The sequence below is a fragment of the Pseudomonas sp. B8(2017) genome (assembly GCF_002113575.1).
Lineage (GTDB): Bacteria > Pseudomonadota > Gammaproteobacteria > Pseudomonadales > Pseudomonadaceae > Aquipseudomonas > Aquipseudomonas putida_Z.
Map to the genome: position 1 here is coordinate 56954 of NZ_NEIO01000021.1, position 48137 is coordinate 105090.

Genomic DNA, 48137 nt, shown 5'->3' on the forward strand with positions numbered 1-48137 from the left:
CCCGCTTTACGGGCTCGACCGGATGCCCGATTTCCTGCTGCTGCGCGTTGGCCAGCTGTGGCGTGAGGAACTGGCAGCCTTGTTGCAACGCCCGGCCCATGAGCGCCCCCCACTTTTGGTGTGTGGCCTGCTGGACGATCGGGAAGGCATGCGCCTGGCGATGCAGGCCGGTGCGCGCGATTTTCTGCCGGAGCCTATCGTTGCCACGGAGCTTATCGCTGCCTTGAACCGTATGGTCATGGAAACCCAGACCAACAGCACGGCAACAGGCAAACTGGTCGCGGTGATGAATGCCAAGGGTGGCTCCGGCGGCACGGTGCTGGCCTGCAACCTGGCGCATCAGCTCAGCCTCAAGGGCAACACCCTGTTGCTTGACCTGGACCTGCAGTTTGGCAGCGTGTCGCATCATCTGGATGTGGCGCAGTCGCACAGCCAACTGGACGTGTTGCAGCAGATAAAAGAAATGGATGGTGTTGCACTGCGCGGCTTCTGCAGCCATTTCAGCCCGTCCTTGCATGTGCTTGGCAGCCGCGCCAATGAGCTGTGCCTGCCGCAGGATGTGCAGGCCGAACAGCTCGATGCGCTGCTGCAGCTGGCGCGGGCCAACTATGACTGGGTGGTGACGGACTTGCCGCGGCAGATCGATCACATCACCGCTTCGGTGCTGGAGCAGGCCGACCGGGTGTACGTCGTGGTGCAGCAGAGCGTCAACCACCTGCGCGATGCCAGTTCCCTGGCGCGCATTCTGCGCGATGACCTGGGCGTACGCGGCAATCAGCTGGAGGTGGTGGTCAACCGTTACGACAAGGCGGCACCGGTCAGCCTCAAGGATATCGGCGAGGCGCTGCGTTGCACCAATATCGTGAAACTGCCGAATGACTTCAGCGTCATCAATCAGAGCCAGAACACGGGTGTGCCATTAGGCCTGCAAGCACCTCGCTCCGCGATCACCCAGGCGCTGCGTGGGCTGGCCGAGGAGTTGGTTGGCAAGCAGGTGGACACTGACACGGGACTGTTCAAACGCGCCTTCAAGCGTGTTTTTCGGGGGTGAACCATGCTTAGCGATTTCCGTAACCGTTTGCGCAAACAGGCAGCCACCCCCGAGGCGTTGACGCCGTCGAAGCAGGGTGGAGGCGCGAAGGACCCGGCAGAGGCGCTGATGGCGTGGGAACATTCGGCACCGGATGTTCTGTTTGAAACGAAAAGCCAGGTCACATCGGTGGAAGCCGAGTGGCGGGAGAAGACCTATCAGCAACTGCTCAAGGTCATGGACCTGTCCTTGCTCGACTCGCTCGAGCAGGCCGAGGCCGTGCGGCAGATCCGCGATATCTGCCAGCGTCTGCTCGATGAGCATTCGGCGCCGGTAAGCTCTGCCAGCCGCCAGTTGATCATCAAGCAGATCACCGACGAAGTGCTTGGCCTTGGCCCGCTGGAGCCACTGCTGGCCGACCATACGGTGTCCGACATTCTGGTCAACGGGCATGACTCGGTGTACGTCGAACGGTTCGGCAAGTTGCAGCGCACCGATGTGCGATTTCGCGACGATCAGCACCTGCTGAACATCATTGACCGCATCGTCTCCAGCCTCGGCCGGCGTATCGACGAGTCTTCGCCGTTGGTCGATGCACGCCTCAAGGACGGTTCGCGGGTCAATGCGATCATCCCGCCGCTGGCCATCGACGGGCCAAGTATCTCGATACGCCGCTTTGCGGTGGACCTGCTCAATACCGACAGCCTGATCCAGGCGGGCGCGCTGACGCCGGCCATCGCCTTGCTGCTCAAGGCGATCGTGCGGGGGCGGCTGAACGTGCTGATCTCCGGCGGCACCGGCTGCGGCAAGACCACCATGCTCAATGTGCTGTCCAGTTTCATTCCCCATAACGAGCGCATCGTCACCATCGAGGACTCGGCCGAGCTGCAACTGCAGCAGCCGCATGTGGTGCGCCTGGAAACACGGCCGGCGAACATCGAGGGGCGCGGCGAGGTGGGCCAGCGTGAGTTGGTGCGCAACAGCCTGCGGATGCGCCCCGACCGCATCGTGATCGGTGAGGTGCGCGGCGCCGAGGCGCTGGACATGCTGACGGCGATGAACACTGGTCACGATGGTTCCCTGACTACCATCCACGCCAACACCGCGCGCGATGCGCTGGGCCGGGTCGAGAACATGGTCTTGATGTCTGGCGCTACTTTCCCGATCAAGGCCATGCGCCAGCAGATCGCATCGGCCATCGATGTGGTGATCCAGCTGGAGCGACAGGAAGACGGCAAGCGGCGGTTGGTCAGTGTGCAGGAGATCAACGGCATGGAGGGCGAAATCATCACCATGACCGAGATATTCTCATTCGTTCGCAATGGCCTGGGCGAGCAGGGCCAGGTGCTTGGTGATTTCCGGCCAAGTGGCATGGTCCCAGCGTTTCGCGATTCTTTGGCCAAGCGCGGGATCGAGTTGCCGCTGACGATGTTCAGGCCTGAATGGATGGAGGTTGGTCAGCCATGAGCCAGATACCCGTTGAATACATCCTGATATTTCTAGGCATGGTGTTTGTTGCCGTGTTTCTCCTCAGCCAAGGATTGGTCGTGCCAGTGTTCGGCGAAGCGGGCAAGGTACGCAAACGTATTCGCGGCCGACTGGTGCTCCTGGAGCGGGCAAGCCATCTGCCGAACATGCAGACTGTGCTGCGGCAGAAGTACCTGACCCGCTTGTCGCCGCTGGAGGCGCGGCTCGAGCAGTTACCCTTCATGGCGTCGCTGACGCAAATGATCGAGCAAGCCGGGCATGAGTACCGGGCCTATCGGGTATTTCTGATGGGGCTCGTTCTGGCAGCGGCTGCCGGGATGCTGGCCTGGATGTTCTTTCCTTACTGGTGGTTGGCGCTGGCGGTAGCGTTCGTGGCGTTCTGGTTGCCGCTGCTGAAAATCACCCATGACCGTGGCATGCGTTTCGCCAGATTCGAGGAGGGTTTGCCGGATGCGCTGGAAGCCATGTGCCGGGCATTGCGCGCTGGGCATCCCTTCAATGAAACCCTGCGCCTGGTGGCAGAGGAGCACAAGGGACCGGTGGCGCATGAATTCGGCCTGACCTTCGCCGATATCAACTACGGTAACGATGTGCGCCGGGCCATGCTTGGCCTGCTGGAACGGGTGCCGAGTATGACGGTGATGATGATGGTGACTTCGATCCTCATTCATCGCGAGACTGGCGGCAACCTTACCGAAGTTCTGGAGCGTCTGAGTAGCCTGATCCGGGGGCGTTTTCGCTTTCAACGCAAGGTCAAGACGATGTCGGCCGAAGGGCGAATGTCGGCTTGGGTCCTGGTGGCCGTACCCTTTGTGCTGGCGGCGGGGATCATGCTCACTAGCCCCACGTATTTGCCAACGCTGGTCAACGATCCTTTCGGCCAAAAGCTCATCATGGCGGCTTTTGGCTCCATGCTGGTCGGGATCTTCTGGATTCGCAAGATCATCCGAATCCAGGTTTAAGCAGTTCTCGCAACGGGGGCGTCGGTCATGGATTATTTGCTCGGTTTATTAAGTCGGGTGACGGACAATGAGGCACTGACACGCCTGCTGATCGTCGGTGCGATCGGGGTGAGTACGGTCATTGCGGTGATCACCGTGACGTTACTGGTGCTGGGGTTGCAGAGCCCTCTGCAACGTCGTCTTGCATTAATCAAGCGTGATCACTCCAGCGCTGCGGCCGGGCGGGAGGCGCCAGGCAATCTGCAACTCCTGCTGGAGCGGGTCGGTCGGCGCCTTGGCCCGTCTGAGCAAGGGCAGGCGTCAGCCACCCGAACCCTTTTGACCCACGCGGGTTACGGCTCGGCGTCAGCGGTACAGGTGTACTGGGCGGTTCGTTTGCTGTTGCCGCTGATTCTGGTTGGTATATCGCTGTTGACACTGCCACTGGTACCCAACCTTTCCTCAACCGTGATTATCGCTGTGGTGCTCACAGGGGCTGCAGTCGGATGGTTGCTGCCGGCACTGTATATCGACAAGCGCAAGACGGCTCGGCAGGGTCGGTTGCGTGCGGCCTTTCCAGATGCCCTGGACTTGATGGTGGTGTGCGTAGAATCGGGTCTGGCGTTACCCCATGCAATCGAGCGGGTGGCCGAAGAAATGTCGGTCAGCCAGGCCGAGCTGGCCGAGGAACTGGCGTTGGTCAATGCGCAAATCCGCGCCGGTATTTCCAGTACCGAAGCGCTCAGGCAACTGGCGGACCGGACCGGGCTGGAAGACATCCAAGGCTTGGTCAGCCTGTTGGCCCAAAGCATCCGCTTCGGCACCAGCGTAGCGGCCACCTTGCGAATCTACGCCGAGGAGTTTCGTGACCGGCGCATGCAGGCCGCCGAGGAAATGGGCGCGAAGATCGGAACAAAGCTGGTTTTTCCGCTAATTTTCTGTCTGTGGCCAAGCTTCTTTCTGGTAGCCATCGGCCCGGTGATCATCGGGATACTTAAAACGTTCGGGAATCCATGACATGAACAGGATCAGCTTGCTGTTGACCATGATCGCCGTGCTCTCGGGTTGCCAGAGCACTGGGCCAGACTTGAATGGGGTGCGTTCTGTCTACTCCGCTGGCAATTCGGTGCTCTACCAAGTGCAGTCGCAAAGCAACTCGCCCGACCAGGCGATGCAGATGGCTGCTATGGCTTACCAGGCCGGTGACCTGGACCAGGCGCTGTACCAGTACCTGCGCGTCCTCGAGCTGGCGCCCGAACGTTATGAGGCCCTGGTCTGGGTTGGCCGTATCCACCGCGAACGGGGCAATAACCAGCTTGCCGAGATGGCCTTCACCGAGGTACTGAGCAAGGCACCTGAAAACCCCGATGCCTTGACGGAAATGGGCCTGCTGAACCTGTCCATGCGTAAACATGAGCAGGCCAAGGTGATGCTGTTGAAGGCAGTTGCCGTGGATCAGAAACGCTTCGCCAAGGACCCGGCCAACACCCAGACAGGGGCGGCTGCGCTCAGGGTCGACAGCAAGTCGCCGCTCAAGGCCTACAACGGGCTGGGGGTGCTCGCGGATCTGGCCGACAACTTCGCCGAGGCGCAGACCTACTACCGCCTGGCCGAGCTCATCGATCCGCGTTCGGCGTTGGTGCAGAACAGCCTGGGGTATTCCTACTACATGGCCGGGCAATGGGCCGATGCCGAGCTCCGGTACAAACGTGGTGTGAGCTACGACGGCACCTACAAACCGCTTTGGCGCAACTATGGGTTGCTGCTGGCTCGCATGGGGCGCTATGAGGAGGCGGTGTCTGCCTTCGAACAGGTCGAAAAGCGTGCCGAGGCCAGCAATGATGTCGGCTATGTCTGCCTGGTGGAAGGCAAGCTGGATGTGGCTGAGCAGTTCTTCCGCAGCGCGATCGAGTTGTCGCCGGGGCACTATCCCGTCGCCTGGGAAAACCTGAACAGGGTCCAGCAGATTCGGCAGATCCGCCAGCTGGGCGGCGATGTCGCGATGCCCGAGCCGGTTGCAGTTGGCCCGGCCGTGCAGGTGACAACCGCGTCGGCGCCTTGATGGGGCGAGTGGTTAAGCGGGCAAGCCCTGATGCCTGACAGATAGCGTAAACGGGGCTGCTACGCAGCCCATCGCCGGCAAGCCGGCTCCCACAGGTACCGCGCAGAATTCAGGAGTTGCGCGAACCCTGTGGGAGCGGGCAAGCCCTGATGCCTGTCAGATAGCGTAAACGGGGCTGCTACGCAGCCCATCGCCGGCAAGCCAGCTCCCACAGGTACCGCGCAGAATTCAGGAGCTGCGCGATCCCTGTGGGAGCGGGCAAGCCCTGATGCCTGTCAGATAGCGTAAACGGGGCTGCTACGCAGCCCATCGCCGGCAAGCTGAACTGGCCTAATGATCCCGGACACCTCTTAAGGGCGATATGATTCGCCCAATCAGGAGGTTCCATGCAAGAACGAAAGACCTACACCCGCGAGTTCAAGCAACGTGCTGCCAGCATGGTCCTTGATGACCACTGCTCGATTCCCGACGTCTGCGCTTCAATGGACGTCGGCCCTACAGCCCTGCGCCGCTGGGTTGATCAGGTACGTAAAGAGCGACAGAAGGGCCAGCCAGTAGCCGGTACCAAAGCGATCAGCGACGAACAACGAGAGCTCCAGCAGCTGCGAGCCAAGATCAAGCGCCTGGAGACCGAGGCTGAAATCTTAAAAAAGGCTACGGCTCTCTTGATGTCGGATCCCGATCGTTTTTCCTGATTGAGGAACTGAGAGAGTCAGGCTCGTATCCGACCAGCCTTCTTTGCAGTGCGCTGAGCGTATCCCGTAGCGCGTTTTATGACTGGCTTCGCCGTCGTTCAACACCGAATACCGAGCGTGACGAACTCAGAGAGAAAGTAGTTCAGCTGCACGTCGAAAGCAGGGGGAGCGCGGGCGCGAGAATGATCTCTGAGTACCTGAAGGCCCAGCAGTTCAAGGTGGGACGGTATCTGGCCGGAAAACTCATGGAGGAGGCAAATCTGGAAAGCAAGCAGCGTCGTCCGCATCGGAATCGCTCCAAAGGCGTTGAAGCGTTTGTGGCCAAGAACCTGCTCGAACGTAACTTTGAGCCAACAGCAATTAACCAGGTCTGGTGCGGTGATGTGACCAGTTTGATGGTCGGGAAGCGCTGGTATCACCTGGCAGTAGTGATTGACTTGTTTGCGCGTCGGATCGTTGGCTGGGCGTTTTCCCTGATCAACGACGCCAACTTGGTTAGCAAGGCGCTGAGGATGGCAGTAGGGGTTAGGGGCAAGCATGCAGGCTTGATGTTTCACTCGGATCAAGGCTGCCAGTACACCAGCCAGCGCTTCCAGTCCGAGCTGCTTGAGCATGGTATAACGCAGAGCATGAGTCGCAGGGGACAATGCTGGGACAACGCACCAACAGAGCGTTTCTTTGGGACGCTCAAGTCAGAATGGGTGCCGCCCAAGGGCTACAAGGAAATTGAAGAAGCCAAGCAGGATATGACCAGCTTCTTCATGCGATACAACCGAATCAGGCTCCACAGCCACAACGACTACCTGTCACCAATAGCTATGGAGCAGCAGGCGGCTCGATCACCGTAACCGGTGTCCGGAAAAACTTGACCAGAACAAGCCGGCTCCCACAGGTACCGCGCAGAATTCAGGAGTTGCGCGAACCCTGTGGGAGCTGGCAAGCCCTGATGCCTGACAGATAGCGTAAACGGGGCTGCCTTGCAGCCCATCGCCGGCAAGCCAGCTCCCACAGGCACCGCGCAGAATCAGGAGTTGCGCGATCCCTGTGGGAGCTGGCTTGCCGGCGATGGGCCGCAAAGCGGCCCCCAATTGGTCCACTTCACCTGTGGGTGAGCGGTGCTTCAATAGCCAACGCTGCTTGCCCCAACGGATGCGTACTGGCATCGAAGAAATGCAGCACGGTCCCGGGCATATCCCCGAACCTGTCGACAAAATGCTGCTTCTGGTTGATCACCGATGCCTCGCTCAACGGCCTTATGGCAATCGACAGATGCATCGGTCGGGCCTGTCGGATGGCTTCGAGCAGATGCTGGTCACTGCTGTCCAGGTGCAGCCCGAACAGGCATAGCCCCTGGCTTTCCCGCGCCAGTTGCCCCAGGCACCAGCCCAGGTAGTCAGAGTTGCGGATGGCGCGCAGTTTCTCGTCGCTGCGGTCTTCGTTGATGAACAGCGGCACTTCGCCCGGGATGTTCACGGCAAAACCATCGAGCAGTTCGGCGCTGTCGGCGCTGCGTTGGCAGGTGGTGCCGTCGGGCAGCTTGAGCAGGTGCAGGCCGCCATGCAGATGCAGCACCCGCGTGCCTTCGCCGTTGGTGCGGCGCACGTCGAAGAAGCCTTGCTCGTCGAACAGTTCGGCGAAGCCGTGCGGGGCGTGTTGCACGGCCCACGGTAGCAGCAGGTCGTAGTTGCTGGTGTAGACGCTGCGGTAGCCGCGCAGGGCCTGGTTGAGGGTTGCCAGGGTCGTGGCCGGCATGAGTGGCCACGGCAGGTGCACCGTGCGTACGGCGTGTATCAGCGCTTCCTTGATCGAGTAGTAGCGGTTCAGCGGCGCGGTGGAGTTGATGGCCAGCGCGGCGTTGGTTCGCACGGTGGTGTTGAGGGCGCTGAGCACCGGCTCGAACAGTTCCGTACCCAGCGACTTGAAGAGTGCCTGGTCGCTCACGGCCAGGCCTTTCTTGCGGCCGGCACGTTGCGCTTCCTCGAACAGCGAGAAGTAGCCGAACGGCTTCCACAGCACGCGGCTGGCGCCGTTGCCCAGCAGCAGGGCGTCGCAAGGGTGGTGGGTGGCGAGTTCCGGCCAGGGGGTGAGGGTGGCGTCTAGTGCGGGCATGCTGGGGTCCGTTGGGTGGAGCGGGAACGGGGGCGACTTTAGCATGTCATGCAAGGTGTGCGAGGGTTGTATCCAGGCAAGGGCCTTGTGTCGGCAATGCCGGCCCCTTCGCGGGCACGCCCGCTCCCACAGGAATTACACTGCCCATGAATTCAATGCAGTACCTGTGGGAGCGGGCGTGCCCGCGAAGGGGCCAGAACAGGCAGCGCAAGGTTCACAGGACGATAAAGGACTTATCCATGCGCAATCCCATGTTCAGTTTCTTGGCTCTGACCGCTTTGTTCACTGTATCGGCCGCTTCCGCCAGCAATGGCAAGGCCCTGGCCACCGCCCACGGCATTGCGCACCCGGCGGTGATCGCCCACCGCGGCGCCTCGTACGATGCCCCGGAATCCACCACCCCTGCATACCTGCTGGCCCGCGACCAGGGCGCCGACTACCTGGAACTCGACCTGCAACGCAGCAGTGACGGCGTGCTGGTGGTGGTCCATGACGATGTGCTGTCGCGTACCAGCGATGTCGCCGAGCGCTTCCCAGAGCGAAAGGACAGCCCGGTCAGCGCCTTCACGCTCGCCGAGCTGAAGTCGCTGGATGCTGGCAGCTGGTTCAACCAGGCCTACCCGGCGCGCGCCCGGGCCTCTTTCCGCAAACTGCCGATCCTCACCCTGGACGAGGTCATCGACATCGCCGAAGGCAACCCCGAGCGGCACCCCGGGTTGTACATCGAGACCAAGGTCCCCAAGCAGTTCCCGGGTATCGAGCAGGACCTGAAGGCGCGCCTCGCAGCCCGCGGCTGGCTCGACCGGCCAGGCCGTGTGGTGTTGCAGACCTTCGACCGCAACAGCCTGGCGTTGCTGCACGAGGCCATGCCGCAGGTGCCGAAGGTACTCCTGCTGTGGGTGGGGACAAAAACCATCGAGCCCGCTTCCGGGCAGGATTTCGCTGACTCGGGTGAAACCGACAAGGCCGTGTTCTATGCCCGTCAGCAGCCGAAGGACCAGGCAGAATTCCTGCGCTGGCTCGATCAGGCCAGGCAGGGCGGTGCGGTCGGTACGGGGCCTTCTGCCATGCGCACTCATCTGGGCGAACAGAGCTATGCCGACCTGATCCAGCCCTGGATGAACCAGGCCAGCCAGGCGCGGGATTTGCTGGTGCATGCGTACACCCTCGACGAACCGGTGGACTTCGACAAGGCGATGAAGGCGGGTGTCGACGGGATCTTTACCAACCGCACGGGGGCGTTGCTACGGTTCTATCAGCGTCCGGCGGAGCCAGAGGTTGTGATGCTGGAGAGGTTGGGATACTGAATGGTTGCAGGCGGACGGTTTGTAGCGGCCAAAGCGCTGAACAGTCGGTCACAGGTGATCATGCTGGTCAGGCGGGCCTATGTCAGTGAGCAAGGGCCTTCAGTACATGATCTGGATCGTTGCGTATCGCACGTAACAATGCCTTGGCTGGCCCGGTCGGTTCTCGTCGGCCTTGTTCCCAATTTCTCAGCGTGGCGACCTGAACATCGATCATCTCGGCAAAGCGTACTTGTGAAAGCCCTGTTGCCCTGCGGATGCTTCGTACCTGAAGAGCATCGATTGCGAATTCGCGAGACGGCGCGCACTTGCCCTGGACGATGTCTTCCATCTGTTGAACGCTCTCCATCAGTTCGTCAAAAAAGCGGTTCATGCATGCCTCCAGTGTTCAATGATGGACTTCAATGCCTTGCGCTGCTCGCTGGACAGATCGGGCTGCTCATTTTTGCCGTAGATGTAGAGCATGGCTATCTGTGATCTGGATATGAAGTGGTAGTAGATAACCCTGGCACCACCGCGTTTTCCATGCCCGTTAGCGGGCACTCGTATTTTGCGTAGGCCACCGGTTCCCTCAATCAGGTCTCCTGCCTCAGGTGAAGCCATGAGCCTGACTTGCAGCAAGCGATAGGTGTCATCATCAAGGAGTTCTCTGACTCGTTTGGTGAACAAGGTTGTTTCAGTGAAAAGCATAGCAGAGTGTACGCCATTGGCGTAGCTGCCGGTTATCCAGCGCTACAGATAAGGGAGTGCCCGGCCGTGTTTTCAGAGCGGGAAAACGAGGCTAGCGAACAAGGTTGTCGCTAGCCCATCATCCCTTTCCGAATGCCGAGTAGTCCTTTCCTCTGTAGGAGGCAAATTTGTGGCATCAACTCGCCATCAGCCTTGTTCGGTCACCTTCACAATACGACTCCTGTTGCGCCAAACCCGATAGGCGCGAATGCCCGCCCGCACCGAGCCGAACAGCAGTTTGTCTTCCATCTCGCGGGCCATCCCCGAGCGCACCAGCATGCGCAGGAAGGTGCCGCGGGCGCGGGCGATGGCGAAGAAGATGCCCTGGGCGGCCAGGGTGTCGCGCACTTCGCGCAGGGCGGCGATACCGCTGACGTCGATGCTGGTTACCGCTTCGGCATCGAACAGCACGGCCTTGGGCTGGTCCTGGCTCTGCACCGCCTCGAGCAGGCGCATCTTGAAGTAGTCGGCGTTGAAGAACAGGATCGCGTCGTCGAAGCGGTACACCACCAGGCCTGGCACGGTGCGGGCATCCTTGTGTTTGCGGATGTCCACCTGGCCTTCGGTGCCCGGCAGCCAGCCCAGCACCGCGTCGGTGGGCTGATAGATGCTGTACAGCAGGCGCAGGATTGCCAGGGTCACGGCAAACACGATACCGGGCAGCACACCCAGGCTCAGAACGCCGACCGTGGTCAGCAGGCACAGCCAGAACTCGAAGCGGCTCAGGCGGCGAATGTGCCCCAGCGACTTGATGTCTATAAGCCCCCAGCCGGCCATCAGCAGCACGGCGCCCAGCGCGGCCTGCGGGATCCACGCCATCGGCGCGGTGAAGAACAGCAGGATCAGGGCGATGACCAGCGCGGCGATGATGCCCACCAGCTGGCTCTTGCCACCGACCATGTCGTTGACCGCCGTGCGCGAGTCTGCGCCGCTGATGGCAAAGCCCTGGGAAACACCGGCAGCCAGGTTGCTTACGCCCAGGGCGACGAATTCGTGGTTGGCGTTGATCGCGTAGCCGTGCCGGGCGGCAAAGCTGCGTGCGGTGAGCATGGCGCTGCAGAAGCTGACGGTGGCGATACCCAGGGCGTCGCGCAGCAGGCTTTTCATTTCTGCCAGGTTACTGTGTGGCCAGGCCAGCTGCGGGATGCCGGCAGGCACCGGGCCGAGAATGGCAACGCCGAAGCGGTCGAGGCCGAACAGGCCGACCAGCAGCATGAACAGCGCCACTACCGTCAGCGCCGCGGGCAGGCGGGGGTAGCGCCGTGGCAGCCAGATCAGCAGGCCCAGTGCGGCGAGGCCGATCAGCAGCGTCACCCAGTGGATTTCGCCCAGGCGCTGGAAGAAGTTGATCAGGCTGAGGATGAAGCCGTCACCCTCGATCTTGAACCCCACCACCTTGGACAACTGCCCGGCGATCAGGCTCAGGCCGATACCGTTGAGATAGCCGATCAGGATCGGCCGCGAGAAGAAGCTGGCGATGAACCCGGCCCGGGCCACCCCGGCCGCGATCAGCATTACCCCGACCAGCAAGGTGACGATCACCGACAGTTCGGCAATCCGGTGCGGCTCGCCCATGGCCAACGGCGCCACGGCGCCGGCGATCATTGCGCAGGTGGCGGCGTCCGGGCCGACCATCAGCTGGCGCGAGCTGCCGATCAGGGCGTAGACCATCATCGGCAGCACACAGGCGTACAGGCCGTACTGCGGCGGCAGGCCGACGATCTGCGCGTAGGCGATGGCTATGGGAATCTGGATCGCTGCCACCGAGAGGCCGGCCTGCAGGTCGGCGTGGAACCACTCGCGGCGGTAGTGCAGCAGGTTGGCAAGGCCCGGTAGCCAGCGGGAGAGAAACATGCGTCGTCCTTTCGAAATGCTTCACGAATCCATCCACGCATTGAAGCGGATCGGCAGGCAAATGGCCATGGGGCAGGTCAAAGGGAGGCGGAGAAACGAAAAAAGGAGCCTGGGCTCCTTTTGACAGCGGTGACGTTGCGGGAACGCCATGCGGGAATGCGATGTGGAGCGGGTAGAGGGAATCGAACCCTCAACTAAAGCTTGGGAAGCTTTCGTTTTGCCACTAAACTATACCCGCGTTTGCGCAGCACTTTTTACCAGAACCCTCAACGAATTAGAAGCCCAAGTTATAAAAAAGCTTGTCGGCGCCCCCTGGCTTGCGGGTCTCATCCACAGGACGCCGAGCTGCTCAGATGGCCAATGCATGCTGCCCCTGTTTTACAGGCTGGTAACGGTGACGAGGTTCACGCATGGTTGGCTTCAGGAACCCCAGCATGACGCTGCGGGTGTCCTCGCAAGCGGTCTTGTTTTCCATGTCCAGGAAGTGGCCTGCGTCGCGGATCACGCTGAAGTGGCTGCGGCCCACGTGCTTGCTGAACTGCCGCGCATCTTCGACCGTGGTGTACTCGTCGCGGTCGCCGTTGATGAACAGCACCGGGATGTCGATATTGCGTGCACCATCCAGCGCCCGCTCCAGGTCATGTTGCAGCACCTCGTTGATGTGGAAGTGCATCTGCGCGTACTCGTGGCTGTCCAGGCTGCTGACGTGGCGGTAGTTGAAGCGCTTGAACAGTGACGGCAGGTGCTTGCCGATGGTGTCGTTGACCAGGTTGCCGACCTGATAGCGGTCGCAGGCGGCCAGGTACTGGCAACCACGGTCCAGGTAGTCGCGCATCGGTTCGTTGATCACCGGCGAGAAAGAACTCACTACAGCCTTCTTCACACCCCGCGGCTGGTGCGCCAGCGCCAGCAGCGTACTTGCGCCACCCCACGAGAACGACATCACGTGGTCTGCCTGGAAGTGCTCGATCAGCTCGAGGAGGATATGCGCTTCGGTCTCCTTGCTGATAAGGCGTTCCTGGCGATTGTGCGGCTTGGATTTGCCCGCGTATGGCTGGTCGAACAGTACTACGTTGAACTGCGGGTGCAGGTTACGTACCGTCTGGGCGAACGAGGCCGTGGTGGCCAGCGAGCCATTGATCAAAATGATCGTATTCTCGGCCGCATCCGCGCGATAGAACTCCGTGTAAACCCGATACTGACCTTGGATATCAAGTACAGCGATTTCTGGCCTCATGTCATCGACTCCTGGCGCAAAAAGGGTATTCGCGTCACCTAGGGTGCACGTTCTTTATGACAGGTAGGCATTTGCCTGAAGAGAAACCGGGGGGCCCTGTGTCGATCCTTGGCACGTGCGTCGACGGTATTGTTTTTGGTGGGCAATTTGCCGTGCCCCAAGGCATCGAGGCCCTGGGTGGCCGGCAAAAGGTGTCTTCGACTGCGGGCGTGACTTGGTAGTCACATGCAGACTGACGATTTGGATTCAAGCAGTGGGTCGGGGATCCCGCAAGTGCCGTTCGGGGGAAAATGTGACTTTTGTCGCTGAGCGGTCGTATGACGACCCTGATCTGTCTGTTCCGGCCTCTTCGCGGGCTCGCCCGCTCCCACAGGTACACCACAGGTCTCCGGGCTGGTGTGATCCCTGTGGGAGCGGGCGAGCCCGCGAAGAGGCCGGAACAGCCAACCTAGACCGTCGCTATTTCATCCGCCGTCAGCTCACGAAACGCCCCTGGCGCCAACCCCGGGTCCAGCCGGATCGCCCCCATGCTCTCCCGATGCAACCCCACCACCTTGTTGTCGAAATGGCCGAACATGCGCTTCACCTGGTGATAGCGTCCTTCGACGATCGACAGCCGTGCCTGGCGCGGCCCAAGGATGTCCAGCTGGGCGGGCAAGGTGGTGAGGTCTTCGAAGGCGAAGTAGAAGCCCTCGAGGAACTTGGCCACATAGTGCTCGCCAATCTCGTCCTCGGTTTGCACCAGGTAGTGCTTGGGCAGCTTGGTCGCGGGCTGGGTAAGCCGGCGTGACCATTGGCCATCGTTGGTCAGGATCATCAAGCCCGTGGTGTTGAAGTCCAGCCGCCCGGCAATGTGCAGGTCCTCACGCAAACCGGCTGGCAGCAGGTCGAGCACAGTGCGGTGTTGCGGGTCCTGGGTGGCGCTGACGCAGCCAGCGGGCTTGTGCAGCATCAGGTAGCGCGCCGGGCGGCCAGCCTGCAGCAGCTGGTCGTCCAGCTCCACGCGGCTGAACTCGCGCACCTCGGCCAGCGGGTCGCTGACCACCTGGCCATCCACCCGCACACGGCGTTGCGCGAGCATCAGGCGGACTTGCTGGCGGTTGTGGCTGGGCAGGTTGGCGAGGAAACGGTCGAGGCGCATGGCAAACGGTCAGTCGGAAGCGGGGGAGCGAAGTTGTTCTTCGACGGCGGCGCAGCGCGGGCACAGGCAGGCTTTGTCGCGCAGCTCGGGGGGCAGGGCCTCGAGCACGGCAGGGTCGATGGTCACGCTGTAACACCAGCAGGCCTGGGTGGCCCGGCGCGGGTCGGCCAGGCTGCACTGGTTGAGGGCGCCACAAGCGGGGCAGTGCTGGTTGTCGGGCATGGCTGCCGCTCACCTGTATCAAATTGTTGCAGAAATGGCACTGCACCTTGGCGGCACTGTCTTATTCAATGTCGATGATCGCATTTCGCATCGATGCTCGCCAGCGCCGCTGTTCGGGCACTCCAGCGGTCCAGGAGGCCGCCATGTCCTATCGAATCCTGTTGATCGCCCTGCTGGGGCTGATGACTTCCGCCTGCGTTCCGTACTACGAGAGCGGGGGCTATTACCGGTCGGACCACTACTACTCCGACCGTTATGTATCACCGGATTATTACCGCTATGACCGCTATTACGTAACGCCGCAACAGCGCTATTACTACCAGCCGGCGCCGCGTTACTACTACCGCTCGGCGCCTGCGCCTCACTACCGGTCTCACCCACAGCCGGGGATGAAGCAGTGGTATGGCAACCCTCGCAATGACTATGGCAACCGCCAGCGGTATGACTATGGGCGCGACCGGGACCGTCATGATTATCGCGGTGGCAGCCAGCGCTACCAGCAGCATGACCGTTGGCACTCCAACGGGCGGGGGGATGGTGACCGGCGCGGGGACGGGCGGCGTGGGCACGGGCAAGGGGGGAACTGGCAGCGGTAGATGAATTGAAAATCGGGGGCGCGGTGCGCCCCTTTCGCGACGCAAGGCCGCTCCCACAGGGGACCGCGATCCGTTTGTAGGAGCGGCCTTGTGTCGCGATGGGCTGCAAGGCAGCCCCAACTTCTCGAAGCTACCCGAGATCCGCCAGCGGATGCCGCCCCTCCCACACCTTGGCAAAATGCGCCTCCACCACCGCCGCCGGCACTTGCGCCACATCGGGCCAGTGCCAGTGCGGCTGGTTGTCCTTGTCCAGCAAGCGCGCACGCACGCCTTCGCTGAATTCCGGGTGGCGGCAGCAGTTCAGGCTCATGCTGTACTCCATCTGAAACACCTGCGCCAACGACAGGTGCCGTGCCCGGCGGATCTGTTCCCACACCAGGTGTGCGGTCAGCGGGCAACCTTCATGCAACCGTTGGCCGGCATCTGCCAGCAGCGGGTCGTCGTGGTGCTTGAGCCCCTCCAGCGCACGCCAGGCGGCGGCTGCGTCGGCCACATCGAGCAACTGATCGATCACCTGTCGTCGCGGCAGCCACTGGGCCTCGGGCAACTCGGCGCAGGCGCGGTGCTGTTCGGCCTTGAGAAGGCTGTTCAGTTGCAGGGCAGTTTGTTCCTGCCAGTTCAGTTGCAGCAGTTCTTCGATCAGCGCCTCTTGCTGGTACTCACCCAGAAAGCGGTCGGCCAGGCCCAGGTCCAAGGCGTCATGAGCATTGATCGGCGCGCCTGTCAGGCCGAGGAACAACCCCAGCTTGCCCGGCAGGCGGGCAAGGAACCAGCTGGCGCCCACGTCCGGGTACAGGCCGATGCTGATTTCCGGCATGGCCAGCCGACTGCTGGGGGTGACGATACGTACATTGGCGCCCTGCAGCAGGCCCATGCCGCCGCCCAGCACATGCCCGTGCCCCCAGCACAGCAGCGGCTTGGGATAGGTGTGCAGGGCAAAGTCCAGGCGATATTCGGCGGCGAAGAAGGTGGCGGCCAGCGGGGGTACGCTGCCGGGGTGGTCGCGGCAGGCTTGCACCAGCGCACGCACATCACCGCCGGCACAGAAAGCCTTGGCACCGTTGCCGCGCAGCAGCACGCAAACGATCCCTGGGTCGCGAGCCCAGGCGTGCAACTGTTCACCCAATACCTCGATCATCGGCAGGTTCAGGGCATTGAGCGCCTTGGGCGCATCCAGGGTGGCGATGCCGATGCGGGCGCCATCGGCGCCGGTGAGTACCTCGCAATGAATGGTCATGGACTACCTCGCGCAAGTCATCGGACAAGTATGGCTTGCCTGGCCGAACATGCCGGTCGTCGGTCGGATCGTTTGACAAGCGGGAAGGGCTTACCTAGTGTCGCGCCATTGTTTATGGAAGGCCCCATGACTGACGACGATCGCATCAAACTCGAACCCAGCTGGAAGGCTGCCTTGCGCGCCGAATTCGACCAGCCCTACATGCATCAGCTGCGCGAGTTCCTGCGCGGCGAGTACGCCGCCGGCAAAGAGATCTACCCGCCAGGGCCGTTGATCTTCAATGCGCTCAACTCGACGCCGCTGGACCAGGTGAAGGTAGTCATCCTCGGCCAGGACCCGTACCACGGGCCGGGCCAGGCGCATGGCCTGTGCTTCTCGGTGCAGCCGGGCGTGGCCACGCCACCGTCGCTGGTCAACATCTACAAGGAGCTGCAGCGCGACCTGAACATCCCGATTGCCAACCATGGCTACCTGCAGAGCTGGGCCGAGCAGGGCGTGCTGTTGCTCAACACGACCATGACCGTGGAGCGCGCCAATGCCGCGTCGCATGCCAAGAAGGGCTGGGAGTTCTTTACCGACCGGGTCATCCAGGTGGTCAGCGAGCAGTGCCCGAACGTGGTGTTCCTGCTGTGGGGCTCGCATGCGCAAAGCAAGCAGAAGCTGATCGACGGGACCAAGCACCTGGTGCTGAAATCGGTGCATCCATCGCCGTTGTCGGCTTACCGTGGGTTCCTGGGGTGCGGGCATTTCAGCCGGGCCAACAGTTTCCTCGAGCAGCGCGGGCTGGCGCCGATCAACTGGGCATTGCCACCGCTCTGATCACCTGAAAGAACGCGTCGCCTGCTTCGCGGGCTTGCCCGCTCCCACAGGGATAGCACCTGCCTTGAGGGCGGTGCAGTACCTGTGGGAGCGGGCAAGCCCGCGAAGCAGGCGACGCGATTATTCCGAGTTGGTGTTCCACACCCGGAACAACGGCTCTGCCAGAAACAGCACGAACAACAAGCGCATCACCTGCAGCGCCGTCACCAGCGGCACCGACAGTTGCAGGGTCTCTGCCGTCAGGCTCATCTCGGCAATTCCGCCCGGCATCATCCCCAATGTCAGCGAACGCAGGTCCAGCGCGGTCATCACGCTCAATACCCAAGCGGCGCTGCCGGCAATCGCCATGCACAACGCCGTGGCCACCAGGGTACGCCCCAGGAACGACGGTGCGCGGCGGAAGAACGCGCGGTTGAAGTGGCAGGCCAGGCCACTGCCGATCAACCACTGGCCGATCTGGCTGGCGCCATTGGGCAGGGTTATCTGCAGGTTGCCCGCCAGGCTCACGGTGGCTGCCACCAGCAATGGCCCGAACAGCCACGGGTTGGGCTGGCGCAAGCGCTGCCAGAGCAGGGCGACGGCAACGCCCAGCGGCGCAATCAGCGCCAGCCAGCCCCAGCTCACACTTCCGGTGTGATTCAGCGGTACTCCGTCACCCAGCAGGAACTTGAACAGCGCCGGCACGCACAGTACCACCGCCAGCACGCGCAGGCTCTGCGCCGCCGCTACCTGGCTGAGCACCGCGCCGTTGCGCGCGCCAAGGTTGACCATCTCCCCCGAACCGCCCGGCATGCTGGCGAAGAACGCCGTGGCACGGTCTTCACCGGTGCGCCGCAACAGCCATACGCTGATCACGCTGGACAGGGTGGTGAACAGCGCGCCGAAAAAGATCAGCGCGAAATGGCTGGCCACCTGCTCGATCACCGCCGGGGTGAAGTGCAGGCCGATACCGATGCCGATGATCCACTGCCCGCATTTGCGACCATTGGGGATTTCCGGCAGCTGCCAGGGTGTCAGGCAGCGCACCAGGATGATCGCCAGCAACGAGCCGACCATCCACGGCAAAGGCCAGCCGACCTTGCTGGCGGCAAAACCGCCAGCGAGGCCGACCAGCCCGGTCGCGACAAACAACGGCAACGAGCGATCAGGCATCGGCCATCGCCCGGCGCTGCTGGCTGCGTTTGCGCCAGATGCGCAGCAGCGGCAGGGTCAGCATGCAAATGGTCAGTACCCATACCGACATGCTGATCGGGCTCGACCAGAGGATGCCCAGTTCGCCGTTGGAGATCGACAGCGCCCGACGCAGGTTCTGTTCCATCAGCCCGCCGAGGATGAAGCCGAGCAGGATCGGCGAAAGCGGGAAGTCCAGCTTGCGCAGGATATAGCCCATGATGCCGATGCCGACCATCAGGAACAGGTCGAAGGTGGTGGCATGCACGGCGTACACCCCGATCCCCGTGATGATGGCGATCACCGGCACCAGCGCCCAGTTCGGCACGGCGAGGATGCGGGTGAAGATGCGGATCATCGGGATGTTGAGGATCACCAGCATGATGTTGGCGATGAACAGCGAGGCGATCAGGCCCCAGACGATGTCTGGCTGCTGTTCGAACAGCAGTGGGCCCGGGGTGATGTTGTACAAGGTCAGCGCACCGATCATCACCGCGGTGGTGCCCGAGCCGGGTACGCCCAGGGTCAGCATCGGTACCAGTGCGCCACAGCAGGAGGCGCCGATGGCGGTTTCCGGGGCGGCCAGGCCGCGGGCGTCGCCCTTGCCGAACTTGCCCTTGTCACCTGCCAGGCGTTTTTCGGTCATGTAGGCCACGGCGCTGGCCAGTGTCGCACCGGCGCCAGGCAGCACACCCATGATGAAACCCAGCAGGCCGCAGCGGATGTTGACCACGAACACCGAGGCCGCTTCCTTGAAGTTGAACAGCATGCGCCCGGTGGCCTTGACTGCCTGGTGGCCATGGTGGGTCTTTTCCAGCAGCAGGAGGATTTCGCTGATGGAGAACAGGCCCAGCACTAGCACCACGAACTGGATGCCGTCGGCCAGATGCACGCTGTCGCCGGTGAAGCGGTACACGCCACTGTTGGCGTCGATGCCGACTGCCGACAGGAACAGGCCGATCAGTGCGGCAATGAAGGTTTTCAGCGGCTTGTCGCCGGCCATGCCACCGAGGGCGACGATGGCGAACACCATCAGCACGAAGTACTCCGCCGGGCCGAAGGCGATTGCCCATTTCGCCAGCAGCGGGGCGAACAGCACCATGCCGCAGGTGGCGATCAGCGCACCGATGAACGAACTCCAGGCCGACAGCGACAGCGCTACGCCAGCCAGGCCATTGCGGGCCATCGGGTAGCCATCGAGGGTGGTCATCACGGTCGAGGCTTCGCCGGGGATGTTCAGCAGGATCGAACTTATGCGCCCCCCGTACTCGCAGCCCAGGTACACCGCCGCCAGCAGGATCAGCGCCGACTCCGGCGGCAGGCCGAGGGCGAAGGCGATGGGGATCAGCAAGGCCACGCCGTTGATCGGGCCCAGGCCCGGCAGCAGGCCGACCACGGTGCCGATCAGCGTGCCGGAGAGGGCGGTGACCAGGTTGTAGGGGGACAGGGCGACGCCGAAGCCCTGGCCCAGGTAGCTCAAGGTATCCATGTGTCAGTTCTCCAGTACGCTCAGCAGGCCAAGGGGCAGGGGCACGTCCATCACGCGGTCGAACAGCCAGTAGAGGAACAGGCTCATGCCCACCACCACGATGGCGCTGTGCAGCCAGCGGCCGCCGTACAGGCGGGCCATGGGCACGCCAACCAGGATGGCGCTTAGGATGAAGCCCAAGGCTTCGAAGGTGCTGGCGAAAACGATCAGCAGGCCGACGCAGGCGGTGATCTTGATCAGGGTTTCGCGGTCCAGCTCTGGTTCGTCGTCCTTGCGCACGATGGGCGTGGGGCGGAACACCAGGTACAGCAGGCCCAGGCAAAGCAGGCCGAGCATCAACAGCGGGTAGGCGCGCGGGCCCACCGGTTCATAGGAAAACGCCGCCTGGTAAGGCCAGGCCATCACGGCCAGGGCGGCGCACACCGCCAGCAGGGCCAGGGCGAAGATGCGTTGCAGGATCATCAGAGAGTCCTCATTGAGCACGGACTCTGTGGGAGCGGGCGTGCCCGCGAACACCGGCAACGCCGGTGCCAGGCACCGCGGTGTCTTCTTCGCGGGCACGCCCGCTCCCACAGGGATCAGTGAAAGATCGTGGGTGGCTTACTGGATCAGGCCAAACTCCCTGGCCAGTGCCTTGTAGTCAGCCACTTGCTTCTTCACATAGCCGTCCAGCTCTGCACCGGTCATGGCGAAGGGGAACAGTTCGCGCTGGTCACGCAGCTTGGCGAAGTCTTCCGAGGCCAGCATCTTGTCGAATGACTGTTTCCACCAGGCGTAGTCCTCGTCGCTCACCTTTGGCCCCAGGTAGAAACCGCGTACCACCGGCCAGACGATGTCGTAGCCCTGCTCCTTGGCGGTGGGGATGTCTTTCATCTCGGGCTCGTCCAGGCGGTTTTCCGAGAACACCGCGAGGATGCGCATGTTGCCGCTCTGAATGTGCGGCATGGAGTCGGAGATGTCGGTCGAGCCTACCTGGATATGCCCGCCCAGCAACGCCGTGGCGATTTCGCCGCCGCCTTCCAGGGCCACGTAGCGCAGGTCACGCGGGTTGATGCCGGCGGCCTTGGCGATTAGGGCGGTCTGCATCCAGTCCTGGCTGCCGACCGTACCGCCGGAGCCGATCACCACCTTGCTCGGGTCTTTCTTCAGCGCCGCGACCAGGTCGTCGAGGGTCTTGTAGGGCGAGTCGCTTTTCACTGCGATGGCGCCGTAGCTGGTGCCGACGGCGGCCAGCCATTTCACCGCGTTTTCGTCAAAGCGGCCGAACTTGCCCTGGGCCAGGTTCAGCAGCGAGCCGCTGGACCAGGCCACCAGGGTGCCGGCATCGGCCGGGCGCTGGGCGACCACGGCGTTGTAGGCCACCGCGCCGACACCGCCGGGCATGTAGGTGACGCGCATCGGCTTGGTGAGGATCTTTTCCTGCACCAGGGCGCTCTGCACCAGTTTGCAGGTCAGGTCGAAGCCGCCGCCGGGCGAGGCGGGGGCAATGCATTCGGGGCGTTTCGGTTCGGCAGCAAGGGCGTTGCCGGCCAGCAGCAGGCAGCCGGTAGCAAGGACGAGGCGGCGCAGTGAAAAGGTCATCGTCTATCTCCGTGAGCGTTGTTGTTATCAAGTTATCGCTATGGGGTTACCACAGCGCCACGCTGTAGCTCACCAGCAGCCGCACCTCGTCCGCGTCGCGGGCGAAGTTGGAGCGGAAGGTGGCGTTGCGCAGGCGCACGGCGACGTTCTTCAACGGGCCGCTTTGTACCACGTACTTCAGTTCGGTGTTGCGCTCCCACTCCTTGCCCTCGCCACCGGCCGCGCGGCTGACGTTGTCGCCGCTGATATAGCGGGTCATGAAGGTCAGGCCGGGCACGCCGAGTGCGGCGAAGTTGTAGTCGTAGCGCGCCTGCCAGGAGCGCTCGTCGGCGCCGGCGAAGTCGTTGATCTGGACGAAGTTGACCAGGTACGGGTCGGCACCATCGACGTACGGGAAGGCGCTGTCGCCGGACAGCTGCTGCCAGGCGGCGCTGACCTTGTGCCCGCCCAGGGCGTAGCTGAGCATGCCGTTGACGGTGGTGTTGTCGATGTTGCCGGCCTTGGCGGCGCCGGCGTCGTCACTCACCGCCAGGCGCAGGTCGGCGCCGAAGGTGCCCGGGCCCCATGGCTGGGTGGCGACCATGCCGATGAAGTGCTGGCGGTAGATATCGTCGAGCTGGGCAAAGTGGTAGCTGCCGGTGATGCGATCGGTGAACTGGTAGTCGAGGCCGGCCAGGTCTAGGTTGTCGGCGCTGAACGAGCCACCGAAGCGGCCGTTCTTGTTGTTCAGGGCCAGGTCTTCCCAGTTGGTGTCGTTGCGGTCCTTGGCCTTGTCCAGTCGGCCGCCGGTGAAGGTCAGGCCCTTGACCTCCTTCGAGGTGAGCAGGCCGCCTTCGAAGGTTTGCGGCAGGATGCGCCCATCGTTGGGCTGCAGGGTCGGCAGTTCGGGGATCAGCGTGCCGATCTTCAGTTCGGTCTGCGACACCTTCACCTTGCCGGTCAGGCCGAGCTTGGAGTACTCGTCGGCGGCCTTGCCGTCATCGTGGGTCGGCAGCAGGCCGGTGTCGGTGCGGTCGGGGCTGGAGTCGAGCTTGATGCCGAGCATGCCCAGCGCATCCAGGCCGAAGCCCACGGTGCCATCGGTGTAGCCAGACTCGAAGTTGAGCATGAAGCCCTGGGCCCACTCGTCGCGCTTGGATTGCTGCGCACTGGTGCCGTCGCGGAAGTCGCGGTTGAAGTACATGTTGCGGGTTTCGAAGGTGGCCGTGCTGTCTTCGAAGAAGGCGGCCTGGCTCATCGGGGCGACACCGGCAAGCGCAAGGGCGCTGGCGATGGCGGAGGGGCGTGCGGCAAAGGAACGGGTAGGCGCGAACGCCTGCGGCTGCGATGACAGCATCACTGATGGCTCCGTTTATTGTTCTTATTCGTTGCACCTTGCTGGTGCTTTTTTCGGCGCGAAGGGCGACCGTGGTGCGATGCTAGGTAACCAACCTTTCGCTAACCTTTCAGCGTGAAAGGTTTGTCGACAGGGCTTCACAGGCCTGCCGACAGCGGTACACTCCGCGCCACCGTCCCACCCGAGCAGGGAGAATCCGATGCGTGTGCTGCTGGTCGAAGACCACCTGCAACTGGCCGAAAGCGTGGCCCAGGCCTTGAAAAGCCATGGCCTGACCGTGGATGTGCTGCATGACGGCGTGGCCGCCGACCTGGCCCTGGCCAGCGAGGAATACGCCGTGGCCGTGCTGGATGTCGGCTTGCCGCGCATGGACGGCTTCGAGGTGCTGGCGCGCCTGCGCGGCCGTGGCAAGACCCTGCCGGTGCTGATGCTGACCGCGCGCAGCGACGTCAAGGACCGGGTCCACGGCCTGAACCTGGGCGCCGACGACTACCTGGCCAAGCCGTTCGAGCTGACCGAACTGGAAGCACGGGTCAAGGCCCTGCTGCGGCGCAGCGTGCTCGGTGGCGAGCGCCAGCAACGCTGCGGGCCGCTGGTGTACGACCTGGACACCCGGCGCTTTGCCCTGGGTGGGGAAAACCTGACCCTGACCTCGCGCGAACAGAGCGTACTGGAAGCGCTGATCGCCCGACCGGGCCGGGTGATGAGCAAGGAGCAACTGGCCGCCCAGGTGTTCGGCCTGGACGAAGAGGCCAGCCCCGACGCCATCGAAATCTACATCCACCGCCTGCGCAAGAAGCTCGACGGCCACCCGGTGGCCATCGTCACCTTCCGTGGCCTGGGCTACCTGCTCGAGCACCGCGATGCGTGACAACGGTAGCCTGCGCGGGCGCTTGCTCGGCAACCTGGCCTTGCTGCTGGTGGTGCTGATGCTGGCGAGTGGCCTGAGCGCTTATTGGAATGGCCGCGAGGCCGCCGACACCGCCTACGACCGGACCCTGCTGGCCTCGGCGCGGACCATTGCCGCAGGCCTGTCCCAGCGTGACGGCTCGCTGAGCGCAGATGTGCCCTACGTGGCCCTGGACACCTTCGCCTACGACAGTGCCGGGCGCATCTACTACCAGGTGCTGGACATCCAGCAGCGGCTGATTTCCGGTTACGAGAACCTGCCAGCGCCGCCGCCGGGCACGCCGCGTACCGACGATTACCCGGCGCTGGCGCGGTTCTACAACGCCACCTACCTGGGCCAGGACGTGCGGGTGGTCAGCCTGCTGAAGCCGGTGAGCGAGCCGAATATGAACGGCATGGCGGAAATCCGTGTGGCCGAGACCGAGGAAGCGCGGGTGCGCATGGCCCGTGGCCTGATGGCCGATACCCTGCTGCGCCTGGGGATGCTGGCGCTGGGCGCGCTGGTGATGGTGTGGTTTGCCGTGAGTGCCGCGTTGCGGCCGCTGGAGCGCCTGCGCACGGCGGTGGAAGAGCGCCAGCCGGACGACCTGCGGGCCTTGCCGGTGGTGCAGGTGCAGCGTGAGCTGGGCCCACTGGTGCGGGCTTTGAACCATTTCACCGAGCGTTTGCGTGGCCAGTTCGAGCGCCAGGCGCAGTTCATCGCCGACGCCGCCCACGAGTTGCGCACGCCACTGGCCGCGCTGAAGGCACGTGTCGAGCTGGGCCTGCGTTCGGCCGAGCCGCAGGAGTGGCGGCAGACACTGGAATCCGCGGCCCAGGGCACTGACCGCCTGACCCACCTGGCCAACCAGCTGCTGTCGCTGGCGCGGGTCGAGAACGGTGCGCGGGCGATTGCCGAAGGCGGGGCGCAGCGCCTGGACCTGAGCCAGTTGGCTCGTGAGCTGGGCATGGCCATGGCACCGCTGGCGCACAAGCGCGGGGTGGCGCTGGCCCTGGAGGCCGAGGCGCCGGTGTGGCTGAAGGGGGAGCCGACGCTGCTCAACGAGCTGTTGAGCAACCTGGTGGACAATGCCTTGGCGCATACGCCGGCTGGCGGCAACGTGATCTTGCGGGTGCTGGCGCCGGCGGTGCTTGAGGTGGAGGACGACGGGCCGGGGATTCCCGAGGCTGAGCGTGAGCGGGTATTCGAGCGCTTCTACCGGCGCAGTGCGCAGGGCAGTGGGCTTGGCTTGGCGATTGTCGGCGAGATCTGCCGGGCGCACCTGGCACAGGTGAGCCTGCATGACGGTGCGAAGGGCGGGTTGCGGGTGCGGGTGAGTTTTATCGCGGATTGATGTGTTGCCTGTACCGGCCCTATCGCCGGCAAGCCAGCTCCCACCTCGACTGCATTGACCTCAAGTCATGTGCTATCCCTGTGGGAGCTGGCTTGCCGGCGATGAGGCCAGTACAGGCAGCACAGATAGTGCTGCCACAGGTTTAACTGCCCTCGAGAACAGCGGGCAACTTGTGGGAGCTGGCTTGCCGGCGATGAGGCCAGTACAGGCAGCACAAGATATGCTGCCACAGGTTTAACTGCCCTCAAGAACAGCGGGCAACTTGTGGGAGCTGGCTTGCCGGCGATAGGGCCGAACAGGCTGACACCGGTCAGCGCAACATGCTCCGCGCCTCGATCAGTTCACCTACTTCAAGCTCGGTGCCGTACGGCAGGCCCAGGTGGCGGTATGCCGGTAGTGCTGCCAGCGGCCGGTGGCGCCCGCGCTGGCTGATGCAGCGGGCGATCTGCACGATGTCGATGTAGTCGATCTTGTCAGTCTGCCGGTCCAGGTCCTGCACTTGGCTCGGCAGGTTGACCAGTTGCTCCGGAAACTCCCAGGCCTTGAGGATCTTGTCGCCCAGCACCGGCTGGATCTGCTCGATCACATAATGCAGGCACACCGGGTCGGACAGCAGTTCGTTGTGCTCTTCGGCATAGATCAGCACCGGTAGTGCGCCAATCTGGTTGACCAGCCCGCCGAGGGTAGCCTGGTCGGGCTTGAGTTGTGTATAGCGGCGGCAGATTTCGTAGCTGATGCCCGCCACATCCAGGCTGTTGGCCCAGATATCACGTAACTTCTGTTCCACTGCCGGCGCCCGGGCGTGGAAAATCTGCTCGATCACCAGGCCAATGGCCAGGTTGCAGCTGTAGTTGATGCCCAGCCGCGTGATGGCGGTGTGCAGGTCGGTGACCTCGACCGCCGCGCGCAGCAGCGGGCTGTTGACGACCTTGATCAGGCGCGCTGAAAGGGCCGCATCGCGACCGATCACCTTGCTCAGGGCCGCCACGCTGATCTCGCTGTCTTCCGCCGCCTCGCGGATGCTCAAGGCAACCTCGGGCAGGGTCGGCAGGACCAGGTCATCCTTTTCGATGGCATCGAGCAACTGTGCTTGAACCATCTCGGCCAGCTTGTTCATGGGCGTGTCTACCGCAGTGGTGGTGCGGCCCCGCCACGTAGGCGGGGCAGGCTGGTCAACGCTGGATTTCCCGGTCGCGGTCCAGTTCGTAGGGCAGGGTCAGCACCTGCAGGCGTGGGCCTTCCAGGCTGCCCAGGTGCAGGTTGTCGTCTTCCACCGCTTCGGCGCTGAGCACGGCGAGCAGTTCGCAGCCCGTGCCATTGCTGGCAGCAATGACCACTTCACCGACCGACGAACCATGGGTGGGCGAGAAGATCTCGGCACCCGGGGCTGGAATGGCCTGCTGGTCCAGTGCCAGGCGGTACTGGCGGCGCTTGAGCTTGCCCAGGTACTGCATGCGGGCAACGATTTCCTGACCGGTGTAGCAGCCCTTCTTGAAGCTGACGCCGTCGACGGCCTGCAGGTTGATCATCTGCGGGATGAACAGCTCGCGGGTCGGCCCCATTACCTGGCCGATCCCGGCGCGAATCTGCCCCAGTAGCCAGTTGTCGAGGCTACCTTCGGGCAGTGCGGCGGCCAGCGCCTGGCGAACGCTGTCGGCTTTGTCTGCCGGTATCCACAGCTCCACGCGGCCAGCGGACACGGCAATGGCGATCAACCCGTCGTGGCGCACGGTGCTGCCAGCTGCCGCAGGCACATCGAGCCCCAGGGCCTGCAGCGCCGCATCGCCGCCTTGCAGGCCGAAGCGTGCCCAGGCAGCGCTTTCATCGGTCAGCGTCGCCTTCGAGAACACGGCGTACTTCTTGAGGTCGGCCAGCTGGGCGTCGAGCAGCTCGCTGGCCATGGCCAGCAGGTAGCCGTTGCCTTCGGGCAGGATGCGGAAACTCGACTGCATGCGCCCCTTGACCATGCAGCGGGCGCCGAGGCTGGCGTGTTCCGGGCTGAGGTAGTTGATGTTGCAGGTCAGCTGGCCTTGCAGGAACTTGCCTGCATCGGAGCCGCGGACGGCGAGGATGCCCTCGTGGGACAGGGGGCAGAAGAAAGCGGAATCGGCCATGGGTCATCGCGGTGGCTAAAGACTGGCGGCCATCATAGAACGCCGGTAACAAAATAGGTAGGTGACTAGACCAACGCCCGGTGTCGCTTCGCTCGCCTGGCTGTATACTGGCGGGCCATTCGAGGAGGGCCCCATGGTCGAACAAACTGAACTCAACCGGCTTTTCTGGCACAGCCGCCGCGGCATGCTGGAACTGGACGTACTGTTGGTGCCTTTCACCCAGGAAGTCTACCCCACGCTCAACGAAACCGACCGCGAACTCTACGTGCGTCTGTTGAGCTGCGAGGATCAGGACATGTTCGGCTGGTTCATGGAGCGCACCGAGTCCGAAGACCCGGAGCTGCAGCGCATGGTTCGCATCATCCTGGACCGTGTCCAGCCCAAGTGAGTGCTTCGAGTGCCGCTGGCAAGGCTCGCGCCTGCTGCTGGCGGCCTACCTGGGGTGCCAGGTACTGGCGTGGTTCGCCGTATGGGCGAGCCCGCTGCCCGGGTGGTCGGCCCTTGCTGTTGTCGCCGCCTGTATGGCCCACGCTGGCTGGGCCATTCCCCGACGTATTCTGCTGACGCATGAGCATGCCGTTGTTGGCCTGCGACGTGATGTGCGCGGCTGGCAGGTGTTCAGCCGTGCCCGTGGCTGGCAGCCGGTGCGCTTGTGCCGGGACAGCGTGGCGTTGCCGGCGCTGGTGGTGTTGCGCTTTGTGCGGGAGGGGCGCTGGTTGGGGGAGAGCCAATGCGTGCCACGGGATGCGCTGGGGGCTGATGAGCACAGGCGCTTGCGGGTGCGGTTGAAATTCAGCCGGCGCAGGTGGGCAGGGGTGAGCCGGGCATAAAACCATACCGAGTTGGCGTCTTCGCGGGCCTGCCCGCTCCCACAGGTACTGCGCAAGCCTGCAAGGCAGTGGGATTCCTGTGGGAGCGGGCGCGCCCGCGAAGGCCGCGACGCCGATTTCAGATCGGGCTGAGAATGGTGTCCTTGGCCTCGTCCAGCATCCCCGGGTAATCCAGGGTGTAATGCAGTCCGCGGCTTTCCTTGCGCTGCATGGCCGACAGGATCATCAACTCGGCCACCTGCGCCAGGTTGCGCAATTCGATCAGGTCGCGGCTGACCTTGTAGTTGCTGTAGAACTCGTCGATTTCGTCCAGCAGCAGGCGAATGCGGTGCTGCGCTCGCTGCAGGCGCTTGCTGGTACGCACGATGCCGACGTAGTCCCACATGAAGCGCCGCAGTTCGTCCCAGTTGTGCGCAATGATCACGTCCTCGTCCGAGTCGGTGACCTGGCTGGCGTCCCAGCCGGGCAGGGCCTTGGGCATGACCACTTCATCCAGGTGCGCCTGGATGTCGGCCGCGGCGGCACGGCCATAGACGAAGCACTCCAGCAGCGAGTTGCTGGCCATGCGGTTGGCGCCGTGCAGGCCGGTGAAGCTGGTTTCACCTATGGCATACAGGCCCGGCACGTCGGTATGGCCGCGGTCGTCGACCATCACTCCGCCGCAGGTGTAGTGCGCCGCAGGTACTACCGGGATCGGCTGACGGGTGATGTCGATACCGAAGGCCAGGCAGCGCTCGTACACGGTGGGGAAGTGGCTCTTGATGAAGTCGGCCGGCTTGTGGGTGATGTCCAGGTACACGCAGTCCACACCCAGGCGCTTCATTTCGTGGTCGATGGCGCGGGCCACGATGTCGCGCGGGGCCAGTTCTTCGCGGGGGTCGAAGCGTGGCATGAAACGCTCGCCATTGGGCAGGCGCAGCAGGGCGCCTTCGCCGCGCAGGGCTTCGGTAACCAGGAAACTCTTGGCCTGCGGGTGGTACAGGCAAGTCGGGTGGAACTGGTTGAACTCCAGGTTCGCCACCCGGCAACCGGCCCGCCAGGCCATGGCGATGCCGTCGCCGCAGGCACCATCGGGGTTGCTGGTATACAGGTAGACCTTGGCCGCGCCGCCAGTGGCCAGCACGGTGAAGCGCGCACCGAAGGTGTCCACCTCGCCGGTGTTGCGGTCGAGCACATAGGCACCCAGGCAGCGCTCGCCGGGCAGGCCGAGGCGACGTTCGGTAATCAGGTCGACCGCCACGCGCTGCTCCAGCAGCTGGATGTTCGGGCGTAGGCGGGCCTGCTCCAGCAGCGTGGTGAAGATGGCTGCGCCGGTGGCGTCGGCGGCATGGATGATGCGCCGGTGGCTATGGCCGCCTTCGCGGGTCAGGTGGAACTCGAAGCCACCGTCGTCGACGCTGTAGTGCTCGTCGCGGGTAAAGGGCACGCCTTGCTCGATCAGCCACTCGATGGCTTCGCGGCTGTGCTCGACGGTAAAGCGCACAGCTTCTTCATGGCACAGGCCGCCGCCGGCATTGAGGGTGTCCTCGACATGCGACTGCACGGTATCGGTATTGTCCAGCACTGCCGCGACACCGCCCTGGGCCCAGAAGGTCGAGCCGTTGGCCAGGTCGCCCTTGCTGAGCACGGCGACTCGCAGGTGGCTGGGGAGGTTCAGTGCCAGGCTGAGACCGGCGGCACCGCTGCCGATCACCAGGACATCATGTTGGAATTGTTGGCTCATGTCGGGACACTAGTATTCTTTGGAAGGGGCGCGGCACAATAGTCACGCGCCGATGGCATTGTGAAACTATCGTTAAAGCTGGCCGGGTTGCCTTTATAGCAGCCCCTGGTGGCCAATTTCCATGCCACTTGCCTGGTCGCGACAACCTTTGTGGGAACTTTCCGACATGGCCGGAAATCCTATGAAGGCTGCCCACGCGCCACAACTTGCCGCGGCGACGCAGGGCGGCAGGCCTGTCCGGGCTGTCCCTGCGTACTCGAAACCTGATTATCGACGTAGCCGGCCGTGACCGTGCCGCGTCTTCCGTGCAACCCGACCAAGGGCTGCAGGAAACTTGCTTGGAGGGGAGAACTTTTGCGCAAAGCCCGAGTCTATGGTTGCAAGCCTGAACGATGGCTGTTGCAACGCTCCTTCGAGTTCACTGAGGAGTGTTCATGCTAACCCAGGAAGAGGATCAGCAGCTTGTCGAGCGCGTTCAGCGCGGTGACAGGCGAGCTTTCGATCTGTTGGTGCTGAAGTATCAGCACAAGATTCTCGGGTTGATCGTGCGGTTCGTTCACGATACCCACGAGGCCCAGGATGTAGCACAGGAAGCCTTCATCAAGGCCTACCGTGCGCTTGGCAACTTCCGCGGAGACAGTGCGTTCTATACGTGGCTGTACCGCATCGCCATCAACACGGCGAAGAACTACCTGGTGTCCCGTGGAAGACGGCCGCCAGACAGTGATGTGAGCTCCGAGGATGCGGAGTTTTACGACGGCGATCATGGTCTCAAGGATCTCGAGTCCCCAGAACGCTCGTTGTTGCGGGATGAAATCGAAGGCACTGTCCATCGCACCATCCAGCAACTGCCTGAAGACTTGCGCACGGCACTGACCCTGCGCGAGTTCGACGGGCTGAGTTACGAAGACATTGCCAGTGTCATGCAATGTCCGGTGGGTACCGTGCGCTCTCGAATCTTCCGCGCTCGGGAGGCCATAGACAAAGCCCTGCAACCTTTGCTGCAGGAAACCTGAGACAGCGGCGACAGCCAAGAGAGGAACCGCCATGAGTCGTGAAGCTTTGCAGGAATCGCTGTCCGCGGTGATGGATAACGAAGCGGACGAGCTTGAACTGCGTCGTGTGTTGAACGCCGTAGACGATGCTGAAACCCGTGCCACCTGGTCGCGTTACCAGGTTGCCCGCGCAGCCATGCACAAGGAGCTGCTGCTGCCCAACCTGGATATCGCCTCGGCGGTGTCTGCAGCGCTGGCTGACGAAGCCGTGCCGGCCAAGGCCAAGAAAGGGCCATGGCGCAGCATTGGCCGCCTGGCGGTAGCTGCCTCGGTCACCGTAGCGGTGCTGGCCGGTGTGCGCATGTACAACCAGGACGAGATCACTGGCGCCGAGCTTGCTGCCCAGCAACCTGCCCAGCAAGGCCTGAGTGTGCCACAAGCACAAGGCCCGGCCGTTTTGGCAGGCTATAGTGAGAGCAGTGAGCAACCGACCGGGCCGATGGCCAACGGCGTGCTGCAGAACCAGGCCGGCTGGGACCAGCGTCTGCCAGGCTACCTGCGCCAGCATGCCCAGGAATCTGCGCTCAAGGGCACTGAAACCGCATTGCCGTATGCCCGCGCCGCCAGCCTGGAAAACCGTTAAGTAAGGAGGATCATGCGCGCGCTACCTCTCCTGTCGCTGCTGATTGGCAGCTGCATGACGGTGCCAGCATTGGCGGCCAATTCCTCGCCCGAGGCGAGCGAGTGGCTTAGCAAGCTGGCACAGGCCGAGCAAAAGCAGAGCTACCAAGGCTCTTTTGTCTACGAACGCAATGGCAGCTTCTCTTCCCACGAGATCTGGCACAGGGTCGACGACGGCAAGGTCAGCGAGCGGCTGTTGCAGCTCGATGGCGCCGCCCAGGAGATCGTGCGCGTGGATGGCAAGGTAGAGTGCGTCAGCGGGGCCTTGGCCAGTGGTGTGACAACGCCCCCGGACACCTCGCAGCGTGTGCTTGATCCGCTGAAACTGATGGGCTGGTATGACTTGAGCGTGGCGGGCAAGTCACGGGTCGCCGGGCGCGATGCCGTGATCGTGACGCTCACCCCGCGCGACCAGCACCGTTACGCCTTCGAATTGCACCTGGACCGTGCTACCGGCCTGCCGCTGCGCTCGTTGATGGTCAACGACAAGGGGCAGTTGCTGGAGCGCTTCCAGATGACCCGTCTCGATACCGAAGCACCTAGCGACGACGACCTGCGCGCCAGCGCTGCGTGCAAGCCGGTGCAGCATGTGGCCGCTGCCGCCAATGACACGGTCGCCGGCTGGCGTTCGGACTGGCTGCCGCCTGGCTTCGAACTGGTCAACAGCTCGGTACGCCGCGACCCCAAGAATGACAGCACGGTCAGCAGCCTGATGTACGACGATGGCCTGGCGCGCTTCTCGGTGTTCCTCGAGTCGGTAAAGGATGAGGGCGGGACCGACATGCGCACCCAGCTTGGCCCGACTTCGGCGGTCTCGCGTCGGCTGAACACGCCCAAGGGCAAGGTGATGGTCACAGTGGTCGGCGAGATTCCGCTGGGTACCGCAGAGCGTGTGGCGCTGTCGATGCGCCCCCAGGATGGCCAGGCGCGCCAGTGATGGCGCGCATTTGCGGGCCTGGCGTGCGGGCCATGCCAAGGCGTGCGGACATGCCTCTGAAATGAAATTAAAGCATTGTCATTTGCAATCCATCGGCAAATTTTCTATAGGTCAGGCTTCTTGGAGCCTGGCCTTTCCTGCTTTGTGCAGGGGCCTTTCTAAACTACCGCTCGTTGTGACGGGAGCCGTATGTCAATACCACGCTTGAAAACCTACCTATCGATGTTCGCCGCCGTGCTGATGCTCGGCCAGGTGCTCAGCGCCCAGGCCGAGGAAGCCCTGCCGGACTTCACTACCCTGGTCGAGCAGGCCTCGCCAGCCGTGGTCAACATCAGTACCAAGCAGAAGCTGCCGGACCGCCGCATGGCCGCCGGGCAGATGCCCGACCTGGAAGGCCTGCCGCCGATGTTCCGCGAGTTCTTCGAGCGCAACATGCCGCAGCAGCCGCGCTCGCCGCGTGGCGACCGCCAGCGCGAGGCCCAGTCGCTGGGTTCGGGCTTCATCATTTCCAGCGATGGCTACGTGCTGACCAACAACCACGTGGTAGCTGATGCCGACGAGATCATCGTCCGCCTGTCGGACCGCAGCGAGCTGCAGGCCAAGCTGGTCGGCACCGACCCGCGCACCGACGTGGCCTTGCTCAAGGTCGAGGGCAAGAACCTGCCGACCGTCAAGCTGGGTGATTCCGAGAAGCTCAAGGTGGGCGAGTGGGTACTGGCCATCGGTTCGCCGTTCGGCTTCGACCATTCGGTGACCAAAGGTATCGTCAGCGCCAAGGGCCGTACCTTGCCCAACGACACCTACGTACCGTTCATCCAGACGGACGTAGCCATCAACCCGGGCAACTCCGGCGGCCCGCTGTTCAACATGAACGGCGAAGTGGTGGGTATCAACTCGCAGATCTTCACCCGTTCCGGCGGTTTCATGGGCCTGTCGTTCGCCATCCCGATCGATGTGGCGATCGATGTCTCCAACCAGCTGAAGAAAGACGGCAAGGTCAGCCGCGGCTGGCTGGGCGTGGTGATCCAGGAGGTCAACAAGGACCTGGCTGAGTCGTTCGGCCTGGACAAGCCGGCCGGTGCCCTGGTGGCCCAGGTGCTGGAAAACGGCCCGGCAGCCAAGGGCGGCCTGCAGGTGGGTGACGTGATCCTGAGCATGAACGGCCAGCCGATCGTCATGTCGGCCGACCTGCCGCACCTGGTCGGCAGCCTCAAGGACGGCGAAAAGGCCAAGCTGGAGATCATCCGCAACGGCAAGCGCCAGAACCTCGACATCAGCGTTGGCGCACTGCCGGACGACGATGCCGACATCGGTACCGGCGCCGAAGGCAGCGCCGAGCGCAGCAGCAACCGCCTGGGCGTCTCGGTGGCCGACCTGACCGCCGAGCAGAAGAAAGCCCTGGAGCTCAAGGGCGGCGTGGTCATCAAGGAAGTCCAGGATGGCCCGGCCGCGATGATCGGCCTGCGCCCGGGTGACGTGATCAGCCACCTGAACAACCAGGCCATCGGTTCGGCCAAGGAATTCACCGAAATCGCCAAGGAACTGCCGAAGAACCGTTCGGTGTCGATGCGCGTGCTGCGTCAGGGCCGTGCCAGCTTCATTACCTTCAAGCTGGCTGAATAAGCGGCTTGGCAAGGAGAAAAGGGCAGCTTCGGCTGCCCTTTTTCATGAAAGTTCACAATTGCAGGGGTGAATGCTGTGTACAGCCCGATAGAGGAATCTCCCATATCCCGGCAGCTTAAGGTACAATTCCCGGCTATTTTTCGGCGGGCGTCCGGCTCGCAGCCTTTTCGAGTGTTGACCCGTGAGTGATTTGAGTCATATCCGCAATTTCTCCATCATCGCCCACATCGACCATGGCAAGTCGACGCTGGCCGACCGTTTCATCCAGATGTGCGGTGGCCTGTCGGCACGCGAGATGGAAGCCCAGGTGCTCGATTCCATGGACCTGGAGCGTGAGCGCGGTATCACCATCAAGGCCCACAGCGTCACGCTCAACTACAAGGCGCAGGACGGCAAGGTCTACCAGCTGAACTTCATCGATACCCCCGGCCACGTCGACTTCACCTACGAAGTCTCGCGTTCGCTGGCGGCCTGTGAAGGCGCGCTGCTGGTGGTGGATGCCGGCCAGGGCGTCGAGGCCCAGTCCGTAGCCAACTGCTACACCGCCATCGAGCAGGGCCTTGAGGTCATGCCGGTACTGAACAAGATGGACCTGCCCCAGGCCGATCCGGATCGCGTCAAGGACGAGATCGAGAAGATCATCGGCATCGACGCCACCGACGCCGTGGCCTGCAGTGCCAAGAGCGGCATGGGCGTGGACGAGGTGCTCGAGCGCCTGGTGCAGACCATCCCCGCGCCGGAAGGCGATATCGAGGCGCCGCTGCAGGCGCTGATCATCGACTCCTGGTTCGACAACTACCTGGGCGTGGTCTCGTTGGTGCGCGTGCGCCACGGCCGCGTCAAGAAAGGCGACAAGATCCTGGTCAAGTCCACCGGCAAGGTGCACCTGGTCGACAGCGTGGGCGTGTTCACCCCGAAACACACCCAGACCGCCGACCTGAAGGCCGGCGAAGTGGGCTTCATCATCGCCAGCATCAAGGACATCCACGGTGCCCCGGTCGGTGATACCCTGACCCTGTCCACCACCCCTGAGGTCGAGGTGCTGCCAGGCTTCAAGAAGATCCAGCCGCAGGTCTACGCCGGCCTGTTCCCGGTCAGCTCCGACGACTTCGAGGACTTCCGCGATGCGCTGCAGAAGCTGACCCTGAACGACTCGTCGCTGCAATACATGCCGGAAAGCTCCGACGCCCTGGGCTTCGGCTTCCGTTGCGGCTTCCTCGGCATGCTGCACATGGAGATCATCCAGGAGCGCCTGGAGCGCGAATACGACCTGGACCTGATCACCACGGCGCCAAGCGTGATCTACGAGCTGGAGCTGAAAACCGGCGAGACCATCACCGTCGACAACCCGTCGAAGCTGCCAGACGTCTCGGCGGTCGCCGACTTCCGCGAGCCGATCGTCACCGCCACCATCCTGGTGCCGCAGGAGCACCTGGGCAACGTCATCACCCTGTGCATCGAGAAGCGTGGCGTGCAGCGCGACATGCAGTTCCTCGGCAGCCAGGTGCAGGTGCGCTACGACCTGCCGATGAACGAAGTGGTGCTGGACTTCTTCGACCGCCTCAAGTCCACCAGCCGCGGCTATGCTTCGCTGGACTATCATTTCGATCGCTACCAGTCGGCCAACCTGGTCAAGCTGGATGTACTGATCAACGGCGACAAGGTCGATGCCCTGGCATTGATCGTGCACCGCGACAACGCGGCCTACAAAGGCCGTGCGTTGACCGAGAAGATGAAGGAACTGATCCCTCGGCAGATGTTCGACGTGGCGATCCAGGCAGCTATCGGCGGCCAGATCATCGCGCGGACAACCGTCAAGGCGCTCAGAAAGAACGTACTGGCCAAGTGCTACGGCGGTGACGTCAGCCGTAAGAAGAAGCTGCTGGAGAAGCAGAAGGCCGGTAAGAAACGCATGAAACAGGTGGGTAACGTGGAGATTCCACAGGAAGCCTTCCTCGCCGTGCTCAGGTTGGATAGCTAGGTCCTATGTCGCTAAATTTCCCGCTGTTGCTAGTCATCGCCGTCTTCGTCTGCGGCCTGCTGGGCTTGATCGACCTGCTGTTCCTGGCTCCGCGCCGGCGTGCGGCAATCGCCAACTACCAGGGCAGCGTCAGCCAGCCCGAGATGGCGGTGGTCGAGCGCCTGGGCAAGGAGCCGTTGCTGGTCGAGTACGGCAAGTCGTTCTTCCCGGTGCTGTTCATCGTGCTGGTGCTGCGTTCGTTCCTGGTCGAGCCGTTCCAGATCCCTTCGGGGTCGATGAAGCCGACCCTGGAAGTGGGCGACTTCATCCTGGTGAACAAGTTCTCGTACGGCATTCGCCTGCCGGTGATCGACAAGAAGGTCATCGAGGTGGGTGACCCGCAACGCGGTGATGTGATGGTGTTCCGCTACCCGAGCGACCCGAACGTCAACTACATCAAGCGTGTGGTAGGCCTGCCGGGTGACCAGGTGCGCTACACCAGCGACAAGCGGTTGTTCGTCAACGGCCAGCCGATTGCCGAACAACTGGTGGGCACCGAGCCGGGCACCCTGGGCAGCGCCGAGCTGTACAAGGAAAAGCTCGGCGAGGCCGAACACCTGATCCGCAAGGAAATGAGCCGTTACCGCATGCCGCCGGACCAGCAATGGACCGTGCCGGCAGGCCATTACTTCATGATGGGCGACAACCGCGACAACTCCAACGACAGCCGTTACTGGGATGACCCGAACATCCCGAAGGAACTGCACGGCATGGTTCCGGACCGGAACATCGTCGGCAAGGCCTTCGCGGTGTGGATGAGCTGGCCAGAGCCCAAGCTCAGCCACCTGCCCAACCTGTCGCGGGTCGGTCTGATCCATTGATACCCATCGGCGCTGGCCAGCAGGCAGCGCCGAATGCATTTCTGACATAGGCTGTGTTCTCAGGGATCGGGAGATTCGCCGCACATCGCGGCGGGCCACAGCCAAACAGTCTTTCAGGATGTTGATTTGAACAACGCGTTGAACAACGAACGGGTGGCTGCATGAGTGCTCCCCTTGCCCGTCTGGAGCGAAAGCTCGGTTATACCTTCAAGAACCAGGACCAGATGCTCCTGGCACTGACCCATCGCAGTTACGCCGGGCGCAACAATGAGCGCCTGGAGTTTCTCGGTGACGCCATTCTCAACTTCGTCGCCGGCGAAGCGCTGTTCGAGCGTTTCCCGCAGGCCCGCGAAGGCCAGCTGTCGCGCCTGCGCGCGCGCCTGGTCAAGGGTGAGACCCTGGCCCGCCTGGCCCGTGGTTTCGACCTGGGCGATCACCTGCGCCTGGGTTCGGGTGAGCTCAAGAGCGGTGGCTTCCGCCGCGAGTCGATCCTGGCCGATGCCCTGGAGGCGCTGATTGGCGCCATCTACCTGGACGCCGACATGGAAACGGCCCGGGAGCGCGTGCTGGCGTGGCTGGCCGATGAGTTCGAAGGCCTGACCCTGGTCGATACCAACAAGGACCCGAAAACCCGCCTGCAGGAGTTCCTGCAGTCGCGCAGCTGCGAGCTGCCGCGTTACGAAGTGGTGGACATCCAGGGCGAACCGCACTGCCGGACCTTCTTCGTCGAATGCGAAGTGGTGCTGCTGAACAACAAGAGCCGTGGCCAGGGCGTTAGCCGGCGTATCGCCGAGCAAGTCGCTGCCGCGTCTGCACTGATCGCCCTGGGCGTGGAGAATGGCAATGACTGATAGCAACCCGACCCGCTGCGGCTACGTAGCCATTGTCGGCCGCCCGAACGTGGGCAAGTCGACCTTGCTCAACCACATCCTCGGCCAGAAGCTGGCGATCACCTCGCGCAAGCCGCAGACCACCCGCCACAACATGCTCGGCATCAAGACCGAGGGTGACGTGCAGGCGATCTACGTCGATACCCCCGGTATGCACAAGGCCAACGACAAGGCCTTGAACCGCTACATGAACCGCAACGCCTCGGCGGCCCTGAAGGACGTCGACGTGGTGATCTTCGTGGTCGACCGCACCAAATGGACCGACGAGGACCAACTGGTGCTGGAGCGCGTGCAGTACGTGACGGGCCCACTGATCATCGCGGTCAACAAGACCGACCGCATGGAAGAGAAGGCCGAACTGATCCCGCACCTGCAATGGCTGCAGGAGCAGTTGCCGAACGCCGAAGTGATGCCTATTTCCGCGCAACAGGGGCACAACCTGCAGACGCTGGAAGCACAGATCGCCAAGCACCTGCCCGAGAACGAGCACTTCTTCCCCGAAGACCAGATCACCGACCGCAGCAGCCGCTTCCTGGCCGCCGAACTGGTGCGCGAGAAGATCATGCGCCAGCTGGGTGCGGAATTGCCGTACCAGATCACCGTGGAAATTGAAGAATTCAAGCAGCAGGGCCACGTGCTGCACATCCATGCGCTGATCCTGGTCGAGCGCGACGGCCAGAAAAAGATCATCATCGGCGACAAGGGCGAGCGCATCAAGCGCATCGGCTCCGAGGCGCGCAAGGACATGGAGGTGCTGTTCGACTCCAAGGTCATGCTCAACCTGTGGGTCAAGGTGAAAGGCGGCTGGTCCGATGACGAGCGCGCCCTGCGCTCGCTGGGCTACGGCGACCTCTAAGCCTCGGACGGCCCTCCTTTGTGGGAGCGGCCTTGCGTCGCGATAGGGCTGCGAAGCAGCCCCAGAATCTATGCAATAGCCGAGATCTTGGGGCCGCTGCGCGCCCCTTTCGCGACACAAGGCCGCTCCCACAGGGATTTGCATCAAACTTGGGCTAAGTGATCTTCCATGGAACAACCTGTCGGCCAGCCAGCCTATGTGCTGCACAGCCGTGCCTACAAGGAAACCAGCGCGCTGGTGGACTTCTTCACCCCGCAGGGCCGCATGCGCGCGGTGCTGCGCCGTGCGCGTGGCAAGGGTGGCAGCCTGGTGCGGCCGTTCGTGCCGCTGGAGCTGGAACTGCGTGGGCGTGGCGAGCTGAAAAATGTCGGGCGCATGGACAGTGCCGGCATCGCCGCCTGGCTGCATGGCGATGCCCTGTTCAGCGGGTTGTACCTCAACGAACTGCTCATGCGCCTGCTGCCCGCCGAAGCGCCTTTCCCGGCGCTGTTCGAGCACTACACCCTGACCTTGCAAGCCTTGGCCGCCGGTCGCCCGCTGGAGCCGCTGCTGCGCTCCTTCGAATGGCGGCTGCTGGACGAGCTCGGTTACGCGTTTTCGTTGCACCACGACGTCAATGACCAGGCGATCGCGGTCGATGGCCTGTACCGCTTGCGTGTGGACGCCGGCCTGGAGCGGGTCGAGCTGGTGCAACCCGGGCTGTTCCGCGGCACCGAACTGCTGGCCCTGGCCGAAGCCGACTGGGATGCCCCAGGTGCCTTGCTCGCCGCCAAGCGCCTGATGCGCCAGGCACTGGCGGTTCATCTGGGGGCAAAACCGCTGGTCAGCCGGGAACTGTTTCGCAAGCGCTGATCACGACGTATGCTGTGGGGCTCAATCTTCAGGAGAGCCTTTCGTGACTCACAGCAACCGCATGCTTCTCGGCGTAAACATCGACCACGTGGCGACCCTGCGCCAGGCCCGGGGCACGCGTTACCCTGATCCGGTCAAGGCTGCCCTGGATGCCGAGGAAGCAGGCGCCGATGGCATCACCGTGCACCTGCGTGAAGACCGCCGGCACATCCAGGAGCGTGACGTGGTGCTGCTCAAGGACGTGCTGCAGACCCGCATGAACTTCGAGATGGGCGTCACCGAAGAGATGATGGCCTTTGCCGAGAAGATCCGCCCGGCGCATATCTGCCTGGTACCCGAAACCCGTCAGGAGCTGACCACCGAAGGCGGCCTGGACGTGGCGGGCCAGGAAGCACGGATCAAGGCTGCGGTTGAGCGCCTGTCGCGTACCGGTGCCGAAGTGTCGCTGTTCATCGATGCCGACGAGCGGCAGATCGAGGCTTCGCGTCGCGTTGGCGCGCCTGCCATCGAACTGCACACCGGGCGTTACGCCGATGCCGAAACCCCGACCGAAGTGGCCGAGGAACTCAAGCGTATCGTCGATGGTGTGGCGTTTGGCGTGGGGCAGGGGCTGATCGTCAATGCCGGTCACGGGCTGCATTACCACAACGTCGAGGCGGTGGCGGCGATCAAGGGCATCAATGAGCTGAACATCGGCCATGCGCTGGTGGCGCATGCGCTGTTCGTCGGCTTCAAGGCCGCTGTGGCGGAGATGAAGGCGCTGATCGTGGCGGCTTCGCGCTAATCGTTGGTCGCCTGTACCGGCCTCTTCGCGGGCTTGCCCGCTCCCACAGGGATTGCACAAGCTTCAAGGCCTGTGGGGTACCTGTGGGAGCGGGCAAGCCCGCGAAGAGGCCGGTGCAGGCAGCCGATCACTCGGCAGGAAACACCAGGGTAAACCGGGTAGGCCCCAAGGGGCTGCTGCTGACCTCGACCCGCCCGCCATGCAACTGCATGATCGATTTCACGATCGCCAGCCCCAACCCGGTCCCTCCCTCCAGCCGCGAGCGCCCCGAGCCCACTCGGTAAAACCGCTCGAACAAGCGCGACTGGTGTTCTTCAGCAATACCAGGCCCCTGGTTTTCCACTGAAAGCCGAACTTCGCTGCCCACGCGCTCGATACGTAGTTCCACAGGCTTGTCATCGGGGCAGTGCCGAATGGCATTGCTCAACAGGTTCGACAGTGCCCGCTGAAACATCAGCCGATCACCCTGCGCCGTCCCCCAGCCTTGCACACGCAACTCAACCCCTTTCAGCTCGGCACTGAACGCAAACAGCTCGACAACCCGCGCCGTCTCGTCGGCCAATGCCATGGGCTTGAGCGAAACCTGGGCCTGGGGTTGGCTGACCTGGGCGAGAAACAGCATGTCATTGATGATGCGGTTGAGCCGGGTCAGTTCTTCGATGCTGTCTTCCAGCACTTCCCGGTAATTCGCGTTGTCCCGTTCGCGGGCCAGCGTCACTTGCGCCTTGCCCATCAGGTTGCTCAACGGTGTGCGCAGTTCATGGGCCAGATCATCGGAGAACTGCGACAGCTGGCTGACGCCCTGATCGAGGCGGTCGAGCATCACGTTGATGCTGCTGGCCAGCTCTGCCAGCTCCAGCGGCAGGCCGGTAGCGGGAAGGCGATGTTGCAGGTCCTGGGCCGACACCCGCCCGGCAATGCGCCGGAAGTGCCGCAGTGGCCTCAGGCCGCGCTGCATCAGCCACCAGGCACCGGCCCCGATCAGCAACAGCAGCAACGGTAGCGCGAGCAAGGTGGAGTGCAGGTAGGCCTGCAGCAGGGCGTTGTCGTCGGCGCGGTTGAGCGACATCATCACCTTGACCGGGGTGTCGTCGCGCAGGCGCATCAGCCGGGTCACGGTGAGTATCTGGTTGCCATTGCTGTCGCGCCACGCATGAAAGGCCAGGCGGGCATCGGTGCGCAAATCGCCTACCTGCGATTCCAGCGCTGGCCCCAGGCTGAGCAGGTGAGGATGGCGGCCTTCGAGGGCCAGCACGCTGAGGCTGAGGTTGTCGTGGCCCATCACCAGGTCGAGCAAGGGATGGGCGCGGCTGCCCAGGTCTTCGCTACGCAGGTCGACCCGCAGGTTGTGCTCGACCTGCAGCATCTTGCGCGCCAGGTCCTTGCGTGCGCGGCTGTCCAGTTCGTGATCGAGGGCGAACACGGCCAGGCAGGCCAGCAGCAGCACCAGTGCAGCGCCCATCAGTGTCACGCTCAAGCCCAGGCGCAGTGACAGGCTGGCGTTTTTCAAAAGCGTGCCTCGAGCACGTAGCCGACGCCACGCAGGGTATGGATCAGCTTGTTGTCGAACGGGTCGTCGATCTTTGCCCGCAGGCGCCGTATCGAAACCTCGACCACATTGGTGTCGCAGTCGAAGTTCATGTCCCACACCAGCGAGATGATCTGGGTGCGTGACAGCACCTCGCCGGTCTGGCGCATCAGCAGGTGCAGCAGGGCGAATTCCTTGGCGGTCAGGTCGATACGCTGCCCCGCGCGGTAGGCGCGGTGGCGGCCGGGGTCCAGCTCCAGATCGGCGACGCGCAGGGTGCTGGGCTGCAGCTGCTGGTCGTTGCGGCGCAGCAGGCTGCGGATACGGGCCAGCAGTTCCGGGAACTCGAAAGGTTTGAGCAGGTAATCGTCGGCCCCCAGGTCCAGGCCCTTGACCCGGTCGGCCAGGCGGCCGTGGGCGGTAAGCATCATGATGCGCGTGGCCGATTCGGCGCGCAGCCGCTGCAGCACGGTCCAGCCATCGAGTTCGGGCAGGTTGACGTCGAGGATGACCAGGTCGTAGGGCTGCTGGCGGGCCAGGTGCAGGCCATCGGTGCCGGTGTGGGCGCAGTCGACCACGTAGCCGTTCTCGCGCAGGCCCTGCTGCAGGTAGTCGGCGGTACGCAGTTCGTCCTCGATGATCAGTAGACGCATGGGTGGGCTCGGTGTGATGAAAGGGGGCGATTCTCGACCCTGTAGTGGCATCAGGGTCAAGGCGGAGGATGTTACGGCATGAGTAAGGGCGCGGGGCGCAGATAACGGATTTGTAATCCTGGTGTTATCTGGCTGTCTGTTCGGGCCCTATCGCCGGCAAGCCAGCTCCCACAGGTACTGCACAGTTTTCAAGACCTGTGGTGATCCTGTGGGAGCCAGCTCCCACAGGTACTGCACAGTTTTCAAGACTTGTGATGATCTTGTGGAAGCTGGCTTGCCGGCGATAGGGCCTGAACAGGCAAAACAAGGCCACATTGCAAGACTGTAATCCCCGCCTCACCTTGCCGTTAGCTGGCCCTCGCTAGGATGGCCCTGTCTGATCGGTTATCACGAGGCAACCACGATGAACCTGACCAAATACCTGCTGTTGGCCACCCTTGCCCTGGGCAGCGCCAGTGTTTACGCCGAGGGCGGTGCGGAACGTTCCAAACAATTCTGGCAAGCGTTCCGCGAAGACCAGCAGCGCCTGCACGACAACAAGCAACAGGCCGTTGCCGAGCGTGAGCGCAAGGTGCAGGAGAAGGCCCGCGAGTTGGCCAAGGACTGAGGTAACAGCACCTACGCCGTGACAGCTCCTCGGCGCAGGTGTATTCGGGCGCCCATCCGGGCGCCTTTTTTATTTGCGCGCCAGCAGGGTGGCGCGGCGTGGGGCCGGCAGGCCTTCGATGGTCTTGCTGTGGTCGTTCGGGTCGAGGAAGTCGCCCAGTGACTGGTAGCGCATCCACTCGGTGCTGCGCTGTTCCTCGACGCTGGTCACGCTTACGTCGACGCAACGCACGTCGCTGAAACCGGCACGGCGCAACCAGCGCTCCAGGGCCGGTACCGACGGCAGGTACCAGACGTTGCGCATCTGTGCATAGCGGTCCTCAGGTACCAGCACCTGGTTTTCGTCACCCTCGATCACCAGGGTTTCCAGCACCAGTTCACCGCCTTTGACCAGGCAGTCCTTGAGCGCCAGCAGGTGCTCGATGGGCGAGCGGCGATGGTAGAACACCCCCATGGAAAACACCGTGTCGAAACCTTCGAGGTTGGCCGGCAGGTCTTCCAGGGCGAATGGCAGGTGCCAGGCGGGCAGCTCTGGCAGGTATTGCTGAACGGCCTGGAACTGGCAGAAGAACAGCCAGTTGGGATCGACGCCAATCACCATGTCGGCGCCGGCACCGAGCATGCGCCACTGGTAGTAGCCGTTACCGCAGCCCACGTCGAGCACGCGCTTGCCCTTGAGGTCCAGGTGCGGGCCGACCCGGGACCATTTCCAGTCCGAACGCCATTCGGTGTCCACATGCACGCCGAACAGGTCGAATGGCCCTTTGCGCCAAGGGGACAGGCCCATCAGTGCCTGGCGCATCTGCGCGCGGGTGGCGTCGTCGCAATCGCAGTCCAGGCGCAGCCCGTTGACCAGGTCGATTTCGCTCGGATTCAGGGCGGGCAAGGCTTCCAGCGCACCGCGCCAGCGGTCGAGGTCACCGTGACCCTTCTCCAGCTTGGCTTCCAGTTGCGCTTGCAGGCCTTGCGACCAGGAAGCCAGGGGCGTGCCCGCCAGGCGGCGGACGAGGGGGGACAGATCGATCATGGCAGGGCAATCAAAGAGGCGAAATTAAGGCATTGGAACCAGGGCACCACCTTCGAGAAACCGGCTGCGCGCAGGCGCGCCTGGTGGGCTTCGAGGGTGTCGGGCCTCATCACGTTCTCGATGGCGCTGCGCTTCTGGGCAATTTCCAGTTCGCTGTAGCCATTGGCACGTTTGAAGTCCAGGTGCAGTTCATTGAGCAAGTCCTGCTGTTCATCATCGGCGAAGCGCAGTTTTTCCGAGAGGATCAGCGCACCACCGGGCAACAGTGCCTGGCGGATGCGGCCGAGCAGCTCCAGGCGCTGGTCGGGGGCGATGAATTGCAGGGTGAAATTCATCGCCACCACCGAGGCGGGCTCGAAGGGCAGGGCCAGGATGTCGGCTTCCAGCACCTGCACCGGCAGCAGTTCCTGGAACATCGAGTCCTGGGCGGTGAGGTACTGGCGGCAACGCTCGACCATCGCCGCGGAGTTGTCCACGGCGATTACCCGGCAGCCGTCACTGCGCACATGGCGGCGCAGCGATTGAGTAACGGCACCCAACGACGCACCCAGGTCGTACAGCGCGGTGTGCGGCTGGGCGAAGCGCGCGGCCAGCACGCCGAGGTTCTCGACAATGGTCGGGTAGCCCGGAACCGAGCGCTTGATCATGTCCGGGAACACACGCACCACATCTTCGTTGAAGACGAAGTCGGGCACTTGCTCCAAGGGCTGGGCGAAAAGGCGGTCGGGTTGTTTGCTCACGGCGGGCTCGATACAGGGTGAAACGGAGGCGCATTTTAGCCAAAGGCCGCGATTCTTGCCATGGCAGCGCTTCAGGGGCGGGCGCTGAAGGACCTCTGCGCCTGCCTGGTGGGTGTGCAGGTTGCCTATGAGCGAAGCTGCGGACCTTAGCGGACGATGATCTTGCAGTCGAAGGTTTGCACGGGGGCGATATCTGCGGCCCACGGCTGCTGGTACACCAGCACCAACTGACCATCGCCGGTATCGCTGGCCTGGTAGCGCCAGGTGGAGACACCGGCGCTGCCGACCACGTCTTCCTCCTCGGGAGCGCTATACACCTCCGGGCCAAGGCTGCGCAGTACGTTGGAGGCAGGTGCTTCGACGCGCCAGCGGTAGCCGGTGGACGGGTTGCTGGGCAAGCTCAGGATCAGCGCCTGGCCAACCTGCAGTCGCGTCGGGCATTCGCTTTCGGCGTCCAGTTCGACGGGTTGCGTGGGCTGTTGGGCGCAGGCGGAAATCAGGGCGAAGCTCAGGGGAACGAGCAGACGAGGGGCGGTCATGTTGGCTCCGGAGGCTGACGATGGCCTGAGGATAACCGATGATCAAGGAGATTTGTGTTGCCTGTGCCGGCCCCTTCGCGGGCTTGCCCGCTCCCACAGGTATTGCACAGTATTTGAAAACTGTGGTTTCCCTGTGGGAGCGGGCAAGCCCGCGAAGGGGCCGGAGCAGCTCAGAACAGGACTTTGGCCACGTCGGCGAAGCGCTTGGCGAAATGCACCGTCAGGCCTTCGCGCAGGTAGTCCGGCAGCTCCTCATAGTCCCCACGGTTAGGCTCCGGCAAGATCAGCTCGAAGATCTTCTGCCGCCGCGCCGCAATCACCTTCTCGCGCACACCGCCAATCGGCAGTACCTGCCCGGTCAGGGTCAGCTCGCCGGTCATGGCCACGCCCTTCTTCGGCGCCTGGTCTCGGGCCAGCGACAGCAGGGCGCTGGCCATGGTGATGCCGGCACTCGGGCCGTCCTTGGGCGTGGCGCCTTCGGGCACGTGCAGATGAATGAACGCTTCGTTGAAGAAGCCAGGATCACCACCAAACTGCTTGAGGTTGGAGCTGACGTAGCTGTAGGCGATTTCGGCCGACTCTTTCATCACATCACCCAGCTTGCCGGTCAGCTTGAAGCCGCGGTTGAGGGTGTGGATGCGGGTGGCTTCGATCGGCAGCGTGGCGCCGCCCATGCTGGTCCAGGCCAGGCCGGTGATCACGCCTTTGCCAGCCAGCACCTGCTCGCTGCGGAACACCGGCATGCCGAGCGCGGCTTCCAGCTCCTTGGTGCCGATCTTCAGTTTGGCCTCGGGGTTTTCCAGCAGCTTGACCACGGCCTTGCGCACCAGCTTGCCCAGTTGTTTCTCCAGCTGGCGTACCCCGGCTTCGCGGGCATAGCCTTCGATCACCGCGCGCAGGGCGCTGTCGCTGATACCGAGGCTGGTCTTGGCCACGCCGGCCTTTTCCAGCTGCTTGGGCCACAGGTGGCGCTTGGCGATGGCCAGTTTCTCTTCGGTGATGTAGCCGGACAGGCGGATCACTTCCATGCGGTCGAGCAATGGCCCGGGGATCGAATCCAGGGTGTTGGCGGTGCACACGAACAGCACCTTGGACAGGTCCAGGCGCAGGTCCAGGTAGTGGTCGAGGAAGTCGACGTTCTGCTCCGGGTCCAGGGTTTCCAGCAGCGCTGAAGCCGGGTCGCCCTGGTAGCTCTGGCCCATCTTGTCGATCTCGTCGAGCATGATCACAGGGTTCATCACCTCGACGTCCTTCAGGGCCTGCACCAGCTTGCCGGGCTGGGCGCCGATGTAGGTGCGGCGGTGGCCCTTGATCTCGGCCTCGTCCCGCATGCCGCCGACACTGAAGCGGTAGAACGGCCGGCCGAGCGATTCGGCGATGGATTTGCCGATGCTGGTCTTGCCTACCCCGGGCGGGCCCACCAGCAGCACGATCGAGCCGCTGATCTCGCCTTTCCAGGCGCCCACGGCAAGGAACTCGAGAATGCGCTCCTTGATGTCGTCGAGGCCGGCGTGGTGCTGGTCGAGGACCTTGCGTGCGTGCTTGAGGTCGAGCTTGTCCTTGCCGTACACGCCCCAGGGCAGGGCGGTGGCCCAGTCCAGGTAGTTGCGGGTGACGGCGTATTCGGGCGAGCCGGTTTCGAGGATGGCCAGCTTGCCCATCTCTTCGTCGATGCGCTTGCGTGCCTGGTCCGGCAGGGTCTTGCCTTCGAGGCGCTGCTCGAACTGCTCGAGGTCGGCGCTGCGGTCGTCCTTGGTCAGGCCCAGCTCCTGCTGGATGACCTTGAGCTGTTCCTTGAGGAAGAACTCGCGCTGGTGCTCGCCGATCTGCCGGTTGACCTCGGCCGAGATCTCGTTCTGCAGGCGCGCCACCTCGACTTCCTTGCGCAGCATCGGCAGGACCTTTTCCATGCGCTTGAGCATGGGTACGCAGTCGAGCACTTCCTGCAACTGGTTGCCGGTGGCCGAGGTGAGGGCGGCGGCGAAGTCGGTGAGCGGCGACGGGTCGTTGGGGCTGAAGCGGTTGAGGTAGTTCTTCAGCTCTTCGCTGTACAGCGGGTTGAGCGGCAGCAGCTCCTTGATCGCATTGATCAGCGCCATGCCGTAGGCCTTGACCTCGTCGGTCGGCTCGGCTGGCTGACGCGGGTATTCCACCTCGACGAGGTACGGCGGGCGGTGGTGCTTGAGCCAGGTACGGATGCGTACCCGAGTCAGGCCCTGGGCGACGAACTGCAGCTTGCCGTTTTCGCGGCTGGCGTGGTGCACCTTCACCAGCGTGCCGTACTGCGGCAGCGCCGAGGTGTCGAAGTGGCGGTGGTCTTCTGGCGGGGTATCCATGAAGAACAGGGCCAGGCTGTGGTCTGGCGACTTGGCCACCAGGTCGAGGGTTTCTGCCCAAGGGTCTTCATTGACGATGACCGGCAGCACCTGGGCCGGGAAGAACGGACGGTTGTGGATCGGAATCACATAGACCTTGTCCGGCAGCTGCTGGCCGGGCAGGGCGAGGGCGTGGCCGGTTTCGGCCTGGGGAGTGGTGTGTTCGACTTCGCTGTGTTCGTCGGGATGTTCCGGGAAATCCTGCTGGTCGCTCATGGGGCACCTGCGTGAATGACTATGGTGCTTAGATGGGGCGGGGG

Annotated in this window: 47 protein-coding genes and 1 tRNA gene (1 of these 48 cut by a window edge); 25 read left to right on the forward strand and 23 right to left on the reverse strand. The window is 63.3% G+C overall.

Going from position 1 to position 48137, the window contains the following annotated elements; all coding sequences use genetic code 11:
* The 7 genes from CAG22_RS22915 to CAG22_RS22940 form a co-directional block, all read left to right on the forward strand.
* A protein-coding gene (locus CAG22_RS22915) for an AAA family ATPase (RefSeq protein WP_085590317.1) crosses the window boundary here: on the forward strand, window positions 1-1051 show its 3' portion. 167 nt of this gene lie to the left of the window's left edge; 1051 of the gene's 1218 nt are visible here — the last part of the coding sequence; the start codon falls outside the window, past its left edge; it ends in the stop codon at window positions 1049-1051.
* Between the two features lie 3 nt (window positions 1052-1054).
* Window positions 1055-2497: a CpaF family protein gene (locus CAG22_RS22920; RefSeq protein WP_085590315.1), complete on the forward strand. Its 1443-nt coding sequence runs from the start codon at window positions 1055-1057 to the stop codon at window positions 2495-2497.
* On the forward strand, window positions 2494-3480 hold the full coding sequence (locus tag CAG22_RS22925) for a type II secretion system F family protein (protein ID WP_085590313.1): 987 nt from the start codon (window positions 2494-2496) through the stop codon (window positions 3478-3480). The genes CAG22_RS22920 and CAG22_RS22925 overlap by 4 nt, the downstream gene beginning before the upstream one ends.
* Window positions 3481-3507: 27 nt before the next feature.
* Window positions 3508-4476 (forward strand): type II secretion system F family protein, encoded by a 969-nt coding sequence (locus CAG22_RS22930; RefSeq protein ID WP_085692290.1) that lies wholly within the window; start codon window positions 3508-3510, stop codon window positions 4474-4476.
* A 1-nt stretch (window position 4477) separates the two neighbouring features.
* Window positions 4478-5521 (forward strand): lipopolysaccharide assembly protein LapB, encoded by a 1044-nt coding sequence (locus CAG22_RS22935; protein ID WP_085614245.1) that lies wholly within the window; start codon window positions 4478-4480, stop codon window positions 5519-5521.
* A gap of 386 nt (window positions 5522-5907) precedes the next feature.
* Entirely contained in the window at window positions 5908-6216 is a 309-nt protein-coding gene (locus CAG22_RS28810; RefSeq protein ID WP_133970486.1) for a transposase, read from the forward strand.
* An 8-nt stretch (window positions 6217-6224) separates the two neighbouring features.
* Window positions 6225-7064: an IS3 family transposase gene (locus tag CAG22_RS22940; RefSeq protein WP_256582446.1), complete on the forward strand. Its 840-nt coding sequence runs from the start codon at window positions 6225-6227 to the stop codon at window positions 7062-7064.
* Between the two features lie 250 nt (window positions 7065-7314).
* On the opposite strand, the gene CAG22_RS22945 is transcribed toward CAG22_RS22940, so the two are convergent.
* Window positions 7315-8325 carry a DUF4917 family protein gene (locus CAG22_RS22945; protein ID WP_085706249.1) on the reverse strand — a complete coding sequence of 337 codons (1011 nt, stop codon included), beginning with the start codon at window positions 8323-8325 and terminating at the stop codon, window positions 7315-7317.
* Window positions 8326-8564: 239 nt separating this feature from the next.
* On the opposite strand from CAG22_RS22945, the gene CAG22_RS22950 reads away from it, so the two are divergent.
* On the forward strand, window positions 8565-9632 hold the full coding sequence (locus CAG22_RS22950) for a glycerophosphodiester phosphodiesterase family protein (RefSeq protein ID WP_085590304.1): 1068 nt from the start codon (window positions 8565-8567) through the stop codon (window positions 9630-9632).
* An 82-nt stretch (window positions 9633-9714) separates the two neighbouring features.
* Here CAG22_RS22950 and nadS read toward each other — a convergent pair whose 3' ends face one another.
* From nadS to CAG22_RS22985, 7 genes are all read right to left on the reverse strand, one after another.
* Window positions 9715-10002 (reverse strand): NadS family protein, encoded by a 288-nt coding sequence (gene nadS / locus CAG22_RS22955; protein ID WP_085706250.1) that lies wholly within the window; start codon window positions 10000-10002, stop codon window positions 9715-9717.
* Window positions 9999-10319, reverse strand: a complete 321-nt coding sequence (locus tag CAG22_RS22960; RefSeq protein WP_085590300.1) for a type II toxin-antitoxin system RelE/ParE family toxin — start codon at window positions 10317-10319, stop codon at window positions 9999-10001. The genes nadS and CAG22_RS22960 overlap by 4 nt, the downstream gene beginning before the upstream one ends.
* 186 nt (window positions 10320-10505) lie before the next feature.
* Window positions 10506-12212, reverse strand: a complete 1707-nt coding sequence (locus CAG22_RS22965) for a SulP family inorganic anion transporter (RefSeq protein ID WP_075046185.1) — start codon at window positions 12210-12212, stop codon at window positions 10506-10508.
* A 164-nt stretch (window positions 12213-12376) separates the two neighbouring features.
* Window positions 12377-12450 (reverse strand) — tRNA-Gly (locus CAG22_RS22970).
* Between the two features lie 111 nt (window positions 12451-12561).
* Window positions 12562-13449, reverse strand: coding sequence for a (R)-3-hydroxydecanoyl-ACP:CoA transacylase (phaG, locus tag CAG22_RS22975; protein ID WP_085692287.1), 888 nt, complete (start codon window positions 13447-13449; stop codon window positions 12562-12564).
* Window positions 13450-13897: 448 nt separating this feature from the next.
* Window positions 13898-14590, reverse strand: a complete 693-nt coding sequence (locus CAG22_RS22980; protein ID WP_015271612.1) for a pseudouridine synthase — start codon at window positions 14588-14590, stop codon at window positions 13898-13900.
* Window positions 14591-14599: 9 nt separating this feature from the next.
* Window positions 14600-14812 (reverse strand): cysteine-rich CWC family protein, encoded by a 213-nt coding sequence (locus tag CAG22_RS22985; protein ID WP_085692286.1) that lies wholly within the window; start codon window positions 14810-14812, stop codon window positions 14600-14602.
* Between the two features lie 143 nt (window positions 14813-14955).
* Between CAG22_RS22985 and CAG22_RS22990 the strand changes: the two genes are divergently transcribed.
* Window positions 14956-15408, forward strand: coding sequence for a hypothetical protein (locus tag CAG22_RS22990; protein WP_085692285.1), 453 nt, complete (start codon window positions 14956-14958; stop codon window positions 15406-15408).
* Between the two features lie 130 nt (window positions 15409-15538).
* Here the strand turns inward: CAG22_RS22990 and CAG22_RS22995 are convergent, their stop codons facing one another.
* Entirely contained in the window at window positions 15539-16645 is a 1107-nt protein-coding gene (locus tag CAG22_RS22995; RefSeq protein ID WP_025340440.1) for an enoyl-CoA hydratase/isomerase family protein, read from the reverse strand.
* 126 nt (window positions 16646-16771) lie between these two features.
* On the opposite strand from CAG22_RS22995, the gene ung reads away from it, so the two are divergent.
* A complete protein-coding gene (gene ung / locus CAG22_RS23000) occupies window positions 16772-17464 on the forward strand; it encodes a uracil-DNA glycosylase (protein WP_085590289.1) in 693 nt (230 codons plus the stop codon).
* A 120-nt stretch (window positions 17465-17584) separates the two neighbouring features.
* Here the strand turns inward: ung and CAG22_RS23005 are convergent, their stop codons facing one another.
* The 5 genes from CAG22_RS23005 to CAG22_RS23025 all read right to left on the reverse strand — a co-directional run bounded on the left by CAG22_RS23005 (window position 17585) and on the right by CAG22_RS23025 (window position 23040).
* Window positions 17585-18616 (reverse strand): AbrB family transcriptional regulator, encoded by a 1032-nt coding sequence (locus CAG22_RS23005; RefSeq protein WP_085590287.1) that lies wholly within the window; start codon window positions 18614-18616, stop codon window positions 17585-17587.
* Window positions 18609-20123: a tripartite tricarboxylate transporter permease gene (locus CAG22_RS23010; protein WP_025340437.1), complete on the reverse strand. Its 1515-nt coding sequence runs from the start codon at window positions 20121-20123 to the stop codon at window positions 18609-18611. The genes CAG22_RS23005 and CAG22_RS23010 overlap by 8 nt, the downstream gene beginning before the upstream one ends.
* A gap of 3 nt (window positions 20124-20126) precedes the next feature.
* A complete protein-coding gene (locus CAG22_RS23015; protein WP_085590285.1) occupies window positions 20127-20585 on the reverse strand; it encodes a tripartite tricarboxylate transporter TctB family protein in 459 nt (152 codons plus the stop codon).
* A 138-nt stretch (window positions 20586-20723) separates the two neighbouring features.
* The gene (locus CAG22_RS23020; RefSeq protein ID WP_025340435.1) at window positions 20724-21704 is read right to left on the reverse strand and encodes a tripartite tricarboxylate transporter substrate binding protein; all 981 of its coding nucleotides are present in this window, start codon (window positions 21702-21704) and stop codon (window positions 20724-20726) included.
* Between the two features lie 46 nt (window positions 21705-21750).
* Complete coding sequence (locus CAG22_RS23025) at window positions 21751-23040, reverse strand: OprD family porin (RefSeq protein WP_025340434.1); 1290 nt, start codon at window positions 23038-23040, stop codon at window positions 21751-21753.
* 199 nt (window positions 23041-23239) lie between these two features.
* Here CAG22_RS23025 and CAG22_RS23030 point away from each other — a divergent pair, with 199 nt between their 5' ends.
* Together CAG22_RS23030 and CAG22_RS23035 are read left to right on the forward strand one after the other, a co-directional pair.
* Window positions 23240-23911: a response regulator gene (locus CAG22_RS23030; RefSeq protein ID WP_025340433.1), complete on the forward strand. Its 672-nt coding sequence runs from the start codon at window positions 23240-23242 to the stop codon at window positions 23909-23911.
* A complete protein-coding gene (locus CAG22_RS23035) occupies window positions 23904-25283 on the forward strand; it encodes a sensor histidine kinase (protein ID WP_025340432.1) in 1380 nt (459 codons plus the stop codon). The genes CAG22_RS23030 and CAG22_RS23035 overlap by 8 nt, the downstream gene beginning before the upstream one ends.
* Before the next feature lie 310 nt (window positions 25284-25593).
* On the opposite strand, the gene CAG22_RS23040 is transcribed toward CAG22_RS23035, so the two are convergent.
* Both CAG22_RS23040 and CAG22_RS23045 read right to left on the reverse strand, forming a co-directional pair.
* Entirely contained in the window at window positions 25594-26400 is an 807-nt protein-coding gene (locus CAG22_RS23040) for an HDOD domain-containing protein (protein WP_025340431.1), read from the reverse strand.
* Between the two features lie 55 nt (window positions 26401-26455).
* Window positions 26456-27397: a folate-binding protein YgfZ gene (locus tag CAG22_RS23045; protein ID WP_085590280.1), complete on the reverse strand. Its 942-nt coding sequence runs from the start codon at window positions 27395-27397 to the stop codon at window positions 26456-26458.
* 133 nt (window positions 27398-27530) lie between these two features.
* Here CAG22_RS23045 and CAG22_RS23050 point away from each other — a divergent pair, with 133 nt between their 5' ends.
* Together CAG22_RS23050 and CAG22_RS23055 are read left to right on the forward strand one after the other, a co-directional pair.
* Entirely contained in the window at window positions 27531-27785 is a 255-nt protein-coding gene (locus CAG22_RS23050; RefSeq protein WP_003252043.1) for a succinate dehydrogenase assembly factor 2, read from the forward strand.
* A complete protein-coding gene (locus CAG22_RS23055) occupies window positions 27769-28227 on the forward strand; it encodes a protein YgfX (RefSeq protein ID WP_085590278.1) in 459 nt (152 codons plus the stop codon). The genes CAG22_RS23050 and CAG22_RS23055 overlap by 17 nt, the downstream gene beginning before the upstream one ends.
* Window positions 28228-28345: 118 nt before the next feature.
* Here CAG22_RS23055 and nadB read toward each other — a convergent pair whose 3' ends face one another.
* Window positions 28346-29950: an L-aspartate oxidase gene (nadB, locus tag CAG22_RS23060; protein WP_085590276.1), complete on the reverse strand. Its 1605-nt coding sequence runs from the start codon at window positions 29948-29950 to the stop codon at window positions 28346-28348.
* Window positions 29951-30384: 434 nt separating this feature from the next.
* On the opposite strand from nadB, the gene rpoE reads away from it, so the two are divergent.
* From rpoE to pdxJ, 10 genes are all read left to right on the forward strand, one after another.
* Complete coding sequence (gene rpoE / locus CAG22_RS23065) at window positions 30385-30966, forward strand: RNA polymerase sigma factor RpoE (protein WP_003252049.1); 582 nt, start codon at window positions 30385-30387, stop codon at window positions 30964-30966.
* A gap of 31 nt (window positions 30967-30997) precedes the next feature.
* Entirely contained in the window at window positions 30998-31588 is a 591-nt protein-coding gene (locus CAG22_RS23070) for a sigma-E factor negative regulatory protein (RefSeq protein ID WP_013973999.1), read from the forward strand.
* Window positions 31589-31600: 12 nt separating this feature from the next.
* A complete protein-coding gene (locus tag CAG22_RS23075; RefSeq protein WP_085706251.1) occupies window positions 31601-32563 on the forward strand; it encodes a MucB/RseB C-terminal domain-containing protein in 963 nt (320 codons plus the stop codon).
* 222 nt (window positions 32564-32785) lie between these two features.
* Window positions 32786-34186 carry a DegQ family serine endoprotease gene (locus tag CAG22_RS23080; protein ID WP_371257967.1) on the forward strand — a complete coding sequence of 467 codons (1401 nt, stop codon included), beginning with the start codon at window positions 32786-32788 and terminating at the stop codon, window positions 34184-34186.
* Between the two features lie 181 nt (window positions 34187-34367).
* The gene (gene lepA, locus CAG22_RS23085; RefSeq protein WP_063913174.1) at window positions 34368-36167 is read left to right on the forward strand and encodes a translation elongation factor 4; all 1800 of its coding nucleotides are present in this window, start codon (window positions 34368-34370) and stop codon (window positions 36165-36167) included.
* 5 nt (window positions 36168-36172) lie between these two features.
* The gene (gene lepB, locus CAG22_RS23090) at window positions 36173-37027 is read left to right on the forward strand and encodes a signal peptidase I (protein WP_003258486.1); all 855 of its coding nucleotides are present in this window, start codon (window positions 36173-36175) and stop codon (window positions 37025-37027) included.
* Between the two features lie 161 nt (window positions 37028-37188).
* Window positions 37189-37878, forward strand: a complete 690-nt coding sequence (gene rnc / locus CAG22_RS23095) for a ribonuclease III (RefSeq protein ID WP_003258487.1) — start codon at window positions 37189-37191, stop codon at window positions 37876-37878.
* Window positions 37871-38773 (forward strand): GTPase Era, encoded by a 903-nt coding sequence (gene era / locus CAG22_RS23100; protein ID WP_085706252.1) that lies wholly within the window; start codon window positions 37871-37873, stop codon window positions 38771-38773. Before rnc ends, era begins: the two co-directional genes overlap by 8 nt.
* Window positions 38774-38941: 168 nt before the next feature.
* A complete protein-coding gene (gene recO / locus CAG22_RS23105; protein WP_015271594.1) occupies window positions 38942-39625 on the forward strand; it encodes a DNA repair protein RecO in 684 nt (227 codons plus the stop codon).
* A 61-nt stretch (window positions 39626-39686) separates the two neighbouring features.
* A complete protein-coding gene (pdxJ, locus tag CAG22_RS23110; RefSeq protein ID WP_153670549.1) occupies window positions 39687-40409 on the forward strand; it encodes a pyridoxine 5'-phosphate synthase in 723 nt (240 codons plus the stop codon).
* 127 nt (window positions 40410-40536) lie between these two features.
* Here pdxJ and CAG22_RS23115 read toward each other — a convergent pair whose 3' ends face one another.
* Window positions 40537-41919: a heavy metal sensor histidine kinase gene (locus CAG22_RS23115; RefSeq protein WP_085614229.1), complete on the reverse strand. Its 1383-nt coding sequence runs from the start codon at window positions 41917-41919 to the stop codon at window positions 40537-40539.
* Window positions 41916-42590, reverse strand: coding sequence for a heavy metal response regulator transcription factor (locus CAG22_RS23120; protein ID WP_003258489.1), 675 nt, complete (start codon window positions 42588-42590; stop codon window positions 41916-41918). The genes CAG22_RS23115 and CAG22_RS23120 overlap by 4 nt, the downstream gene beginning before the upstream one ends.
* Window positions 42591-42993: 403 nt before the next feature.
* Between CAG22_RS23120 and CAG22_RS23125 the strand changes: the two genes are divergently transcribed.
* Complete coding sequence (locus tag CAG22_RS23125; RefSeq protein WP_085706253.1) at window positions 42994-43197, forward strand: hypothetical protein; 204 nt, start codon at window positions 42994-42996, stop codon at window positions 43195-43197.
* A gap of 69 nt (window positions 43198-43266) precedes the next feature.
* Here CAG22_RS23125 and cmoB read toward each other — a convergent pair whose 3' ends face one another.
* The 4 genes from cmoB to lon all read right to left on the reverse strand — a co-directional run bounded on the left by cmoB (window position 43267) and on the right by lon (window position 48093).
* Window positions 43267-44223 (reverse strand): tRNA 5-methoxyuridine(34)/uridine 5-oxyacetic acid(34) synthase CmoB, encoded by a 957-nt coding sequence (cmoB, locus tag CAG22_RS23130; protein WP_085590264.1) that lies wholly within the window; start codon window positions 44221-44223, stop codon window positions 43267-43269.
* Entirely contained in the window at window positions 44220-44963 is a 744-nt protein-coding gene (gene cmoA / locus CAG22_RS23135) for a carboxy-S-adenosyl-L-methionine synthase CmoA (RefSeq protein ID WP_025340420.1), read from the reverse strand. Before cmoA ends, cmoB begins: the two co-directional genes overlap by 4 nt.
* Before the next feature lie 146 nt (window positions 44964-45109).
* On the reverse strand, window positions 45110-45502 hold the full coding sequence (locus CAG22_RS23140) for a protease inhibitor I42 family protein (RefSeq protein ID WP_075046169.1): 393 nt from the start codon (window positions 45500-45502) through the stop codon (window positions 45110-45112).
* A 170-nt stretch (window positions 45503-45672) separates the two neighbouring features.
* The gene (lon, locus tag CAG22_RS23150) at window positions 45673-48093 is read right to left on the reverse strand and encodes an endopeptidase La (protein ID WP_085706254.1); all 2421 of its coding nucleotides are present in this window, start codon (window positions 48091-48093) and stop codon (window positions 45673-45675) included.
* Between the last annotated feature and the right edge of the window lie 44 nt (window positions 48094-48137).

What these genes read in the sequence shown, in the direction of transcription:
- rpoE (WP_003252049.1), top strand. Translation starts at nt 30,385, where the DNA reads ATGCTAACCCAGGAAGAGGATCAGCAGCTTGTCGAGCGCGTTCAGCGC.
- rnc (WP_003258487.1), top strand. Translation starts at nt 37,189, where the DNA reads ATGAGTGCTCCCCTTGCCCGTCTGGAGCGAAAGCTCGGTTATACCTTC.
- CAG22_RS23125 (WP_085706253.1), top strand. Translation starts at nt 42,994, where the DNA reads ATGAACCTGACCAAATACCTGCTGTTGGCCACCCTTGCCCTGGGCAGC.
- lepB (WP_003258486.1), top strand. Translation starts at nt 36,173, where the DNA reads ATGTCGCTAAATTTCCCGCTGTTGCTAGTCATCGCCGTCTTCGTCTGC.
- recO (WP_015271594.1), top strand. Translation starts at nt 38,942, where the DNA reads ATGGAACAACCTGTCGGCCAGCCAGCCTATGTGCTGCACAGCCGTGCC.
- CAG22_RS22925 (WP_085590313.1), top strand. Translation starts at nt 2,494, where the DNA reads ATGAGCCAGATACCCGTTGAATACATCCTGATATTTCTAGGCATGGTG.
- CAG22_RS22950 (WP_085590304.1), top strand. Translation starts at nt 8,565, where the DNA reads ATGCGCAATCCCATGTTCAGTTTCTTGGCTCTGACCGCTTTGTTCACT.
- CAG22_RS23120 (WP_003258489.1), bottom strand. Translation starts at nt 42,590, where the DNA reads ATGCGTCTACTGATCATCGAGGACGAACTGCGTACCGCCGACTACCTG.
- CAG22_RS23040 (WP_025340431.1), bottom strand. Translation starts at nt 26,400, where the DNA reads ATGAACAAGCTGGCCGAGATGGTTCAAGCACAGTTGCTCGATGCCATC.
- CAG22_RS22960 (WP_085590300.1), bottom strand. Translation starts at nt 10,319, where the DNA reads ATGCTTTTCACTGAAACAACCTTGTTCACCAAACGAGTCAGAGAACTC.
- CAG22_RS23035 (WP_025340432.1), top strand. Translation starts at nt 23,904, where the DNA reads ATGCGTGACAACGGTAGCCTGCGCGGGCGCTTGCTCGGCAACCTGGCC.
- CAG22_RS23015 (WP_085590285.1), bottom strand. Translation starts at nt 20,585, where the DNA reads ATGATCCTGCAACGCATCTTCGCCCTGGCCCTGCTGGCGGTGTGCGCC.
- nadB (WP_085590276.1), bottom strand. Translation starts at nt 29,950, where the DNA reads ATGAGCCAACAATTCCAACATGATGTCCTGGTGATCGGCAGCGGTGCC.
- nadS (WP_085706250.1), bottom strand. Translation starts at nt 10,002, where the DNA reads ATGAACCGCTTTTTTGACGAACTGATGGAGAGCGTTCAACAGATGGAA.
- pdxJ (WP_153670549.1), top strand. Translation starts at nt 39,687, where the DNA reads ATGCTTCTCGGCGTAAACATCGACCACGTGGCGACCCTGCGCCAGGCC.
- CAG22_RS23005 (WP_085590287.1), bottom strand. Translation starts at nt 18,616, where the DNA reads ATGCCTGATCGCTCGTTGCCGTTGTTTGTCGCGACCGGGCTGGTCGGC.
- CAG22_RS22930 (WP_085692290.1), top strand. Translation starts at nt 3,508, where the DNA reads ATGGATTATTTGCTCGGTTTATTAAGTCGGGTGACGGACAATGAGGCA.
- ung (WP_085590289.1), top strand. Translation starts at nt 16,772, where the DNA reads ATGACTGACGACGATCGCATCAAACTCGAACCCAGCTGGAAGGCTGCC.
- CAG22_RS23080 (WP_371257967.1), top strand. Translation starts at nt 32,786, where the DNA reads ATGTTCGCCGCCGTGCTGATGCTCGGCCAGGTGCTCAGCGCCCAGGCC.
- CAG22_RS22965 (WP_075046185.1), bottom strand. Translation starts at nt 12,212, where the DNA reads ATGTTTCTCTCCCGCTGGCTACCGGGCCTTGCCAACCTGCTGCACTAC.
- CAG22_RS23140 (WP_075046169.1), bottom strand. Translation starts at nt 45,502, where the DNA reads ATGACCGCCCCTCGTCTGCTCGTTCCCCTGAGCTTCGCCCTGATTTCC.
- CAG22_RS22980 (WP_015271612.1), bottom strand. Translation starts at nt 14,590, where the DNA reads ATGCGCCTCGACCGTTTCCTCGCCAACCTGCCCAGCCACAACCGCCAG.
- CAG22_RS23010 (WP_025340437.1), bottom strand. Translation starts at nt 20,123, where the DNA reads ATGGATACCTTGAGCTACCTGGGCCAGGGCTTCGGCGTCGCCCTGTCC.
- CAG22_RS22945 (WP_085706249.1), bottom strand. Translation starts at nt 8,325, where the DNA reads ATGCCCGCACTAGACGCCACCCTCACCCCCTGGCCGGAACTCGCCACC.
- CAG22_RS22920 (WP_085590315.1), top strand. Translation starts at nt 1,055, where the DNA reads ATGCTTAGCGATTTCCGTAACCGTTTGCGCAAACAGGCAGCCACCCCC.
- CAG22_RS22935 (WP_085614245.1), top strand. Translation starts at nt 4,478, where the DNA reads ATGAACAGGATCAGCTTGCTGTTGACCATGATCGCCGTGCTCTCGGGT.
- CAG22_RS23025 (WP_025340434.1), bottom strand. Translation starts at nt 23,040, where the DNA reads ATGCTGTCATCGCAGCCGCAGGCGTTCGCGCCTACCCGTTCCTTTGCC.
- CAG22_RS23050 (WP_003252043.1), top strand. Translation starts at nt 27,531, where the DNA reads ATGGTCGAACAAACTGAACTCAACCGGCTTTTCTGGCACAGCCGCCGC.
- CAG22_RS22995 (WP_025340440.1), bottom strand. Translation starts at nt 16,645, where the DNA reads ATGACCATTCATTGCGAGGTACTCACCGGCGCCGATGGCGCCCGCATC.
- CAG22_RS28810 (WP_133970486.1), top strand. Translation starts at nt 5,908, where the DNA reads ATGCAAGAACGAAAGACCTACACCCGCGAGTTCAAGCAACGTGCTGCC.
- lon (WP_085706254.1), bottom strand. Translation starts at nt 48,093, where the DNA reads ATGAGCGACCAGCAGGATTTCCCGGAACATCCCGACGAACACAGCGAA.
- CAG22_RS22990 (WP_085692285.1), top strand. Translation starts at nt 14,956, where the DNA reads ATGTCCTATCGAATCCTGTTGATCGCCCTGCTGGGGCTGATGACTTCC.
- CAG22_RS22985 (WP_085692286.1), bottom strand. Translation starts at nt 14,812, where the DNA reads ATGCCCGACAACCAGCACTGCCCCGCTTGTGGCGCCCTCAACCAGTGC.
- CAG22_RS23030 (WP_025340433.1), top strand. Translation starts at nt 23,240, where the DNA reads ATGCGTGTGCTGCTGGTCGAAGACCACCTGCAACTGGCCGAAAGCGTG.
- CAG22_RS23020 (WP_025340435.1), bottom strand. Translation starts at nt 21,704, where the DNA reads ATGACCTTTTCACTGCGCCGCCTCGTCCTTGCTACCGGCTGCCTGCTG.
- phaG (WP_085692287.1), bottom strand. Translation starts at nt 13,449, where the DNA reads ATGAGGCCAGAAATCGCTGTACTTGATATCCAAGGTCAGTATCGGGTT.
- CAG22_RS23070 (WP_013973999.1), top strand. Translation starts at nt 30,998, where the DNA reads ATGAGTCGTGAAGCTTTGCAGGAATCGCTGTCCGCGGTGATGGATAAC.
- CAG22_RS23075 (WP_085706251.1), top strand. Translation starts at nt 31,601, where the DNA reads ATGCGCGCGCTACCTCTCCTGTCGCTGCTGATTGGCAGCTGCATGACG.
- cmoB (WP_085590264.1), bottom strand. Translation starts at nt 44,223, where the DNA reads ATGATCGATCTGTCCCCCCTCGTCCGCCGCCTGGCGGGCACGCCCCTG.
- CAG22_RS23045 (WP_085590280.1), bottom strand. Translation starts at nt 27,397, where the DNA reads ATGGCCGATTCCGCTTTCTTCTGCCCCCTGTCCCACGAGGGCATCCTC.
- era (WP_085706252.1), top strand. Translation starts at nt 37,871, where the DNA reads ATGACTGATAGCAACCCGACCCGCTGCGGCTACGTAGCCATTGTCGGC.